The organism is Microbacterium sp. P26, from assembly GCF_023712585.1.
GTDB lineage: Bacteria > Actinomycetota > Actinomycetes > Actinomycetales > Microbacteriaceae > Microbacterium > Microbacterium algihabitans_A.
In genome coordinates this window covers 1-57,539 of sequence record NZ_JAMAXZ010000002.1, presented here as the reverse complement: position 1 = coordinate 57,539, position 57,539 = coordinate 1, and the positions used below count along the sequence as shown (strand labels likewise).

Sequence of the window (57,539 nt, the reverse complement as noted above, 5' to 3'; positions counted from 1 at the left end):
AGACGGTCGAGGCCACGATCTCGGCCCGATCGCTCTCCGACGCCGAGCTCATCGTCGATCGCCTGCGCCCCGCAGAGGAGGGAAGCGGATGACCGACCAGAAGCTGACCCGCACCCCGGATGCCGTGTCCACCGACACCGCCGTGATGCGGGCCCTGAAGAAGATCCGCACCCCCGCCAAGCAGCGCAACCGCGAGCTCGGCCTGCTGCTGTTCGCCATCGCCGTATACGGCGGAGCCGTCACTCTCGTGCAACTCGGCGTGAGCGGCACCGTCGAGCCCGGCTTCCTGACTCTCGCGGCCATTCCCGCGGTGCTCGCCCTGATCACGCACGTGGCGCTGCGCCTGCGCGCCCGCGACGCCGACCCGTTCGTGCTACCCATCGCGACCGTGCTCACGGGCCTCGGCATCGCGATGATCTACCGCATCGACCTCGCTGACGGCGCGTCGGGCTGGGATGCCACCGGCCACCGCCAGATCGCGTGGGCCGCGATCGCGATGGTGCTGGCGCTGGTGGTGCTCATCTTCGTGAGCAACTACCGCGTGCTGTTCCGCTACACGTATCTGTTCGGCCTCGCCGGCATCCTGCTGCTGCTCCTCCCCTTCGTCCCGGGCCTGGGCACCGATCAGAACGCCGACGTGTGGGTCTCGCTCGGCTTCGTGTCGTTCCAGCCGGGTGAGCTGGCCAAGATCTGCCTCGCGATCTTCTTCGCCGGCTATCTCGTGCGCACGCGCGAGAGCCTCACCTCCACGGGCACGCGCTTCCTGTTCATGACCTGGCCGCGTGCCCGCGAGCTCGGTCCGGTGCTCGTCATCTGGCTCGTCTCGCTCGGCATCATCGTGCTGCAGCGCGACCTCGGTACCGGCCTGCTGATCTTCGGCATGTTCGTCGCGATGCTCTACGTCGCCACCGGCAAGACCAGCTGGGTGCTGATCGGTCTGGTGCTCGTCGCGAGCGGGGCGTTCCTCGCCTCCCAGGTGCTGCCCTACGTCAACGGCCGCTTCGCCAACTGGCTCAACGCCTTCGACCCCGACGTCGTCAACCGCGAGGGCGGCAGCTACCAGCTCGTTCAGGGCATCTTCGGCCTCGCGCACGGCGGTCTCTTCGGCACCGGTCTCGGCCAGGGGCGCCCGTCGATCACCCCTCTCGCGCAGAGCGACTACATCATCCCGAGCCTCGGCGAAGAGCTGGGTCTGGTGGGCCTGTTCGCGATCCTCGCGCTCTACATGGTGTTCGCCAGCCGCGGCATCCGGATCGGCCTCGCCGGTCAGGACGACTTCGGCAAACTCCTCGCGACCGGCTTCTCGTTCACGATCGCGCTGCAGGTGTTCATCATGGTCGGCGGTGTCACGCGGGTGATCCCCCTCACCGGCCTGACCACGCCGTTCCTGGCGGCCGGTGGCTCGTCGCTCATCGCGAACTGGATCATCGTCGCGTTCCTGCTGCGCATCTCCGACGCGGTGCGCTCCCGCCCCCGGGTGGTGATCGGCTGATGACCCGTTCGTCCATCCCCGCCCACACCCCGATCCCGGAGGAGGCACCGTGACCAAAGAACTCCGACGCCTCAGCATCGTCATGCTGGCGATGTTCCTCGCGCTGTTCGCCTCGACGAGCATCATCCAGGTGGTGCAGGCCAACGCCCTCACCAACACCTCGGGCAACACCCGTGCGCTGTACGACTCCTACGAAGTGCAGCGCGGATCGATCGTCGCCAGCGGCGCCGCCATCGCCTCCTCCGTTCCGTCGGACGACGTGTACAGCTGGCAGCGGGAGTATCCGGATGCCGCGATGTGGGCCCCCGTGACCGGGTACGTGAATCCGGTGCTCGATGCCCGCACCGGTCTCGAAGCGGCCGAGAACAGCGTGCTGAGCGGCCAGGACTCGAATCAGTTCTTCTCGCGCATCGACCGCGCGATCACCGGCAAGGCGCCCCGCGGCTCCAACGTCGAGGTCTCGGTCGACGCCACCGTGCAGAAGGCCGCGTGGGACGCCATGGGCGATCTGCAGGGAGCCGTCGTCGCGATCGAGCCGTCGACCGGGCGCATCCTCGCGATGGTCTCCAAGCCCGGCTTCGACACGAACACCCTGGCCTCGCACGACACGGATGCCGTGAACGCGGCCTACGACCAGCTCGTGGCCGACCCCTCGAAGCCGCTCGACAACCGCGCGATCGCGGGCGACCTCAACCCTCCGGGATCGACCTTCAAGCTCGTCGTGGCGTCGGCCGCCTTGGCATCCGGAAAGTACACGCCCGACTCGGCGTTCCCCAACGTGGCCGCGTACACGCTCCCCGACTCCACGAACGTGGTCAGCAACGCCGGAGGCGGCGCGTGCGGCGAGGGCGACACGGTCACCATCGCCACGGCCCTGCGGCTGAGCTGCAACATTCCGATGGCCGAACTCGCCGTGGAGCTCGGCGCCGACGCGATCCGCGCCGAGGCCGAGAAGTACGGCTTCAACTCGACCTTCTCGACGCCGCTCGAATCCACGGCCTCGACGTACCCCTCGAACCCCAACGCCCCGCAGACCGCACTGAGCGGCTTCGGACAGGGCGACGTGCGCGCCACGCCCCTGCAGATGGCGATGGTGTCGGCGGGCATCGCGAACGACGGCGTGGTGATGAACCCGCGCATGATCGATCGGGTGATCAACACCGACCTGTCGGTGAGCGACCAGGGCTCCGACAGCGAGTTCGGTCGGGCGCTCGAACCCGACGTCAACGCGCAGATGGTTTCGATGATGACGGCGAACGTCCAGGACGGCGCGGCATCGAATGCAAGAATAGACGGGGTTCAGGTGGCGGGTAAGACCGGCACTGCGGAGAACGACTCCCGTCCCTACACGCTCTGGTTCACCGGTTTCGCACCGGCGGACGACCCTCAGGTCGCCGTCGCCGTGGTGGTCGAAAACGGTGGAGGCCGGGGGCAGAGCGGGAGCGGCAACGAGATCGCCGCCCCGATAGCGAAGAAGGTCATGGAGGCGGTGCTGGGTAAATGAGACCGACGCAGGGTGTGACCTTCGGAGGACGCTACGAGCTCGAATCGCGCATAGCGATCGGCGGTATGGGCGAGGTCTGGGAGGCGACGGATCACGTCATCGGACGAACCGTCGCCATCAAGATCCTCAAAGACGAGTACATGGGCGACCCGGGCTTCCTCGAGCGCTTCCGCGCCGAGGCCCGCCACGCCGCGCTCGTGAATCACGAGGGCATCGCCAGCGTGTTCGACTACGGCGAAGAAGACGGCAGCGCCTTCCTCGTCATGGAGCTGGTGCCCGGTGAGGCGCTGTCGACGATCCTCGAGCGCGAGGGCTCGCTGTCGACCGACAAGACCCTCGACATCGTCGCTCAGACCGCGGCGGCACTGCAGGCCGCGCATGCCGCAGGTCTCGTGCACCGCGACATCAAGCCCGGCAACCTGCTGATCACGCCCGACGGCCGCGTGAAGATCACCGACTTCGGTATCGCCCGCATCGCCGACCAGGTTCCGCTGACCGCGACCGGTCAGGTCATGGGAACGGTGCAGTACCTCTCGCCCGAGCAGGCGTCGGGTCACCCGGCGTCGCCCGCGACCGACACCTACTCGCTGGGCATCGTCGCGTACGAATCCCTGGCGGGCAAGCGCCCCTTCACGGGCGAGTCGCAGGTGGCGATCGCCATGGCGCAGATCAACGAGCAGCCCGCCCCCCTGCCGCCCACCGTGGCGCAGCCGGTGCAGAACCTCGTCATGGCGATGATCGCCAAGAAGCCCGAAGACCGTCCCGCCTCCTCGGCGGCGGTCTCGCGGGCGGCCACCGCCCTGCGGCGCGGCGACCTCACGGCAGCTGCGGCCGCCGTGCCCGCTGTGGCCGCCGGTGCGGCGATCGCCGACGAGGTGACGCAGCTGCTCACGACCGGCGGACAGACCTCGGCGACCACGCGGCTCATGCCCGCCGCGGGTGCCGCGACATCGCTTCTGACCGAGGAGCACGTCGAAGAGACGCCCGTCGCCGAGAAGAAGAAGCGCAGCCGGTGGACGTGGCCTCTGGTGGCCCTCATCGCGCTGCTCGCCCTGATCCTCGCAGTGACGCTGTTCGGCCTGCTGTCGAACCAGGACGGTCCGGATGCCGCGCCCACCGAGTCCGCGCCCACGCAGTCCACGCCGACTCCGAGCGTGACGACCCCGTCGGCCACCCCGACGGCGACCTCGTCCCTCGTGAACGTCAATGCCCTCGATCTGCCGGGCCGGACGTGCGAAGAAGCGAGCCAGATCCTCGACGAGAACCAGCTGGGGGCGCAGTGCGAGACGGGCAACCCCGCCTCGAGCCCCGACCAGGTCGGCATCGTCGACTCGGTGAGCCCCACGGGCAATGTCCCCGAGGGGACGATCATCGTGCTGAAGGTCTTCGGCGAGGAGACCCCGCTGACCGAGCCTTCCGCTCCGACGCTCCCCGGCTCCTCGGTGGGCGCGGGCAGCGACGTGCGCGTGTCGTGGGGCCAGTACACCTGCCCCTCCGGAACCGGCAACGTGGTGTCGTACAACCTGACCGCCACCAACGGCACGTTCGACAACAACGGGCAGTCGTCGTCGTCGTTCCCGCCCGATTCGCGCAATGCGCAGCTCAAGGTGAGCAACGCCGTGGGTGACTCGCTGCGCATCACGTACACGGTCAGCTGCTCGGGCACCGACCGCACCGCCGGCCCCTCGAGCGAGGCGTCCGCCACCATCACCGGTGGCAACACGCCCAGCCCGAGCGCCACCGGCAACGGAGCGGGCACCGGCGCGACCAGCGCCCCCGGCAAGAAGAACTGATCCACCCTCGATCCCCCCACGCCAGGAGTTCCTTCGTGACCACTGAGACGCGCGTCCTGTCCGGGCGCTATCGCGTCGACGACCTCATCGGTCGCGGCGGGATGGCGAGCGTGTACCGCGGGTACGACCAGACTCTCGGGCGCACGGTGGCGATCAAGATCCTGCGTTCCGACCTCGCCGGAGACGCGGCGTTCCGCACGCGGTTCCGCCTCGAGGCGCAGGCGGCGTCGCGCATGGCTCACGCGACGATCGTGCGGGTGTTCGATGCGGGCGAAGACGCCGAGACCGGGGTCGACGGCGTCGAGCGTCCCGTGCCCTACATCGTCATGGAGCTCGTGCACGGTCGCCTGCTGAAGGAGATCATCGCCGAGGGCAAGGTTCCGACCGACGAGGCGCTGCGCTACGTCGACGGCATCCTGGAAGCCCTCGAGTACTCGCACCGCGCCGGCGTCGTCCACCGCGACATCAAGCCGGGCAACGTCATGATCACCGACTCCGGTCGCGTGAAGGTCATGGACTTCGGCATCGCCCGCGCCGTGTCGGACTCCTCCTCCACCGTCGCCGAGACGACGGCCATCGTGGGGACCGCGGCCTACTTCTCGCCCGAGCAGGCCAAGGGCGAGTCCGTCGACGCGCGCGCCGACCTGTACTCCACGGGCGTCGTGCTCTACGAACTGCTCACCGGTCGCCCGCCCTTCCGCGGCGAGACCCCCGTGGCCGTCGCCTACCAGCACGTCAGCGAGGCGCCGTTGCCGCCGAGCGAGATCGACGAGTCGATCCCGCGCGCACTCGACGCGATCGTCCTGCGCGCACTGGCGAAGGATCCCTTCCAGCGGCCGCAAGACGCCGCGAGCTTCCGTGAGGCGCTCGACGAGACCGCGGACGGTAAGGCGCCGACCAAGCGCCAGATGTCCGCCCTGTCGAACGAGCTGTACGGACCCAACCCGCGTCAGGCGGCCGAGACCGCGCGCTCGCTCCGTCAGCTCAGCACCGACACGACGATGCGCCGCACGCAGCCCGGACCCCCCGTCGCGTGGATCTGGGCCGGCGTCACGGTCCTGGCCGTCCTGCTCGTCGCGGTGCTGGTGTGGGTCATGCAGATCCAGCCCGCCTCGAACGTGCCCACCAATGCCCTGGCTGTTCCCGACGTGGTCGACATGTCGTACGACCGCGCCGTCGAAGCACTTCAGGCCGAGCAACTCACCGCGAGCCGCGTGAATCAGCCCGACGAGGAGATCGCCGCGGGGAATGTGATCAGCTCCACTCCGTCATCCGGTACCACCGTGACCGCCGGGCAGCAGGTGACCCTGTACGTGTCCTCCGGCCCCGACACAGCGACCGTCCCGACGCTGCAGGGGATCAACGAGACCGAGGCGCGCACGGCGCTCACCAACGCCGGCCTGACAGTCGGGACCGTGCGGCGCGTGGACGACCCCGCTCTCGCTGCCGGAACCGTGATCTCCGCGACCGCGGAGTCTGGCACGGAGATCGCGAAGGGCACGACTGTGGGCCTCGAGGTCGCCAGCGGCAAGGTCGTCATCAACGACTACGCCGGGTACACCCTCGACGGCGCGAAGCGCGAGCTCGAGTCCGACGACAAGCAGCTGACGGTCCTGACGAAGGACGACCCCGGCTGCAAGGCCACCACCCCCGCGACGGTCACGACGCAGTCGCTGGCCCCGGGCGAGGTGCCGGTGCACAGCGAGATCACGCTGACGGTGTGCTCGGGGTCCTGACCCTTCGCGGGTGAAGGGCGCTTGCGCGCTCCACGGCGCCGGTCAGACCGGCGTTCTCGAGCCACCGGCCGAGCAGCCGATGGCCGCCCTCGGTCAGCACGCTCTCGGGGTGGAACTGCACGCCCTCGAGCGGCGCGGAGCGATGGCGGAGTCCCATGACGACGCCTCCGTCGGTGCGCGCCGTGACCTCGAGCTCCGGGGGCAGGCTCGACTCGTCGACGGCGAGGGAGTGGTAGCGGGTCGCGATGAACCCGTCGTCGAGACCGGCGAACACCCCGTCGCCGTGGTGGCGGATGACGCTCGTGATGCCGTGCAGCAATTCCGGAGCCTGCGTCACCCGTGCACCGAACGCCGTCGCCAGCGCCTGGTGGCCGAGACAGACCCCGAGCAACGGGATGCCGGCGTCAGACGCCGCGCGCACCACCTCGACCGACCGTCCCGCGTCGAGCGGATGACCGGGCCCCGGAGACACGAGCACGGCGTCGTGACGACGCACGGTGTCGACGACGGCGGGATCATGGGCGTCGACCATCGACGTCTCCGCACCGATGTCGCGGAGATAACCGGCGAGGGTGTGGACGAAGCTGTCGCGGTTGTCGACGACGACGACCCGCAGACCGGTCACTCGACCGTGACCTCCGAGGGGTACACCAGGTCGCTCACCCAGGGGAAGACGTAGAAGAACAGGCCGTAGAGCACGGCCGCCAGCAGCACGAGCAGGATCAGGACTCGCACCCACCAGGGACCGGGCAGAACACGCCAGAGAGCTCCGTACATCACGCGGCTCCAGAGGTCAGAGAAGTGGGAGGGCCTGCTTCGGTGCGCGGGGTGTACGACTCGAAGACGCCGTAGGCGATGGCGCGCTCGGAGAATCCGTACCGCGGGCTGCAGGTCGTCATCGTGATGATGCGATCGGTCGCGTCGACCTGCGGCTGCTGCGGCAGCGGCAGCAGCACGTCGACGCCGTTGGGGCGCACGTACTCGATGTTGCGGAAGCGGTAGGTGTACCAGCCCTGCTCGGTCTCGACGACGACCGCGTCACCGATGTGCAGCGAGGGGAGGTCGGCGAACGGGGCTCCGTGGCTGCCGCGGTGGCCGGCGATGGCGAAGTTGCCGACCTGGCCGGGCATGGCCGTGTCGGGATAGTGACCGAGCCCGATCGGGTCGAGGGTGCGCGACGAGCTGACCCCGCCGGCGAGGGGGAACGAGTAGTCGGGCCCGAGCCGCGGGATGCGGACGACGGCGAAGCGCTCGGCATCGCCCGGCTGCGGGAGGGCGGGAGGATCAGCCGTCGGCGGACCGGTGGGTGCCGTGGTTTCCGGCGAGGATGCGGCGGGTGCGGGGGCCGAGGGCTCGAGGGCCCACGAGTCACTGAGCTCCTGGCCCTGGTCCTTGAACTGCGCCCCGATGATCGCGTCGCCGATCCACAGCTGCCAGACCACGAACAGCAGCACGACGACACCCGCCGTCACGAGCAGGTCGCCGATCACTCCGACGACCGACACCCGGCGCCGGGGAGCGCGGCCGCGCCGTCGCGTACGACGGGTCTGCGGCTCCTGCACGGTCTGCACGAGGCGAGTCTAGTTCCATGGGTTCGCGCGCCCCTGACCGTTAGACTGTCCCGCATGGCTCGAACTGGCAAAGGCGAAGACCCGATCGCTGAGCGCAACGACGGCGGATCGGCACCGAACCCCGTGTGGTTCCTGCCCATCATGATCGGCCTCATGCTCATCGGCCTCGTGTGGGTGCTGGTGTTCTACCTCAGCAACTCGCAGTTCCCCATCCCGGGCATCGGCCCGTGGAATTTGGTCATCGGTTTCGGAATCGCCTTCGTCGGCTTCCTCATGACCACGAAGTGGCGCTGACTTACACGCGTGTAATTCATCCCCACCTGTGGATGAGGCTGTGGATAACTCTCAGACGTACGCCACGGCCGGGATCACCAGCAGGGCGAGAAGAACGACGCTGAGCGTCACCAGCAGACCGATCTGCACCCCGCGCTGACGCGGTGCGCGCGTGCGGGCGTAGACGAGGCCGACCAGGGCTCCCGCGACGAGTCCACCCAGGTGCGCCTGCCACGAGATGCCCACCGCGGCCAGCGACGCCGCGAAGCTGCCGGAGCTGATCGCGTCGATCCCCGCCACGACGAACGGCCAGGCGAAGTTGATCCCGATGAGGATCGCGATCACGCGGATGTCGGCTCCGATGTGGCGGCCGATCACCAGCAGCGCCCCGAACAGGGCGAAGATGGCGCCGGACGCTCCGACGGTCCACACACCGGGCGCGAGCAGAGCCACGGCGACGGATCCGCCGATCGTGCCGATCAGGTAGAGAGCCAGGAACCGGGCGCGTCCGAGCATCGGCTCGAGGCTGCGGCCGATGAACCACAGCGCGAGCATGTTCAGGGCGACGTGGAAGAAGCCGCTGTGAACGAGCGAGACGGTGAGCAGTCGCCACGGCTGGATGACGCCCAACTGCGGAACGAGGAAGACGCTGTTGAAAGCGAGGAACTGGGTGAGGATCGACCCCACCCCGGGGATCAAGCCGATGATGTAGGTCAGACCCGTGATCGCGATGATCGCGAGGGTCATCCGCGGGCGATCGGTCGAGAGCGCCATCGCAGGGCGAGACGCCCATCGACGCTGCGCCTTCTTCTGCGCGGGAGTCTGCTGAGCGCGCTGCTCGGCCATGCACTCCGGGCAGATGACACCGACGGCGGCGGGTGTCCGACATTCCGGGCACACGGTGCGCATGCACCGCTGGCACAGCACGAAGCTCTGCCGGTCAGGATGCCGGTAACAGAAGTTGTCGCTGTTGCGACGGAACTCGTCGGTCGTGGACACCCGCCGTCGTCCGAGCGTCAGACGGCGACGACGTCGACCGAGTGCAGCACGACGTCTGCCTTCGGCCGGTCCTGCGCGCCGGTGGGAACTGCGGCGATCTCGTCGACGACGGCCTTGGAAGCCTCGTCGGCGACCTCGCCGAAGATGGTGTGCTTGCCCTGCAGCCACGGAGTGGGGTCGGTCGTGATGAAGAACTGCGAGCCGTTGGTGCCCTCGGCCTGGCCGGTGATGGCATTGCGGCGCAGACCGGCGTTGGCCATGGCCAGCTTGTAGGGCTGCGTGAAGTCGAGCTCGGGGTGGATCTCGTCGTTGAAGTTGTATCCCGGGCCGCCGATGCCCTGACCGAGCGGGTCGCCGCCCTGGATCATGAAGTTGGGGATGATGCGGTGGAAGACGACGTCCTTGTAGAGGGGACCTTCGCCCTTCGCCCCGGTCGCCGGGTTCGTCCACTCCTGCGAACCATCGGAGAGCCCGATGAAGTTGCGGACGGTGCGCGGCGCGTGGTCGCCGAACAGGTTGACGACGATGTCGCCGTGGTTGGTGTGCAGGGTCGCTACGGCGGTGTGGTTGGCCATGGGTACATTCTCTCAGAGTTATCTGCAAGGGTCGGCGGTGCCGGCGACCCGTTCTGGCAAGATGAACGAACGTACATCCCATCGACAGGGAGGATGAGCCGTGGGCCTCAGCCGCAAGAGCAAGAAGGAACTGCGCAAGCTCCAGAAGCACGCCGCCAAGGTGTGGGAGTCGCAGCAGGTGCTGCTGGGCGAGAGTGGGAAGGTCGCTCGCGAAGCCGGCCATCAGCTCGGTCGCTTCAGCCGTGAAGACCTCGTCCCCGCCGTGCAGGACGGCTACGGCAAGTACGCCGCTCCGTACGTGGACAAGACCGTCAAGGGCACGAACCGCTTCCTCAGCCACAAGGTCGTTCCCGCGGCCGGTGCTGTGGTCGGCGGAGCGATGTCGGTGTGGGACGCCGCGGGCGACACCCGTGACCGCATCGCCAAGGGCAAGGGCTTCGAGCTCGACACTCACAAGTACGCCAAGCGTGCCGAGAAGTACGGCAAGCAGGCGTCCAAGCGCCTCTCGAAGAAGCTTCCCTCGCAGCACGACGGCATTGGCGCCGGTGGCGTGATCGCCATCATCCTCGGTGTCGTGGCCGCCGCGGGCGTCGCGTACGCCGCGTGGCAGACGCTGCGCGCCGACGACGAGCTGTGGGTTGCCGACGACCCGCTGCGTGCGCCGGACGCGTGAGCGACCCCACCACCAGAGTCAGAGAGGCCGCGCGCGAGCGCGGCCTCTCTGTCGATGTGCGCGAGCGTCCCGCCACCTCGAGCCTCGATGAAGCCGCCGAGCTCCTCGGAATCCCTGCGGCGGCCATCGTCAAGACGCTCGTGGTGAAGCGCTCAGACGACACGTACCTCTTCGCCCTGGTGCCCGGTGATCGGGCCATCTCGTGGCCGAAGCTCCGCGCCGTCGTGGGGGTCAACAAACTCCGCCTCCCCGAGCCCGAGCTCGCCCTGGCGGCGACCGGCTACGAGCGCGGCACGATCGTGCCCATCGGCAGCACCACGGCATGGCCCGTGTACGCCGACGAGCGCATCGTCGGCACGCGCATCGCCATGGGTGCCGGCGCACACGGATACAGCCTGTTCGTCGATGCCGACGACCTGATCTCCGCGTACGGCGCGACCGTCGCCGACATCACGGTCGACCGCGCCTGACGATCAGGTGGGCAGTAGGCCCGCCATGCGCAGGGCCACGTCGACCAGCTGAACGCGACGGAGTTTGCGGGCCTCCGCGAGGGTGAACCACTCCGCTCGATCGGTCGAGCCGTCGGTCTCGAACCTCAGGCGACCACCGACGACGTGGGTTCGATAGACGATCCGCAGGGCGTGGAGCGGCCCGTCGGAATCGTGGGCCAACCGTGCCTCGGCCGGGATGACGCGGGAATGGATGCCGAGCAGCTCGTCGATCGCGACGCGGAACCCCGTCTCCTCGCGGACCTCCCGGCGCACGGCGTGAGCGGGATCCTCGCCGGGCTCGAGACCGCCTCCGGGAAGCGTCCACGCGGGCCGTCGGCCGTCGATCCAGTGCGCGAGCAGCACACGGCCGTCGGCGTCGGTCACGACGGCGTACGCGGCGACCCGCATGTCCATGACGTGACTCTAGCGAGCGCCGGGGCACGTGTGTCGCGGTGCAAAGACGAAAGCCGGCCCGAAGGCCGGCTTTCGTTTCGCGGTTGTGGAGCCTAGGAGATTCGAACTCCTGACATCCTGCTTGCAAAGCAGGCGCTCTACCAGCTGAGCTAAGGCCCCGCGAGGGAAGGGGTGGGGCTACCAGGACTTGAACCTGGGACCTCTTCATTATCAGTGAAGCGCTCTAACCGCCTGAGCTATAGCCCCGTCTCGCTGACGTGATGTCAACCTCGAAGACTTTACCGGACTCCCGAGGTTTTGACGAATCGGCGTCAGTTCGAGGTGAAGCCGACAAGCAGGCCGCCGGTCACCTTCACCGCGAGATTGTAGATGCCCGCCATGACCGCGCCGAGCACCGTCACCACGACCAGGTTGAGGATCGCCACGATCGCGGCGAACGCCATGACCTGGGGCAGACCGATGTACTGCGAGAGCGTCGCCCCGCCGTCGGTGAAGCTGGTGAAGAACTCATCGAGCTTCGACAGCAGCGTCGCCGAGACGACCAGGTAGATGAGGAAGTACGAGACCACCGTGACGATGGCCAGGGCGACCGCCACCAGGAACGACAGCTTCACCGCCGACCAGAAGTCGATGTAGACCAGGCGCAGACGCACCTGCTTCGCAGGGGTCTTGTGAGTCGACTTCTTGGCGAGCTTGTCGGCTACCGTGCTCATGCGTCAGTACTTTCCTCGGGGGTGTCGGAAGGGGAGGCGCTGGCCTCGTCCGCGGATGAAGCGGCGGGCTCAGTGGTCGTCTCCGTCGTCTCGGCGAGGTTCCGCTCGGCGTTGCGCGCGATCGCGATGATCTTGTCATCGCCTCCGGCGCGAGCGAAGACGACACCCATGGTGTCGCGTCCCTTGGCGGGCACCTCGGCCACGCTGGAGCGTACCACCTTGCCGCTGGCAAGAACCACAAGGACCTCGTCGCCCTCGGACACCATCATTCCGCCCGCGAGGACCCCGCGATCGTCGGTCAGACGGGCCACCTTGATGCCCAGACCACCGCGGTTCTGCATGCGGTATTCGGTGACGGCGGTGCGCTTGGCGTAGCCGCCTTCGGTCACCACGAAGACGAATTCGTCGTCCTTGGCGACGGAGGCCGAGAGCAGGCTGTCGCCCTCGCGGAAGTCCATCCCCTTCACGCCCGAGGTCGACCGACCCATGGGGCGCAGCGCGTTGTCGGTGGCGGAGAACCGCAGCGACATGCCGAGGCGGCTGATGAGGAGGATGTCGTCGCCCTCGTCGACGAGCATGGCGCTGACGAGTTCGTCGGCGCCGCCCTGCTCGGCGTCGTCGCCCTCGTCGGAGGTCTGACCGCGCAGCTTGATGGCGATGACGCCGCCCTGACGGTTGGTGTCGTACTCCTCGAGGCGGGTCTTCTTGACCAGACCGCCCCGCGTCGCGAGCACGAGGTAGGTCGCGACCTGGTAGTCGCGGATGTCGAGGATCTGCGCGATCTCCTCGTCGGGCTGGAGCGCCAGCAGGTTGGCGACGTGCTGACCCTTGGCGTCGCGCCCGGCCTCGGGCACCTCGTACGCCTTGGAGCGGTACACGCGCCCCTTGTTCGTGAAGAACAGCAGCCAGTGGTGCGTCGTGGTGACGAAGAAGTGCTCGACCACGTCGTCGGCGCGCAGCTGTGCGCCCTTCACGCCCTTGCCGCCGCGGTGCTGCGAGCGGTAGTTGTCGCTGCGCGTGCGCTTGATGTAGCCGTCGCGAGTGACGGTGACGACCATCTCCTCTTCGGCGATGAGGTCTTCGATCGAGACGTCGCCGTCGAACCCGTGGAGGATCTCGGTGCGACGGTCGTCGCCGAAGCGGTCGACGATCGCGGTGAGCTCGTCGCGGATGATGGTGCGCTGGCGGGCGGGCGTGGCGAGGATGTCGTTGTAGTCCGCGATGCGGGCCTCGAGCTCGGTCGCCTCGTCGACGATCTTCTGGCGCTCGAGGGCAGCGAGACGACGCAACTGCATGTCGAGGATCGCCTGGGCCTGGATGTCGTCGATGTCGAGGAGCTTCTGCAGACCCTCGTTGGCATCCTGAGCCGTCGGCGAGCGACGGATGAGCGCGATGACCTCGTCGAGCGCGTCGAGCGCCTTCAGGTAGCCGCGCAGGATGTGCATGCGCTCTTCGGCCTTGCGCAGGCGGTAGCGCGTGCGCCGGACGATGACCTCGACCTGGTGGTCGATCCACAGGCTGATGAAGCCGTCGAGCGAGAGCGTGCGCGGCACGCCGTCGACGATCGCCAGCATGTTGGCGCCGAAGTTCTCCTGCAGCTGCGTGTGCTTATACAGGTTGTTCAGCACGACCTTGGCGACCGCATCGCGCTTGAGCACGACGACCAGGCGCTGACCGGTACGGCCCGAGCTCTCGTCGCGGATGTCGGCGACACCGGTGATCTTGCCCTCGCGGGCGAGGTCGCCGATCTTGACCGCGACGTTGTCGGGGTTGACCTGGTACGGCAGCTCGGTGATCACGAGGCACGTGCGGCCCTGGATCTCCTCGATGTTGACCACCGCGCGCATCGTGATCGAGCCGCGACCGGTGCGGTAGGCGTCCTTGATGCCGCGCGTGCCCAGGATCTGGGCGCGCGTGGGGAAGTCGGGGCCGGGGATGCGCTCCATGAGCGCCTCGAGCAGCTCTTCGCGCGTGGCATCCGGGTTCTCGAGGGCCCACAGGGCACCACTCGAGACCTCGCGCAGGTTGTGCGGCGGGATGTTCGTCGCCATACCGACGGCGATACCGACCGAACCGTTGACCAGCAGGTTCGGGAAGCGCGCCGGCAGAACCGTGGGCTCCTGCGTCTGGCCGTCGTAGTTGTCCTCGAAGTCGACGGTCTCTTCTTCGATGTCGCGCACCATCTCGAGCGCGAGGGGGGCCATCTTGGTCTCGGTGTATCGCGGGGCGGCGGCGCCCTGGTTTCCGGGAGAGCCGAAGTTGCCCTGGCCGAGCGCCAGGGGGTAGCGCAGCGACCACGGCTGCACCAGACGCACGAGGGCGTCGTAGATCGGGGCGTCACCGTGCGGGTGGTAGTGCCCCATGACCTCGCCCACGACACGGGCGCACTTCGAGAACGACTTGTCGGGGCGGAAGCCGCCGTCGTACATGCCGTAGATCACACGGCGGTGCACCGGCTTGAGGCCGTCGCGCACGTCGGGCAGGGCGCGTCCGACGATGACGCTCATCGCGTAGTCGAGGTAGCTCCGCTGCATCTCGAGCTGCAGGTCGACCTGGTCGATCTTGCCGTGGTTGTGAGCGCCTTCTTCGCGCGCGTCGGCGGGCTCGGGAGTGGTGTCGTCAGCCATGTCTTCTCAGTTTCGTGAATACGTCGGAGCGAGATCTGTCGTGCGGATCAGATGTCGAGGAAGCGGACGTCTTTGGCGTTGCGCTGAATGAAGCTGCGTCGCGACTCGACGTCTTCTCCCATCAGCACCGAGAAGATCTCGTCTGCCGAGGCGGCGTCGTCGATGGTCACCTGCTTCAGCGTGCGGGTCTCGGGGTCCATCGTGGTCTCCCACAGCTCGTGGTCGTTCATCTCGCCGAGACCCTTGTAGCGCTGGATGCCGTTGTCTTTGGGGATGCGGCGTCCGGAGGCCTGACCGTCGACGAGCATCGCGTCGCGCTCGCGGTCGCTGTAGGCGTACTCGTGCGGGTGGTTCGACCACTTCAAGCGGTACAGCGGGGGCTGCGCGAGATAGACGAAGCCCGCCTCGATGAGACCGCGCATGTAGCGGAAGAGCAGGGTCAACAGGAGCGTGGTGATGTGCTGGCCGTCGACGTCGGCATCGGCCATGAGCACGATCTTGTGGTACCGCGCCTTGGCCATGTCGAAGTCTTCGCCGATGCCCGTGCCGAAGGCCTGGATCATCGCCTGGACCTCTTTGTTGCCCAGGGCGCGGTCGAGCCGCGCGCGCTCGACGTTGAGGATCTTGCCGCGCAGCGCCAGGATCGCCTGCGTGTGCGGGTCGCGCCCCTGCACGGCCGAGCCGCCGGCCGAGTCACCCTCGACGAGGAAGATCTCGCTGATCGAGGGGTCTTTCGAGGTGCAGTCTTTGAGCTTGTCAGGCATCGCAGCCGACTCGAAGACGCTCTTGCGACGCGCGGTCTCGCGCGCCTTGCGGGCGGCCAGACGAGCGGTCGCGGCGTCGATCGCCTTGCGGATGATGTTCTTCGCCTGCGCGGGATTGCGGTCGAACCAGTCGCCGAGCTTGTCGCCGACGACCTTCTGCACGTAGGCGCGGGCCTCGGTGTTGCCGAGCTTTGTCTTGGTCTGGCCCTCGAACTGGGGCTCCGACAGCTTGACCGAGATGACGGCGGTGAGACCCTCGCGGATGTCGTCGCCGGTCAGGTTGTCGTCTTTCTCTTTAAGCAGGTTGTTCGCCCGCGCGTAGCGGTTGACGAGCGTCGTCAACGCGGCGCGGAAGCCCTCTTCGTGCGTGCCGCCCTCGTGCGTGTTGATGGTGTTGGCGTAGGTGAAGACGTTCTCGGTGTACGCCGTCGTCCACTGCATCGCCAGCTCGAGGGCGATCTTGCGCTCGGTGTCTTCGGACTCGACCTCGATGATCTCGTCGTTGACCACGTCGGCCTTGCGCACGCGGTTGAGGTGCTCGACGTAGTCGACGAGACCGCGCTCGTAGAGGAACGTGTCGTGGCGGGCGTCGGTGACCTCTTCGCCGGGATCGCCTTCGGTGATCACCGACTGCGGACGCTCGTCGCGCAGGCTGATGCGCAGCCCCTTGTTGAGGAACGCCATCTGCTGGAAGCGCGTACGCAGCGTGTCGTAGTCGAAGTCGACGGTGTCGAAGATCGTGGCATCCGGCCAGAACGTGATCGTCGTGCCGGTCGCGTCGCTCTCTTCTCCCTGCGCGAGGGGGGCGAGGGGCACGCCGCCGTCGCGGAACGACTGGCGCCACACGTGGCCCTGACGCTTGACCTCGACCTCGAGTCGCGTCGAGAGCGCGTTGACGACTGACGAGCCGACGCCGTGCAGACCGCCCGAGACCGCGTAGCCGCCGCCGCCGAACTTGCCGCCGGCGTGGAGGACGGTGAGTACGACCTCGACGGTCGACTTTCCCTCGGTGCGGTGCATGTCGACCGGGATGCCGCGGCCGTTGTCGACCACGCGCACGGCGCCGTCGCTGAGGATCGTCACCTCGATGGTGTCGCAGTAGCCGGCGAGGGCCTCGTCGACGGAGTTGTCGACGATCTCCTGCACGAGGTGGTGCAGGCCGCGCTCACCGGTGGAACCGATGTACATGCCGGGACGCTTGCGGACCGCCTCGAGACCTTCGAGCACCTGGATGGCGTCTGCCCCGTACTCGTTGGGAACCTTCTTGCTGATCGCTTCGGGTTCCTCGGAAACGCTGTCGGGGTTTTCGGACGTCATGGGTACGCGCGCTCCAGATCGATTCGTCGGAACCTCCATCCTATCGCGGAAGGGCCCTCGAAATGGCTTGTACGCCCCTACGCGGCGATAAATCGCGCCGAGCCGGGATCGACCATGGCTCAACCGTAGGTATCGCGCGGACCGCGGCCTGGAACGGCTCTGGGCCCCCATTTCCACGAGGGGACGTCGGGCCCTACGAAGCGGATCGCCTCGACGCCCGCCTCGGGGTACCGCCGGATGATCTCCGACAGGATGTGCGCGCGCATGAGCTGGAGCTGTTTCGCCCATGCGGTGGAGTCGGCCTGGACCGTGAGGGTGCCGTTGTCGAGCGCGACCGGGCGGGTGTGCGCGGCGGTGTCGGCACCGGCGACCTCGTCCCAGGTGCGCACGAGGTCTTCCCGCGAGAGCTGGGGCTCCCACCCGGCGGATTGCGTCAGTGCCGAGAGCACGTCGCCCAGGCCGCGGGGGTCGCGCCCGGGAGTGAAAGGAGCGTTCTCTCCGTCGTCGGATCGACGGCGCTTCTTCTTCTTGCGATAGGGAGACGGCTCGAGGCCGCGCAGGCGCAGGTAGGTCGCCATCGTCTCGGGGAGCTCCGCCTCGTCAGACATGACCCTGCTCCCGGATCTCGCCGGCCTCGACGCGCACGACGTGCGCACGCAGCGCATCGGGCACGTCTTCTTCGACCGCGGAGGTGACGATGACCTGCTCGTAACCGCCGGCCAGCTCGGCCAGGCGCGTGCGACGCCCCGCGTCGAGCTCGGCGAAGACGTCGTCGAGGATCAGCACGGGGTCGCCCAGGCGCGACTCGGCGCGCAGGAGTTCGGCGGATGCCAGTCGCAGCGACAGCGCGACCGACCAGGACTCTCCGTGTGAGGCGTACCCCTTCACCGGCAGACCCCGCACCTGCAGCACGAGGTCGTCGCGGTGCGGGCCGACGAGCGTGAGACCGCGCTCGAGCTCGGCGGAGCGACGGGCAGCGAGGGCGGCGCGAAACTGGTCGGCGAGAGGAGCCGACGACCCGCCCGCGTCGACGGCGTCGCCTTCTTCAGGGTCTCCGCCGCCCACCGACAGCGCCCACGACAGACGGGGGTCGTGATCGGCTCCGGCGATCGCCGCGTAGGCGCGGGCGAGAGGGGCGGAGAGATCGGATGCCAGCGCCAGACGCGCCTCGATCACCTCGGTGCCGAGCGAGACGAGCTTGTCGTCCCACACGTCGAGGGTGCTGAGGGCGTCACCGCGGATGCCGCGCGCTCTGGCCGACTTCAACAGAGCGCTGCGCTGACGGAGCACGCGGTCGTAGTCGGCGAGCACGGCCGACATGCGAGGAGACCGCTGGACGATCAGCTGATCGGCGAAACGGCGTCGCGCAGACGGGTCGCCGCGCACGATCTGCAGGTCTTCGGGGGCGAAGAGCACGACCTGGGCGTAGCGCGGCAGTTCGGTGGTGCGCACGTTGACCCCGTTGACGCGGGCCTTGTTCGCCCCTTGGCGGTTGAGCTGCAACTCAAGCAGCACGCTGCGCTCACCGTGGGCGAGGCGGGCGCGCACGATCGCGGCATCCGCCCCGTCACGCACCATCGGAGCGTCGTTCGACACGCGGTGCGAGCCCAGCGTGGCGAGATAGGCCACGGCCTCGACGAGATTCGTCTTTCCTTGACCATTTCGGCCGATGAAGACGTTCGCGCCGGGCGAGAGCGAGACATCGGCTTCCGCGTAATTGCGGAAGTCCTTCAGTCCGAGCTGCTCCACGATCACCGAGTCAGACTACCCGTCACCTCCGACACCGCCCGGGTCGTGGCGTCCGCGGCTCAGCGCAGCAGCAGGTTCGGCTGCAGCAGGTACTTGAACGAGCCCTCGCCGCCCTTGTCGACCGAGGTCTGCGGGGTGACCAGCACGGGGCTGAGCTTGTTCGCGTTGTCGCTCGAGGTGAAGGTGATGCGGGTGAACTCGCTGCGCACCGCTCCGAGCGACTCGAGCAGGTACTGCGGGTTGAGTCCGAGGGTCACCTCGTCGCCGACGAGCGTGGCGTCGACCGACTCGGTCGCACGCGCCTGCTCGGTGCCCGAGGCGTCCATCGACACCCCGTCGGGCCCGAAGGTGAAGCGCAGCGGCGCCGACCGGTCGAGCACGAGGGCGACGCGACGCACGGCCTCTTGGAGCTCGGCGGTGTTGACGACGCTGTGGTGTTCGGTCTGCGCGGGGAACAGGCGGCGTACGGGCGGGAAGTTGCCCTTGATCAGCAGCGAGGTCACCGTCTTGTTGCCCGACGAGAACGCGATGATCTCGCGGTCGCCCGAGCCCGAGAACGCGATCGAGATGTCGCCGCCGTGCGCGAAGGTCTTGCCGACTTCCTGCAGGGTGCGCGCCGGCACGAGGGCGGAGGTGGGCTCGTCGGATGCCGCGGCGCCGCCGTCCCAGGGGATCTCGCGCAGCGCGACGCGGTAACGGTCGGTGGCGACCAGGCTCAGACGCGTGCCGGTGACCTCGAGCTGCACGCCGGTGAGGACCGGGGTGACGTCGTCGCGCGATGCGGCGAACGCGACCTGCGCGATGGCCGTGGCGAACTCGTCTGCCGGCACGAGACCGGACTCGCCGGAGACCTCGGGGATGGCCGGGTATTCCTGCACGGGCATCGACGCCAGCGTGAACCGCGCGGAACCGCACGTCAGCAGGATGCCGCCGTCGTCGTCGACCGCGATCTGGATCGGGGCGTTCGGCAGGCGACTCGCGATGTCGCTGAGGAGGCGGCCGTGGACGAGGATCGTGCCGGGCTCGTCGACCGTGGCTTCGATCGTCGTGCGCGCGGATGCCTCGTAGTCGAAGGCCGCGAGGGTGAGCCCCTGCTCGCCGGCCTCGATGAGCACACCGGCCAGGATCGGCTGCGGATTGCGCTGAGGCAGGAGCTTGACCACGAACGAGACGGCTTCGCTGAACACATCGCGATTGACGTGGAACTTCACGGACGCTCCCTTGACGGCGGGTATGGCTTACCCATGCTAGTGCCCCACTCGCGTCGACCCATCGAGGCCCGACCGCACCACGAGGTCATCGAATGACCCTTAACGAAGAGATGGAGTCTTCATCTTGTTAACAGCTGTGGAGAGTGTGGATAACTCCCGACACGCGTGTTAACAGCAGGGATCGCGGCGGTTGTTAACTGTGGACGCGTTGCGGATCGCCTGTGCTGTTAACACGATCCCGGATGCCGGCTCCTGACGCTCGTCCACAACCTCTCGGCGCGTCCTACACATCTCATCCGCAGCAATCGGGAGTTATCCACAGGTTTTCCACACTGTGCAGAACCGTGTCGAAAAGTGCCCCCGCGCGGCGTTCAGGCCCGGAATCACGCGGGAAAACGCGAAAAGGGTCCGCCGCAGATGCGGACGGACCCTTCACGGGAGAGAGGCGCTCAGCGCATACGGCCGAGCTGGCTGGTGATCTCCGAGACCTGGTTGAAGATCGATCGACGCTCCTTCATGAGGTCGCTGATCTTCTTGTAGGCGTACATCACGGTGGTGTGATCGCGGTTGCCGAAGAGCTGGCCGATCTTGGGCAGCGACAGGCTCGTGCGTTCGCGGCACAGGTACATGGCGATCTGTCGAGCCGTCGCCACGGCCTGGGAACGGCTCGAGCCGTACAGGTCGTCGACCGACAGTTTGAAGTACTGCGCCGTGGCCGTGATGATGTCGGTCGGCGAGATGACGTTGGCGTCGTCCTGGTCGATGATGTCGCGCAACACGGTCTGAGCGAGCGACATGTCGAGCGTCGAGCGGTTCAGGCTCGCGAACGCCGAGACGCGGATGAGCGCACCCTCGAGCTCGCGGATGTTCGACGACACCACGGTGGCGATGTACTCGAGGACGTCATCGGGGATGAGCAGCCGTTCGCTCTGCGCCTTCTTGCGGAGGATCGCGATGCGCGTTTCGAGGTCGGGCGCCTGCACGTCGGTGATCAGGCCCCACTCGAAGCGACTGCGCATGCGGTCTTCAAAGCCCGTCAGCTGCTTCGGCGGCAGATCGCTCGTGATGACGACCTGCTTGTCGTGATCGTGCAGCGTGTTGAACGTGTGGAAGAAGGCTTCCTGCGTCTCGGCGCGACCCTGAAGGAACTGGATGTCGTCGATCAGCAGGATGTCGACGTCGCGGTATCGCGCCTGGAACGCCGAGCCGCGGTTGTTCGCGATCGAGTTGATGAAGTCGTTCGTGAACTCTTCGCTCGAGACGTATCGGACCCGGATGCCGGCGTACATGCTCGCGGCGTAGTCGCCGATCGCGTGGAGCAGGTGAGTCTTGCCCAGCCCCGAGTCGCCGTAGATGAAGAGGGGGTTGTACGCCTTCGCCGGCGCCTCGGCCACGGCGACGGCGGCCGCATGCGCGAAACGGTTGGACTGACCGATCACGAAGTTGTCGAAGGTGTACTTCGGGTTGAGCCGAGTGTCGTTGCGCGAGGCCGGGACGATCGGCTCGGGCGCCTGATCGATCACGGGGGAATGCCCGGCGGCGGGGGCCGTCGCGGACGCCCGTGTCTCGGCCGGCGCGGGTGACGAGGGGGAACTGCGGTGCGAGTCCCCGAGGTCGGGGTTCACCACGACGCGGAAGGTGCTGACCTCGGGATCGGTCCCCTGCACCTGCGCGAGGGCTTCGAGGATGGGCGCCCGCATGCGCTTGTTGAACTGCGCGGCCGTGAGGTCGTTCGGGACGTCGAGGTACAGGGTGCCGCCCATCACGCCTTGCGGCACGGCCAGATTGAGGAAGCCGTGGAGCTGCGGGGTCACTCGGTCGTCGGTGAGAAGATGGTCCAGCACGGTCGACCAGACAGGTACATCCGGGAGTTCGTGCAGAGACATGTCCCCTCCGGGATCTTGACGCGACGGGTGATCGACGTGTCGCGCCGAACCTGTGGATAACTTCCGGGGCCACGCTAGTTCGCGGCTCTCGCGGAGCAAAATCCACTGTAGAGGCCGGTCGCGTGTCTTTGCCACGGTTGTGGACAACGCTTGGGGATAATGGGCGGTCGGCCCTCGGTTTGAGTTAACGCCGCGCGCGACGTAGCCTTAGTCGGTTGACTTATGCCTATACGGCAGTCCCGACCCCGTCCCCGGCAGAAGAGCATCGGGCGACACCACCTCCGGAGTGACCCATGAGCAAGCGCACCTTCCAGCCCAACAACCGCCGCCGCGCCAAGAAGCACGGCTTCCGTGCCCGCATGCGTACGCGTGCCGGCCGCGGCATCCTCGCGGCCCGCCGCGCCAAGGGCCGTACCGAGCTCTCGGCCTGATAGACCCGGTGCTCGCGAAGCCGAACCGACTCACCCGCGGATCGGACTACAAAGCCACAGTCCGACGGGGCTCTCGGTGTGCCGGAGCGCACACCGTGACCTACGTCGGAACGTCGGCTGAGACCGATTCGCCCCGCTTCGGCTTCATCGTGAGCCGACAGGTCGGCTCCGCAGTCACCCGCAACACCATTCGCCGCCGCCTCAAAGCGGTGTGCGCCGAGGCGCTCCCGTCCATCCGCGGGGGCGCCTCGATCGTCATCCGAGCACTTCCGTCGGCCGCGACCGCTGATTACGCGACGCTCCGAGCCGACGTGGTGCGGTGTCTCGAACGAAAAGCATCGGCATGAGCGCTTCGACACTGCCGACCTCGGCGACCGGGGCGGCCCACCTGACCGCCGACGGGGTCGTGGCATCCATCCCCCTCCTCCCCCGTAACGCAGGGCTCGCCCTGCTCCATGCATATCGAGCGACGATCTCGCACGTCTACGGCGATGTGTGCAAGTACTACCCGTCCTGCTCCGCCTATTCGGTGGGCGCCGTGCAGCAGCACGGACTCGTGAAGGGCATCGCGTTCACCGCGGCCCGTCTCGCACGCTGTCATCCCTGGGCTCAGGGTGGCATCGACGACGTCCGTCCTCATCGGGCCTTCCGCCACGAACTCACTCGGCACGGTTTCGTCGTGCCCGCCCGAAAGGACTGATCGTGCAATTCGATCTCATTGGGACCATCCTCTGGCCACTGAAATGGATGGTCGAGCTCGTGCTGGTGGGCTGGCACGCGCTCTTCACCGCGGTCGGGCTCGCTCCCGCCGCCGGCCTTACGTGGGTGCTGTCCATCGTCGGACTCGTGCTCATCGTGCGTGCCGCCCTCATCCCGCTCTTCGTCAAGCAGATCAAGAGCCAGCGCAAGATGATGGAGATCGCTCCTGAACTGCGCAAGGTGCAGGAGAAGTACAAGGGCAAGCGCGACCAGCTCTCTCGCGAGGCGATGAGCCGCGAGACGATGGCCCTGTACAAGAAGCACGGCACGACGCCCGTCTCGAGCTGCCTTCCGCTGCTCGTGCAGATGCCCATCTTCTTTGCGCTGTTCAGCGTGCTCAACGACGTCTCCAAGCACGCCGCCGTCGGTCAGGGTGGTGTGGGTCTGCTCACGCCCGAACTGACGACGGAGTTCTACGACGCGCGTCTGTTCGACGTGGCATCCATGCACGTGAACCTCGTCACGGCGTGGGGCCAGTCCGACGGACAGGTCACCGTCGCGATCCTGCTGACGCTTGTCGTGCTCATGATCGCGTCGCAGTTCTTCACGCAGCTGCAGATCATCTCGAAGAACCTGTCGCCCGAGGCCAAGACCGGTCAGGCGTACCAGATGCAGAAGATCATGCTCTACATCCTGCCGCTGGCCTTCATCTTCTCGGGTGTCTTCTTCCCGCTCGGCGTCGTCATCTACTGGTTCGTCAGCAACCTCTGGACGATGGTGCAGCAGTTCGTCGTCATCCGCGAGATGCCCACTCCCGGCTCCGACGCCGCCAAGGCCCGCGAGGAGCGCCTGGCGCGCAAGGGCAAGGCGATCGACTCGTCGGGCAAGGTCGTGCCGATCGAGAAGTACGAGGCCGAGCAGCAGCGTCTGTTCGAAGAAGCCGAGAAGGCCCGTGCCACGCAGCCGAAGCGTCAGCAGCCGGTAGGCAAGCAGCGCGCCAAGAAGCAGCAGTCCGCCAAGAATCCCGGCACCGGTGGTGCGTCGGGCTCCTCCTCCCCCGCCTGACCCACGGAGATCACGATGACGACGTCCGATCAGATCGCCCCCGACCAGACCGCCGCCACCGAGGAGCAGCTCGAGCAAGAAGGCGACATCGCCGCCGATTACCTCGAGGGCCTGCTCGACATCGCCGACATCGACGGCGACCTGGCGCTCGACGTGCGCGCCGGCCGTGCCTACGTGTCGGTCGAGGCCGACGACGTGTCGGCGCTGTCGGCGCTGTCGCACCCCGACACCGTGCAGGCGTTGCAGGAACTGACGCGCCTCGCGGTGCAGAGCTCCACGGGACGCTTCTCGCGCCTGATCCTCGACATCGGCGGATCCCGCGACGCGCGACAGCGTCAGCTCGAGACGCTCGTCGACCGAGCGATCACGCGCCTCGAAGAGGGTGCCTCCCAGGCATCGCTGCCGGCGATGTCGAGCTACGAGCGCAAGCTGGTGCACGACATCGCGGCCGACCGGGGATACTCCTCCGAGTCGTTCGGCGAGGGTGCCGACCGGCACACCGTGCTGCGACGCGGCTGAGCGGGTATGGCGGAGCAACTCGAGACGGAGCCGGATGCCGCGGCGACGCTCTTCGGCGACCGGATCGACCTCGCGCGGCGGTTCGCCGAGAACCTCGCCGTCCATGGTGAGGAGCGTGGCCTCATCGGCCCGCTCGAGGTGCCCAGGCTGTGGACGCGCCACATCCTGAATAGCGCGATCGCCGCTCCGTTCTTCTCTGGCCGCGCGGTCGACGTGGGTTCGGGCGCCGGTTTGCCCGGGCTCGTTCTGGCCATCGCACGACCCGACGTCGAGTGGACGCTCATCGAGCCCATGGAGCGTCGCACGGCGTGGCTGACCGAGCAGGTGTCGGAGCTGGGGCTGACGAACGTCACCGTCGCCCGCATGCGGGGCGAGGAGTGGGCTGCGGGCCGGGTCTTCGACGTGGCGACGGCGCGCGCCGTGAGCGCTCTGCGGACGCTCCTGCCGTTCACCGCTCCCCTCGTGCGCCCGGGCGGTCGGCTGGTCTTCCTGAAGGGCGCCAACGTCGGCGCCGAGGTCGAGGCTGCGGCCAAGCAGGTGCGCAAATTCGGCCTGCAGGACGTGACGGTCGAGATCGTCGGCGAGGGTCTGCTCGACGAACCCACGCGAGTGTTCCTGGCCACGGTCTCACGCTGACGTCGGACTTTTCACTGTCCCCTCGCCGCGTGAGATCTGCGGAGCGTGCGGATCGAGGGTCTTGAGGAGCAGGCCGAACGCGTCGTCGGCACGGTCGACATCTGCGGTGGCGTCGATGTCGAGAATCAGACCCCGAAAGACGGCGAGCACGAGAGTCGCTGATTCCGCTCTATCGATCGTCGCGAGGCCGGCTTGGAGCGGTGGCAGCCAGTCGGTGGTGGCGCGGGCGCGAAGGCCCGGCCACAGCGCGGAGTCGTGCTGCTCGGTCAGCTGGTCGAACATGCGTAGGAACGGCCGCGCCTGGGGGCCGGTCATGGAGACCCACGCGCGCGCGAGCGTGGAGGTGTAACGCTCCCCCGGTACGACGCTGAACCTCGCTCCGAAGTACTCGAGGTGGCGTTGCCGCGCCCGGCGAAGAACGGCACGCAGAAGATCGTCTCGGGTGCCGAAGTGGTACAGCAACATCCGCGCCGACGTTCCCGTCGCGTCGACGAACGGCTGCAGGCGGTCCGGGAGACCGTGCTCCAGAGCGTGGTCGGTGCACTGGTCGAGGAGGTGTTCCGAGATGTCGGGTTGCTTCGGTCGTCCCACGCGTCCAGCCTTTCACGTAACAGTCAGTACGTCTATGAGACTGGGAGGATGGGCGTTCGCTCTTGATGGCATGGTGTTCGGCACGGAACGCGGGGGCGCAATCACGATGCGTTCGACCGATCATCGTTGTGCCGCAAGACGGCGTGAGTGCACACGGTAATCGGCCTGTTCGCGTCGAAGGGCGAATCAGCGCGTACCGAGTGGTGGTCCGTCGATGAACGAGAACTCTCTTCGGGCGGCGCCCACCGGCTCGACGATGCTCTGGTCGGCGGACACTCTTATGGCGGAACCGTCACGAGCGGAGGCCGGATGTCACCATATTGGGCGCGTCTCTTGGAGGTGACCTTTGTCCTCCTCGCCAAGCGTGTGAGGTGAAGGGACGTGTCAGAGAGCTCTGCCAAGGTCGGGCGGGCACGTGACGCGATCACGCTCGGGACGTGACGACGAGGGCTCGCGACGGAGCGCATCGCGCGCGACATGACACTCCCGGTCTCTGTCGGCGCAATGCATCGACTGTCACTTTAGTCCTCCGCTCTCTGGCACCGAGGTGACGCGGGCGGGACGGTTCGGCGTGGACTCCCCCACACTGTCTGTGGTGGGGAACGGAACGCACCTTCAGGTCGATAGCGAGGTCGTTCGGAGAGGTGAAGCCGATCCGTGAACCCCGCGACGGGGTACGGCCCGGACTCTTCGCGTCCGGGCGTCTCAGCCGCTCGGTTGGGAGGCCATTGCGAGACGAGCTGCCGCGAGCCGCCGAGAGAGGGTGCGGCGTCTGGGATGCGCCTCCCAGGAATGCCGTGTCAGGGCGTACACCGGTGCGGGTCTGTTTCACGTGAAACGTCGCGGCTCCGTGAAGCGCGCAAACGATTCGGGACCCTAGAGGCCCGTCCACCCATCTCGCTGGCCGTTCTGACTTCGATTCGGTCCGGTCGAGTTTCGAGCTCAGGGTGCCGACGTGGTGCTCCTGACCTCGGGCCGGGATTCTCGAGTCATTCCGGGAAGCGCGCATCGCATCTGCGATCACGCAACGTCGGTGCCGGCGGTCCTCCAATCTGGGCGGTCTGCGCCGATATTATGACGACCCACAGAGTGCCGCCCCTTTCTGCTGGTCACAGCGATGGACGCGGTCCTCGATGCTCCGCTTCCGAGGGCCATCGAGCGACGCAGCAACTTCGTCGAGACCACCTCTACACAGGCGCCTTCCTCGAGGCCGCCACGCCAGCGACCATGGTGGGGAGGACTGCAACGTTCTCCCCCGCTGTGCTCAGCAGCGTGTCGACCTGACCTGCGATGAGCTGGCCTTTGTGGTTCGGGTCGTTTGCAGAGGAGGCGGGAGAGCTGGCGGTCAACGCACTGTTAAGGGTGTGGCCCGATACGTCGGCCATACACCTGAGGTCGTTTCACGTGAAACATCCCCGTTAGGGTGATTCGCGTGCTCGGATCCGAGGGTCCGGCGCACGCATATCGGGTCGCTGAATGCGTGAGCGCGGGTGTGTGTGTAGTGGCGAGGAAGACCGTGCGTACCCGAGCTCTGTGGGCCATCGACTCGAGTTGGAGGCGTCTGGCGCACGTCGCGGTGTCCGTTTCCACTGAAAACCTCAACTCAGCAGGGCGGCGTCACGGCACCTGACGGGCCGCGCCTCGTGGAGTGGACCGCCCGGAACGAGCTTGCAAACGTGTGAACGGCGTCGACCCGCCGATCGCGTACCCAGTGTGGGGCTGAATGGCGCACGCCAACCCGGGAATGGGACGATCCCTGCATCGGACAGGTGACGGGGCCTTCTGATTCCGATCGCCGAGGGCATGTGGGTCGAGCAGGTGTCTGTCGCATCTGTTGGATCGAGTGCCCCGCTTTCACGACAGCGACGAGGCGACGGCTCGCTCTGTTTCTCGCAGATGCGATTCGCGGCCTTCCGCGAAGTGGGCTCCTCGCTCGGGAGCTTGTGCAGCCACTGACCACTCGGTGGCGGAGGTCGGTCCCCGCCGCGTTCAGGAATGGTGGACACGTGTGGCGGGCATCGGAAGCCACCCCCCGTGCCGTTGTTTCACGTGAAACACTCGCCTCCTGCCGCGCTGAGCCGATGCGGCGTCGGGGTCAACCCGTGAGCCGGTGCAGAGGACAACGCTGCGCGGTGGGGATCGGCAGGCGCCGCGAGATCTCGGACCTGTAAACGTGCGTAGCTCGCAGACAGGGAGCAGCGGGTCGTGACAATCGACCTCCGTCTCGCGCGTCGAGCAAGGGGGTGTGAACGACGATTGTTTCACGTGAAACATAGGGGCGAGAATTCATGCGGGCGGGAGTAACGGAGCGGGGTAATGCTCGTAGTCGGACTCCCTCCCTTGTCTACACTTGATCGGGACGGGCTTCGAGCAGGAGTGGAGCAGCGCCGGCGCTCATCGCTCCGGGCTCGACAACACCAGCATTTGGGGATCACCTGCCTTCAAGTGGCCTGTGGACCCACACTGGCCGTTTCACGTGAAACATCGTGAGAAGTCGATCACATCGAGCTGGCGTGAGGCAACCATGACCGACGGCCCGCGCTGTGAACGGTCGGACGTTCAGTGCGGGACTTCGCTGGATGCTCCGCCCGCCTTCGATGCCTTCTCGGCATGGAACCCACGTTGGGTGGCTGTGGCGCAGACCCGCAGGTCCGAGGGGATCCGATCGCACACCACGCTCGGATTGGGAGTGCCTGGTGCGTGTGGCCATCCGGATGAAGGGAGAGCCCACCGTCGGCGCTGAGCAGTCCGCAGACATGTCAGGGGAGGGGATGGATCGCGAAGGACTGAGTGATCCCGAGAGAAGGCCGAACACACCCACCGGCGTGTGCGAGCACTGCAGCGCGACGACACTGCGCGCCCTCGGAGTGAGCAAGGTCGGTTGCTCCCCCACAGTCGATGATGCGAAGGGGCATCTATCGAAGCGAGCGAAGAGACACCAAATTCGGTGCATCGCGCGCGAGCCCTCTCGCGCCCCTTTCGAAACGAAGCACACGAGTGTCGCGGATCAACAACAGCGCGTGCGGTCGTGGCCCTGGAGGGGTGGGTGAACACGCCGCGAATGCTGTATCGACCGCGTCGCAGCGCGAGCCAATCGGGTCGATGTTTCACGTGAAACACGAGCAGTACGTCAGTGATGAAGGAGCACACCCGGTCTGTACCTGTCTGGTGGTCCCGCTCCGCCGGTCCGGTTGTCGTGGAGGGGGTCGGGCACATCCGAGACATCCATGGGACTCGCACGACCGAGCCGGGGTGAGCCACTCCCCCACCGCGACCAGTAAACGGTGTGGGCGGCGGATCGGCAAGTACGCATGCGCGCCGCAGGGTGAGGGTTTGACCACCGAGGCGCCGCCGGCGGGGATCGAGAGGTGCCTGGACCACGAGAATGCGACGCAGGGCGGCCCGGCGCTCGAGTGCGGTGGCTTGGACGAGATCGGGAACCCGACGAAGGCCCCTCACATCTGCCAGACGTCGTCAACGACTGACCGCGCGCCGGCCGTATGAGCGGTGAGCGAGCGCTCTCGCACCACACCGGCTTCTCGATGTTGCCGTTCCGGGGTCACGACGCACCGACAGGCTTCCTACAATGGGCGTCGCTCTCGCACGCTTGTACCCGGCTCATTGTCTGAAGACGGTGGTGGCCACGCGGGCAGATAGGAGCAGCTCCTCCCCTGACGACCACGCGATCCACGGCTATGTTTCACGTGAAACATCAACCGCAAGCACCACAAGATCCCTCTCGTTGACAGGACACCCCGCCAGCGGCCCCGAACCCCGCGGATCTCGGCGTTTCGGTTCTCAATGCCACCGCCACCGCGGCAATGTCGGCGCCCGCGGGTAGACTGACCACGTTGGTGATGGGAAGGTGTGTTTCACGTGAAACAGTCCGATGAGGCAGCCACGCCGTCATCTTTCGAGGACTCCCCTATCGCCCGCGAGATCGCGAATCTCTCTGCGCGACGTCGGGCACTCGAGGAGGCAACGTCCAAGGTTGAGCTGTCGGGTCGGACCCGTGTGTTCACGGTGTCGAACCAGAAGGGTGGCGTCGGCAAGACGACCACCGCTGTTAACATCGCGGCGGCTCTCGTCTCGGTCGGAGCTCGCGTTCTCGTGATCGACCTCGACCCGCAGGGAAACGCTTCCACTGCCCTCGGGGTCGCCCACAATGCCGAGACGCCCAGCGTCTACGACGTGCTGATCGACGAGTTCCCTCTCAATGACATCGTGCAGGTGAGCCCGGAGTCGCCGAACCTGCTGTGCGCTCCCAGTACCATCCACCTCGCCGGAGCTGAGATCGAACTGGTGTCGCAGGTCGCGCGCGAGCACCGTCTGCGCGGGGCGCTCCGCGACTACCTGGCGATGGAAGACAACCACCTCGATTTCGTCATCATCGACTGCCCGCCGTCGTTGGGTCTTCTGACGATCAACGCCTTCACCGCTGCCGATGAAGTCATGATCCCGATCCAGTGCGAGTACTACGCGCTCGAGGGCTTGAGCCAGCTGCTCGGTAGTGTCCAGATGATCCAGAAGCACCTGAACCCGGGACTGCACGTGTCGACGATCCTGCTCACGATGTACGACGGACGTACACGACTCGCGCAGCAGGTGGCGGAAGAAGTGCGATCGCATTTCAGCCACGAGGTTCTCGACACGGTCATCCCCCGTTCTGTTCGCGTCTCTGAGGCGCCGAGCTTCGGGCAGACGGTCATCGCGTACGATGGCCAGTCAGCGGGCGCCATTGCCTACCGCGAAGCAGCGGTCGAGATCGTCGCCCGCGACACTAAGAAGAAGGAATCCTGATGGCGAAGAGGACCGGACTGGGCCGCGGTATCGGCGCTCTCATCCCCACGGCGGAACCCTCGGAGTCCCGACCCGTCGACGTGTTCTTCCCCGGAGCGAGCACGACGACGAAGGATCCGTCAGACTCCTCCCCCGCAGGTGACACCCCGGCCGACGATCTCGTCACGGTTCCCGGTGCACGCCTCGTGCACATCGACCCCCAGACGATCGTCCCCAACCCGCGACAGCCGCGCACCCACTTCGATGCCGATGACCTCGCGGAACTGGTCCACTCCGTTCGCGAGTTCGGTGTGCTCCAGCCCGTCGTCGTGCGTGACAAGAAGGACGGAACCTATGAGCTCATCATGGGTGAGCGTCGTACGCGAGCATCGCGGGAGGCGGGTCTCGAGACGATCCCCGCCGTCGTCCGAGACACAGACGACGAGTACCTCCTCCGTGACGCGCTGCTCGAGAACCTCCACCGGTCGCAACTGAACCCGCTCGAAGAAGCGTCGGCCTATCAGCAGCTGCTCGAAGACTTCGGAATCACCCAGGAGGAGCTCGCGACGCGCATCGGCCGATCGCGCCCCCAGATCAGCAACACGATCCGCCTGCTGAAGCTACCCGTCCCCGTGCAGCAGCGTGTGGCTGCCGGCGTGCTGAGCGCCGGGCACGCGCGTGCCATCCTCTCGCTTGACGACGCCAAAGAGATGCAGAAGCTCGCCGACAAGATCGTCAACGAAGATCTGTCGGTCCGGGCTGCGGAGGCGGCGGCGAAGATGCCGGGTGTCGCCCCCGTTCGTCAGAAGCCGCAGGCGGGCACGCGTCGCGCCGGCCTCGATCAGGTCGCCGAGCGACTCGGCGACCGGTTCGACACCAAGGTCCGAGTGTCGCTGAACGCCAAAAAAGGCCAGATCAGCATAGATTTCGCGAGCATCCAGGATCTGAACCGCATCCTCGGAGTGCTCGGTGAAGAGGGATACACGGGCTGACGGACCCATCGCCACCCGGCGTCACGCGGCGGGCGAACGCACCCCGGCCCGCGATGTCGGTGGGTCGACGTACGCTGAATGAGTGACAGCGAACGATGACAACCTGCGCCGTCGCGCCAGCCTCGAACTTCTGCGCGCGGAAGCGTCGGACGAACTGGCCGTACTGATCCACGAGCGCCTTCGCGGTGGCGAAGATCCGTGGGATTTCATGGAAGACCTGCCGAGCGTCGACGAACTCGTCGTCTTGACCCTCCGCGCCGAGAACATCGCCGAGAACGGCGGGGTCCGCCCGAATCGCTCCCGCAACTATCGTGTGCTCCGGCAGATCTCCCTCGACTATCCGCCCCTCACACGCGCTGTGTGGCGCATTCTGGGCGACGAAGAGCCGCACCGGCGTTGGGACGCCAGCGTGCGCCTCGACGCGTCGTAGAGGCCCACAGCATCGCCCCGCGCGATGCGCCGGGTTCCCGGCATCCGGAATCTCTCCCGCGGGAGGATGAAACAGCGAATCCCCCGGCACCGAAAGGCACCGGGGGATTCGAGGAGAGCAGGTCAGCCGAGGAAGGCTGCGAGGTCCTGCTCGAGGGCGTACTTCGGCTTGGCGCCGATGATGGTCGTCTTGACCTCACCACCCTGGAAGACCTTCATCGCGGGGATGGATGTGATCTGGTACTTCATGGCGAGATCGGGGTTCTCGTCGACGTTGAGCTTGAGGACGGTGATCTTGCCCGAGTTCTCGCTCTGGATTTCGTCGAGCACGGGTGCGACCATGCGACACGGTCCGCACCACTCAGCCCAGAAGTCCACGAGAACGGGTCCGTCGGCCTGCAGGACGTCCTGCTCGAAGGTCGCGGAGGTCGTCGCCTTGGCGGTCATGTGATTTCTCCTTAGATGAGATGTCAGTGTGTGAAAACGCAGGTGAAGGCGTTTTTGTTCCTCAGACCACGGCGGCGTCGGGAAGGCCCTCGATCGGGCTCTCGGCGACGGCGGGTTCGCCGGCCTCACCGCGGGCGGCGAGGAAGTGCTCCACATCGAGAGCCGCGACCGTGCCGCTGCCGGCGGCCGTGATGGCCTGGCGGTAGGTGGGGTCGATCACGTCACCGGCGGCGAAGACACCCTCGACCGACGTGCGCGACGAACGGCCGTCGACCCAGATCGTGCCCTGGTCGGTGAGCTGCAGCTTGTCGTGCACGAGGTGCGTGCGGGGGTCGTTGCCGATCGCGACGAACAGCCCGTCGAGGGGCAGCTCGCGCGTGGTGTCGTCGACGGTCGAACGCAGGCGCACGCCGTTGACGGCCTCGTCGCCCAGGATCTCGTCGACGGCGCTGTTCCAGATGAACTCGATCTTGGGGTTTGCGAAGGCGCGCTCCTGCATGATCTTCGAGGCGCGCAGCGAGTCCTTGCGGTGGATGATGTAGACCTTCGACGCGAACTTCGTGAGGAAGTTGGCCTCTTCCATCGCGGAGTCGCCGCCGCCGACCACGGCGATCGTGCGGTCGCGGAAGAAGAATCCGTCGCAGGTGGCGCACCACGACACGCCACGGCCCGAGAGGCGCTCCTCACCTTCGAGACCGAGCTTGCGGTAGGCGGAGCCGGTCGCGTAGATGACCGAGACGGCCTCTTCGACCTTTCCGCTGCCGAGGGTGATCTTCTTGACGGGGCCGTCGAGCTCGAGCGAGACGACGTCGTCGTAGAGCACCTGGGCGCCGAAGCGTTCGGCCTGGGCCTGCATCTTGGCCATGAGGTCGGGGCCCTGGATGCCGTCGGGGAAGCCGGGGAAGTTCTCGACCTCGGTGGTGTTCATGAGGTCGCCGCCGGCCTCGACGGAGCTCGCGACCACGAGGGGCTCGAGGTTGGCTCGGGCCGCGTAGATGGCGGCCGTGTAGCCGGCGGGGCCGGATCCGATGATGATGACGTGACGCACGGTAGCGCGTTCCCTTCGTTGATTCCGCCCGATGAAACCCATGCTAGCCCCGTGGTATTCCGCGTCCTCGGGGGTGGCGCGCGGGGGTCAGCGCTTGGGCAGGAAGCGCCGCCCGAGTGCGAGAGCCGGAGCGAGTTCCGGGGTGCGGAACACGGCCAGGATCCCGATGTACACGGCGAGCACGACCGAACCCACGAGCGCCGCGCCGAGGGCACCCGTGTAGATGGTGTCGGACACCCAACCGGTGGGTCCCCCGCACAGCAGCAGCACTCCCCAGCCAGCGCCCGCGGCGGGGATCGCCGCACCGATGAAGCGCAGGAGGGGCGGCATCCATTCGCCGATCCTGATCCCCCCGAGACGACGGTGCAGGATGATCGTCGCGATGATCACCTGGACGAGGCTCGACAGCGCCTGACCGAGCGCGACGGCGGCCGCGAGCTGCGCGAGGGGCACGAGGCCGGCCGACACGGCCCATCCCGCGGCGAGGGCGCTGAGGGCGACCAAGCACCCCTGCACGAGCGTGAAGAAGAACGGCGTGCGCGTGTCGTTGTAGGCGTAGAACGTCCGCTGGACCACGAACAGCACCGCCAGCGGCAGCAGACAGACCAAGAAGCACAGGAGTACGGGAGCGGCGGCGAGGGCTTCGGCCGAGCTGTTGGTGAAGATCCGCGTGGCGGGAACGGACGCGACCGCGAGGGCGGCGGTCGCGACGACGATGAAAAGACCCAGTACCCGGATGCTGCGGACGATGTCGGTCTTCACGTCGCCGTCGCGTCCGGCCGCGGCGTGCTCGCTCAGCTGCGTGAAGTACGGCGTCCCGATCGAGAGCACGATGATCGAGTACGGGAGCATGAAGACCAGCCACGCGTTCTGCGACGCGAGGATGGCCGGACCCGTCCCCGAGGCGCCCGAGAGCACTCGTGTCTGCACGATGCCGGCGAGCTGGCCCACGATGACCATCAGGAACGTCCAGCCCGCGAGGCGGCCGATGTGGCGCAGGCCCACGCCGCGCCAGTGGAAGTCGGGGCGCAGCTGCAGTCCGGCGCGCCGCCAGAACACCAGCAGCACGACGGTCTGCAGCACGATGCCGCCGGTGGCGACGCCGCCGAGCAGGCCGATCATCGTCGGGGTCCACTGGACCACGTCGGGGCTCGGCCCACCGAAGAGCAGCAGGAACAGGCCGAAACCGGCGATCGAGACGAGGTTGTTGACGATCGGCGCCCACGTGTACGGGCCGAAGACCTTCCGCGCGTTGAGGATCTCGCCGAGCAGGGCGTACAGGCCGTAGAAGAAGATCTGCGGGAGGCACCAGTACGCGAACGCCGTGGCGAGGGCGATCTGGTCGGGCTCGACCTTCGACGGGTCGATGTAGACCGTGACGATGAAGGGCGCGGCGACCATCGCGATCGCGGTCGCCGCGAGCAGGATCACCGTTCCGAGGGTGAAGAGCTTCGACACGAAGGCGCGACCGCCGTCGGCGTGGGCTGCGGCCTTGACGATCTGCGGCACGATCACGGCTGTCAGCACGCCCGTCGAGATGACCGTGTAGATGTTGTTCGGCAGCTGGTTGGCGAGTCCGAACGCGTCGCCCGCGGCGCTGCCGACCGAGCCGACGATCGCGACGAGCACGACGATGCGCAGGAGGCCGCTCACGCGGGACACGATCGTTCCCGCTCCGATCAGAACGCTCGCCCGTCCGATACTGCTCACGGGTGGGTCTCCTGCTCGGTGGGGTTCTGCGCGGGGGTGGGTGGGTCGAGGTCGTCGTCGGCGTCTTCGGCGGGACTGCGGCCGTCGGCATCCGGATCCTTCGCCCCGATCCCATCGACCGGAGCGTCGTCATCGGGGTCGCCCGCACCGGACTGTTCTTCCGCACGGGCCCGCCGGCGTCGCGCGACCGTGCGCACCACTCCGAGGGTCAAGAAGCCGACGATGAGCAGGATGATGACGATCAGCCCGATGCTCTCCCACTCGGCGCGCACCTCGACGTCGACCGCCTGGGGGGCGCCCACGGGTTCTCCGCTGGGGCTGTAGAGCTGGAAGTCGACGCTGACCTCGCCGTTGGCGATGCGGGCCTCGACGGGCACCTCGACGCGCGTGTTGGCCGATGCCTGCGCGTCGATGGTGGTGCGCTCCTGCACGCGCAGACGCGCGTCATTGGTGCGGACGGCCAGCACGACGGTGACGGGCCACGGCAGGTCATTGCGCACCCACGGACGCAGCGGGGCGCTGGAGGAGACCAGACGGAAGTCCGACGACAGGATGCCGACGGAGTCGAGCGTCGTGCTGGTCGCAGCGCGGTGGTCGGCCACGGCCTGGCGGGCGGGATCGCCCGTCCACGAGGAGCTCGTGACCTGCAGGACCTCGGCGCGCTCGCGTCCGGTGAGCAGTTCGGGCTGGTCGAGGATCGTCGCGAATCGGTCGATCGTCTGCTCATCACCGACCAGGTCGGCGACGTCGGTGACCCGCGCGGCGTCGACGGTCGGGGCGCCGAGCGAGATCTCGGATGCCGGGAGCGACGACACCTCGCGGAGGGTCGAGGCCGCGAACCCCGGGGCGGAGGTCGCGAGACCCAGGGTGGCGCGCAGGCTCACGCGCGAGCGGTCGGTGCCGCGGTCGAGCACGGCGAGGACGGGTTGACCGCCCGTGGTCGCCCGCGCGACGAAGAGGTAGCCCTGGGCGGCGGCGAGGGAGGCGCTGCGGCTCGTGGTGTCGTTCTGCCCGGCGGCGGCGGCGAGGGCCCGCGACACCTCGGCGTCGTAGACGGGCGTCGACACGCCACCGACGCTCGCGGCCGCCTGGCGGGCACCGCCGGTCACGCTCGACGAGGGCACGAGCACGTGCGCGGGCTGATCCGCGGTGGCGAGGGCGCCGAGGGAGGCCACGGTGTCGGCGCCCGCGGATCCCGTCACCGGCCAATACACGCCGGAGGTCGCCGAGCCGATGTCGAGGAGGGTCGACAGCGAGGGATACGAGGGCTGGCCGGGGGTCGAGCCGGGTGAGGGTTCCGGTGAGGACACCGCCGAGACCGCGGGCGCGGGTTGCGTGAAGTCGGCCGCGCTCATGTAGCCGAGCAGCGACGTCGGCTCGAGAGGGGCCGAGAGGCCGGCCCGCAGCTGAGCCGCCACGTCGGAATCGCCGAACTGCAGGGCGAAGCGGTCGTTCGGCAGCTGCAGCAGGCGCTGCAGCCACGACACGGCGGTGGGCGGAGCCGCCGAACCGAGCACGCGGATGGCGGCCGGGATCGCGGGATCGATCGCGAGGGTGGCCGTGGTGCCGTCGACCGCGTCGAGCTGGGCCGAGAGGGCTCCGTCGACGGCGGTCAGCTCGGCGAGCTCGTTGGCGGTGAGCAGGCCGCGCGTCATCGGGGCCGCCGTGATCGGCACCACGAGGGCGATGGGGGTCGCGGGGGCACCGTCGGCGGGGATCACCACGACGCTCGTCGCCCTGAGCGAGCCCGTGGTGACGAGCAGGGGGTACACGCCCGCGCCGAGACCGGCCAGGGCGGGGTCGGTTGCAGCGACCGACAGGGTGGTCGTGGCCTGCGAGCCGGAGGACGCGGCATCCATCGATCCGATCGCCACCTGCTGCACGCCGGCGCCGGAGGTGTCGCCGCCGAGCCAGCGGTCGAGGGAGGCGTCGTCACCGAGGGGCGTGCGACCGAGCGACAGCACGAGCGGGGCGACGGAGGTGTCGGATGAGCCGGCCGTGACGGTCACCACCACGGAGAGCGCTTCACCCGCCCGAAGCACGCCGTTACCGGCCGGAGCCGCGGCGATCGTCGCCGGGCTGGCGGACGCCGAGGGAGACGGCGTCGGCGTCGCGGCCGCGGCCGCGGAGGCCGGAACGGCCATTCCGACCGCGAGAGCGCCTGCCGCGAGGGTCGCCAGCAGCCGGCGCGTGAGGGAGCGCCGCGGCACGGGTGAGCCCGAGGGCTGGGAGGTCACGGTCATACGATCGTCGGTGGGACGAGGGGGCCTCGTACCGCCTGCGAGTCTAGGCCCGCCTCCCTTCGAGCCCCCCGATAGCCTCGCGCAGACGGTTGAATGGACCGGTGCTCCCCGAACCCGATCCCCAGCTGTGCCAGGCCCTCGCCGACGACCTCCGCGGGGCGGGCTACGCCAGCGCCGCCCTGCGCGACGCGTGGGGTGCTCAGGCCGACGACGCGGTCGCACGGGGCCTGCGGCGCCCGGCCCAGCGTGCGCTCGGTGAGCGCACCGACGCCCTGGCCGTGCTCGGACGCCTGTGGGGACTCGGTTTCGCCGTGGACAGAGCGGATGCCGAGACGGCGTTGCCCTCGCTCGGGGTCGACGGTGCCGTGGCTCTGGGTCTCGTCCGCGCCGAGGGCGACGAGGTCACTCCCGCCGTTCTGGTGCGGCCGCAGGCCTTCGCCGACGACGAGGGAGAGGTCGAGTGGTGGATCGCCAGCGACCTGGATGAGGCCGCGCTCGAGGGTCCCCTGCCCGAAGACCACGTGCTCGGCGTCGGCGGAGCCTCCCAGACGCTCGCCCGCCTGCAGCTGACCAGACGCGGGGGCACCGCTCTCGATCTCGGCACGGGCTGCGGCATCCAAGCCCTCCGCCTCCGGCGGCTCGTCGACCACGTCGTAGCCACCGACATCTCCGAGCGCGCCCTCCGCTTCACCCGCTTGAACGCGCTTCTGAACGGTGTCGACGGCATCGAGACGCGGCTCGGGTCGCTCTTCGAGCCGGTGGCGGGCGAGACGTTCGACCGCGTGGCATCCAATCCCCCGTTCGTCATCACGCCGCGGGTCGAAGGCGTTCCGTCGTACGAATACCGCGACGGCGGCATGGAGGGCGACGCCCTGGTGGCCGCGGTCATCACGGGGGTCGGTGAGAACCTCGCCCCCGGTGGGGTCGCGCAGTCGCTCGGCAACTGGGAGTACCGCTGGGGCCAGACGGGCCTCGACCGCGTGCGCGGGTGGGTCGGCTCGGAGATGGACGCGTGGGTGATCGAGCGCGAGGTGCTCGACCCGCTCGCCTACGCCGAGCTGTGGGTGCGCGATGGCGGCACGGTTCCCGGAACCCCGGCCTACGCCGCCCTCATCGACGCGTGGCTCGACGACTTCGCGCGTCGGGGTGTCACCGGCGTCGGATTCGGCTACGTGCTGCTGCGCCGGCCGCTCGCGGGCGCCCCGACCCTCGCGCGCTACGAGCGCGTCTCGGGCGGGGGCGAGGCGGCCTTCGGTCCGCACCTGGCCGCCTGCCTCGCCGCGCACGACCGCGCAGCTCTCATGGACGAGGACGACCTCGCCTCGGCGGTGCTGAAGGTGTCGCCCGACGTCACCGAGGCGCGCCACCACCGTCCGGGAGAAGAGGATCCCTCGGTCATCGAGTTGCGCCAGGGCGGCGGGTTCGCGCGGACGATCGAGGTCGACCCCGCTCTCGCGGCCCTCGTCGGCGCGTGCGACGGAGACCTCGCCGTGGGCGTGCTCGTCGACGCCATCGCGCAGTTGTTGGAAGTGGATGCCTCAGAGCTGCGGGCCGACGTGCTGCCGCGCGTGCGCGAGTTGCTCGTGACCGGCTTCGTGTCGTTCGCCGACGCGTGAGCAGCAGCCCGTGGCCGTGAGGCGCCCCGGTTAGGCTCGAAGGCATGCTGAACATGGTCGAGGGTCTCGCGCGCCTCGAGGAGCTCGCCGCCCACCCCGTGGTCGCGACGCTCGCTCGCGTGTTCGCCGACGCCGGGCGCGATCTGGCGATCGTGGGCGGTCCGGTGCGCGACGCGCTGTTGGGTCGCACGACGCACGATTTCGACTTCACCACCGACGCGCGTCCCGACGAGATCCTTGCTCTGGTCAAGCCCGTGTCGAGCGTGCAGTGGGACGTGGGCCGCGCGTTCGGCACCATCGGCGCGAGGGTCAAGGGCGAGCAGGTCGAGATCACGACCTACCGTGCTGACAGCTACGACGGCGTCACCCGCAAGCCCACCGTGGAGTTCGGTGACACGCTCGAGGCCGATCTCAGCCGCCGCGACTTCACCGTCAACGCGATGGCGCTGCGCGTTCCCGCGCGGACGCTGGTCGATCCCACCGGAGGCGTCGAAGATCTGCTGGCCGGTCGCCTGCGCACCCCGATCGACCCCACCGTGAGCTTCGGCGACGACCCCCTCCGTATGCTCCGCGCGGCACGCTTCGCCTCGCAGCTCGAGTTCGCCGTGGATCCGGACACTCTCGACGCCATCGCCGAGCTGGGCGGCTCGCTCGAGATCGTGAGCCCCGAACGCATCCAGGCCGAGCTCGTGCGGCTGCTGCAGACGGATGACCCCGTCCGTGGCATACGGGTTCTCGTCGAGACCGGTCTGATCGAGGAGTTTCTGCCCGAGGTCCCCGCTCTGCGCCTCGAGGTCGACGAGCACCACCACCACAAGGACGTCTACGAGCACTCGCTCACCGTGCTGCGCCAGGCGATCGCTCTGGAGAAGAAACGGCATCCGGATGCCGCCCCCGACGTGCCCCTGCGCCTGGCCGCTCTGCTGCACGACATCGGCAAGCCCGCGACCCGGCGCCTCGAGGCCGGTGGCGGGGTGACCTTCCACCACCACGACATCAAGGGTGCGCGTCTGGCGCGCAAGCGCCTGCAGGCCCTGCGGTTCGACGCGGCCACGACCACCGTCGTCACGCGACTGGTCGAGCTGCACCTGCGCTTCTTCGGCTACGCCGAGGGGGCATGGACGGATGCCGCGGTCAGGCGATACGTGCGCGACGCCGGCGACGAGCTCGAGCGCCTGCACATTTTGACCCGGGCCGACGTGACCACGCGCAACAAGCGCAAGGCCCAGCGCCTGGCATCCGCATACGACGACATCGAGAACCGCATCGCCGCTCTGCGCGAGCAGGAGGAGATCGACTCGATCCGCCCCGAGCTCGACGGCAACCGCATCCAGGAGGTCCTCGGACTCACGCCCGGTCGCGAGGTCGGCGAGGCCTACCGCTTCCTGCTGGACCTGCGGCTCGACGAGGGTGTGCTGGGTGAGGAAGAAGCCGAGAAGCGCCTGCGCGAGTGGTGGGCGGCGCGGGGCTGAAGCAGCCCTGTCACCGCTCTTGGGTGGTCGGCGCGACCGTCATGCGGATCTCGTGGGTGACACGCCGGCGGTGGACGACGGCCGACCGCCCGTCTCCGGTCTGATCCGCACGACGGTACATACCCGATTCGGAATGAAGCGTTCCCGCGGCGCCCGGGACGGCATTCGAGAGCCCCCACTCCCCCGAAGATCCGTCCAGGGCGCCCGTCTCAGTGAGGCCGGTCGCCATCGTCGTCGGCCTGGCCGAGGGCCTCGAGCACGAGGTGCGTCAGGTCGATGCTGATGATGCGCGGCTGATCGGTCACGGGGCCACCGCCTGCGTGGGCTGCGCCCCGGGGGTCGCTTCGGCGCTGGGCGTCGGTCCGGGGGTCGGGGCCGCGGATGCGGAGCGGTCGCCCTGGGGCAGCGGTTGCACGCGGTCGAACGGGAAGGCGGGCAGCGTCGCCGTCGACAGCACGCTCAGTGCATCCCAGGCCCACTCGTCAGCGGGAACCTCGCGCAGAGGGAAGACGTTCCACCGCGGCGCGGCCCCGGGAAACGAGTCGGCGACCGGAACGGGACCGCCGCCCCCGGCGAAGTAGGCGTCGTAGGACTCGGACGAGGCCTCGCGGCCGATCGTTCGCAGCGGATTGCCGTCCTGATCGAACAGCTGCACTCCGCTGATCGGGTTGCCGGCGTCGTCGTACGCGTAGATGTTGCGGATGCGCTGACCGTCGACGGCGAGCCCCGGCGTCTCGTACCCGGCCTGCGGGGTGTCGACCCATCCGACGAAGAGCTGGGTCAGGGCCGTCGAGAACGAGCCGGCGAACATCGGCACCGCGATCACCGCGAAGATCGTCAGCGTCGTTCGCATGACGCGGATCCAGGCGAAGGGCGCCCAGCGGCCCCGTCCCCATTGCACGCTGACGAGCAGGCAGGCCAACAGGATCGCCCACGAGACGGGGTTGTAGCTCAGCGTGAGGATCGCGTCCAGGAAGCCGCCGGTGCTCGGCCGCGGCAGGAAGGCGAGGAAGAACCACAGGTAGAACACGACGCCGCGCAGCACCCACCACGCGGGCCGGAGCGAAACGAGCAGGTCGAGCAGCCAGGCGCCGACCGCGGTGGCGCGGACCCGGTCGTGCAACTCCGTCCAGCCATGCCGCACGTCGGCGACGAGGGCGAAACGCTTCTTCGGGGTGACCGCGGATCCGCGTTCCGGAAGCCCCGCGGCCGCGCGCAGTTCGGCGGCGTAGGTCGCGGCATCCGGGATCGTGAACTCCTCCCCGGCCTCACTCGCCTGGTCGGCCAGGTCGGCTTCGAGACCGTCGAGCAGGTCGTCGACCTCGTCGAGAGGGAGGTCGTCGAGATGCGAACGGACGGCGGCGGCGAAGGCGCGGATGTCGTCGTGGACGGTCGTGGTGATCATCGTGCGTCTCCGATCGTGCGCAGCTTCGGGGCGGGGGTGGTGTCGTCGAGCAGGCTCGTCATGGCCGATGCGAAGTGCGTCCAGCTGATGCGCTGCGCATCCAGCAGCTCACGGCCCTGCGGGTTGATCGCGTAGTACTTGCGGTGCGGCCCGCCCTCCGACGGCACGACGTAGCTCGACAGCGCGCCCGCGGAGTACAGGCGGCGGAGCGTGCCGTACACCGACGCGTCGCCGACCTCGCCGAGCCCCGCCTCGCGCAGGCGCCGCACGATGTCGTACCCGTACCCGTCGTCATGCTGCACGACGGCGAGCACCGCGGCGTCCAGCACCCCCTTCAACAGCTGCGTCGTATCCACGCGGCCCCCTTCGCTTGTCTGCCACGGACAGTACCACGCAGTGCGCAGTAGTGCGTAGTGCGATACCGCTTCTTCTCGCCGCGCTCACCCGGCGGACACACCGAGGGGGTGGCATCCCTGATCCGGATGCCACCCCCTCGAGGTTCGCGTCAGGGCACGACGACGGCGCGGCCGCGCACCTGCCCCTTGTGCAGCTTCGCGTACGCTTCGACGGCTCCGTCGAAGCCGTAGCGCTCGACGTGGACGCCGACGGCGCCGCTACGGGCGAGATCGAGCACCTCGATGAGCTCGCTGCGCGTGCCCCAGTACGGAGCGCGGACGGCGGCGCCCATCGGCGTGGAGAAGAAGCCGGCCGGCATGATGCCGCCACCGATGCCGACGATGTGGATGAAGCTGTCCATCCCCGCGACCGCGCGCGCGAGGTCGATCGTGGGCTGCACGCCGACGAAGTCGAAGACCGCCGTCGCGCCGAGTCCGTTCGTGAGCTCGCGGATGCGCTCCGCCGCATGCTCGTCGGAGTTCACCGTGTGGTGCGCGCCGACTTCGCGGGCGAGGGCCAGCTTGTCTTCGCCGAGGTCGACGGCGATGACGGTGGCCTGGGTGATCGCGCGGAGGATCTGCACACCGACGTGCCCGAGACCGCCGACACCGATGACGACGGCCGTCGCCCCGGGGTACAGCTTCTCTTTCGCCGAGACGATCGCGTGGTACGGCGTGAGTCCGGCATCGGTCAGCGACACCGTCTCGACCGGGTCGAGGTCGCCGAGCGGGGCGAGGTGCCGCGGGTCGTCGACGATGACGTACTCGGCCATCGCTCCCGGGCTGCCCAGGCCCGGAGGGGTGATGCCCATCTCGGCCGCGTAGGGGCAGTAGTTCTCGGCGCCCTGCGCGCACGCGTGGCAGCGCCCGCAGCCCCACGGGCCGTAGATCGCGTAGGCCGCGCCGATCTCCACGCCCTCGACGCCCTCGCCGAGCTCGTCGACGATCCCCGCGCCCTCGTGGCCGAGGGTCAGCGGCAGGCCGTACGTGTACTGGTCTTCGGGGAGGTCCATCACGAACCAGTCGGAGTGACACAGGCCCGCCGCGGTCACCTTCAGACGCACCTGGCCCGGGCCCGCGTGGGGCTCCTCGATCTCGACGACCTCGGGTCCCTTGCCGATCTCGCGGTACTGCACAGCCTTCATGGCGTTCCTTTCTGTCGGTCCTTCCACCGTGCGCTTCCCCCCGACCCGCGACAACGGGGGTTGACGGCGTTTCGAGGGGATCGGGAACCGTTCTCATCGGCAGAGGGGCGAATGGCCGCCTCTCGCCCGGTGCCGCTGGATCGCGCGCACGTCGTGTCGTGGGAGGTCGAACCCTCATAGGCACATCGCACCGGTCGCACCCCGGTCGAACGGACCCTCCCGCCCGCGTGCCGCCCGACCTACACTGGACCCACCTCCGTCACCGCCGATGGGAGTCGTGTGTCTTCTCCATGGTCGCGACCGGCCGTTTCTCCCGAGACCTCGGGATTGCTCATCGCGCGCGCTCACGAAGAACTCATCGCTGGCAATGAGGACCGCAGGCTCGACGACGTCCGCCCCCTCGTGCAGGAGTCGTGGCGTCGCTCGCTCGCCTCGCTCGTCGGACCCGAGGGGCTGCCCCCGCTCGGTCTGACGACCGACGAGCTCGAGGCGTACCGGCAGGGGCATCCGCTGGCCGGGGTGATGGACATGATCCGCTCGCTGCTGCTGCCCGGCACGGCCGCGGAATCCGGCGTGGTCGTGGCGGTCGGCGACGCCGCGGGCCGTCTGCTGTGGGTCGAAGGCGACCGTCACATTCGCGCGCTGACCGGCGACATGGGATTCGTGGCGGGGGCGAACTGGGCGGAAGACGCCGTCGGCACTTCTGCTCCCGGAACGGCCCTCACCCTGGACCGCTCGGTGCAGATCCGCGGCGCGGAGCACTTCAACCGCCTCGTGCAGCCGTGGTCCTGCACCGCGGCGCCGGTGCACGATCCCGAGACGCGGCGACTGCTCGGCGTGATCGACGTCACCGGAGGGCCCGAGGCTGTGACCCCTCAAGCCCAATTGTTGGTGGATGCCACGGCTCGGGCGATCGAGAGCGAGATCCTCGTCGCACGACTGCGTGCGCAGCAGGTTCCTCCCCCGCGGCGGTCGGCGCCCTCGCGGGCTCTGCTGCGCATCCTCGGGCGGGATCGCGCGCTGCTGGAGGCCGGAGGCTCGACCCTCGAACTGAGTGCGCGGCACGCCGAGATCCTGCTGCTGCTGGCGATGCACCGCGAGGGACTGTCGGCCGAGGCGCTGAGCGAAGCCGTGTACGGGCACCCGGCCGTCGAGACGCTGCGGCCCGAGATGGTGCGTCTGCGCCGCGCGCTGGTGCCGACCGCTGCGGAGCTGGTGCCGCAGTCGCGACCGTACCGGCTTGCCGACGGCCTCGAGACCGACGCCCAGCACGTGCTGTCACTGCTGGATCGCGGGGCGCACCGGGTCGCACTGGCTGCATACCCGGGTCCGGTGCTGCCCGAGTCCGACGCGCCCGGGGTGGTCGAGGTGCGCGAATCGGTGCGCTCGGCGCTGCGTGAGGCCCTCATCGCCGAGGCGGGGGTCGACGTGCTGCTCGCCTACGCCGACACCCTCGACGGGCGCGACGACGGCGAGGTGCTGCGGCTGTGCCTGTCGATGCTGCCGGCTCGATCTCCCAAGCGCGCGGGACTCGTCGCCCGCATCGAGAGGCTCGATCGCGACTGAGGCCCGCACCCGACCCCGCGGGTTCGGAGCCCGATGTCGGAGGCCCTCGTTACTCTGAAGATATGGACGAAAAAGCGCTCGACATCTTCTCGGCAGCCCGCGCCCGTCGCGACGTTGGGCGCATCCGCGAGGCGCTGGCCGAGGTCAAGGCGGGCGATGTCGCCCGCGTCATCGTCCGTTCCCCGCGCTACGGGCTCTACGCGCTCGAGGGCACCGTTCGCATCGGCGTCGGCGGGCAGCCGCTCGTCGGCGACGTCATCCTCGCGACGAGCTCCGAGATCCAGCGCATCGACCTGGGTATCGAGGCTCCCCAGCCCGCGCTCGAGGCCGACGTCGTCGATCCCTCGACGCTCCCCCACGGCACCCCCGTGCGCGTGACCTTCCTCACGCCCACGCACCAGACCTTCGCCCTCACGGGGCCGATCACCGCGGGCAACGACCGCTTCCTGCTCGTCGGCAGTTGGATCGTCGCCGACGACCGCACCATCGCGCCGCGCGTGCAGAGCATCGAGCGCCTCGACGACGTCGACCTGCACGAGGTCAACGTGCCCCCGCTGCGCTCGGTGCTGGCCGACGCCGACGCCTAGACCGCGCTCGCTCGAACGGATGCCGTGGCCCGAGGGTCGCGGCATCCGTCGTTCTGTCCGGCCGTCCCGCCCGCGTGTGCGTCGAAACCGCATTCGTTCGTCGACGACGCACCCGTTTCGCGTCAATCCCGTGCGGTCTCGTCGAACGAATGCGTCCTCAACGCATGCCGCTCGCCGGCGCAACCCGATGCAACCTCCCGCGGCGTACCGTCGGCGCATCGCCGCCCGAAGCCGACGCGGCAACTCATGACCGTCGAAGGAGACACGCATGACCATCGTCGAAGAAGGCGTATCCAGCGTCTACGCCGCCCCGGGAACCCGCGGGGCCGTCGCCGAGTACCGCTCGCGGTACGGGCACTACATCGGCGGCGAGTGGGTCGAGCCGCACAGCGGCGAGTACTTCGAGAACATCACCCCTGTCACCGGCAAGCCGTTCTGCGAGGTCGCCCGCGGCGACGCGCACGACATCGACCGCGCGGTCGAGGCCGGGTGGAAGGCGTTCGCGTCGTGGAAGAAGACCACTCCCGCTGAGCGCAGCGTCATCCTCAACAAGATCGCCGACCGCATCGAAGAGAACCTCGAGAAGATCGCCGTCGCCGAGACGTGGGAGAACGGCAAGCCGGTGCGCGAAACGCTCGCAGCCGACATTCCCCTCACGGTCGACCACTTCCGCTACTTCGCGGGCGTGCTGCGGGCGCAGGAGGGCTCGCTCAGCCAGCTCGACGAGAACACGGTGGCGTACCACTTCAACGAGCCGCTCGGCGTGGTGGGACAGATCATTCCGTGGAACTTCCCCATCCTCATGGCCGCGTGGAAGCTCGCGCCGGCTCTCGCCGCGGGCAACTGCGTCGTGATCAAGCCGGCCGAGCAGACGCCGGCATCGCTGCTCTTCCTGTTCGACATCATCGGTGACCTGCTCCCCGCGGGCGTGGTGAACATCGTCAACGGGTTCGGCATCGAGGCGGGTGCGCCGCTCGCGCAGCACAAGCGGATCCGCAAGATCGCCTTCACGGGTGAGACGACGACCGGCCGCCTGATCATGCAGTACGCCTCGCAGAACCTCATCCCCGTGACGCTCGAACTCGGTGGCAAGAGTCCCAACGTCTTCTTCGAAGACGTCGCCCTGCACACCGACGACGCGTACTACGACAAGGCGCTCGAAGGCTTCACGATGTTCGCGCTGAACCAGGGCGAGGTCTGCACGTGCCCCTCGCGCTCGCTGATCCAGCGGTCGATCTACGACCAGTTCCTCGGCGACGGGCTCAAGCGCGTGAAGAAGGTGCGCCAGGGCAACCCGCTCGACCCCGAGACGATGATCGGCGCGCAGGCCTCGAACGACCAGCTCGAGAAGATCCTGTCGTACATCGACATCGGCAAGCAGGGTGGGGCGAAGCTGCTCACGGGCGGTGAGCGCGTCGACCTCGGCGGCGACCTGTCGGGCGGTTACTACGTCGCTCCGACGGTGTTCGAGGGCACGAACGACATGCGCATCTTCCAGGAGGAGATCTTCGGACCCGTGCTGTCGGTCACGTCGTTCGACGACTTCGACGACGCCATCTCGATCGCCAACGACACGCTCTACGGCCTCGGCGCGGGCGTCTGGGCACGCAGCGGCGACACCGCTTACCGTGCCGGTCGCGCGATCGAGGCGGGCCGCGTCTGGACGAACACGTATCACCAGTACCCCGCGCACGCGGCGTTCGGCGGATACAAGCAGTCGGGCATCGGTCGCGAGAACCACCTCAAGATGCTCGACCACTACCAGCAGACGAAGAACCTGCTCGTGTCGTACGCCGACGGGGCAATGGGCTTCTTCTGAGTCGCAGCGGCGCCGGGGCTTTCCCGGCGCCGCGTCGCCATGTCCCACAATCGGTCGCCTGAGCACCCCTCAGGCGACCGAAAGTGGGACATCGTTCGAAAGGAACGGGACATGGCCGAGCTTTCTCGCGTCGATGTGACGGATGCCGCGGCCGCGCTGCTGCGCGAGCTCACGGTCAAGCACGGGCCGCTGATGTTCCACCAGTCCGGCGGCTGCTGCGATGGCAGCTCCCCCATGTGTTACCCCGTGGGGATGTTCATCACCGGGCCCAGCGACGTGCACCTCGGCGACATCGAGGTCGGTCTCGACGACCCCATTCAGGTCTACATGTCGGAGTCGCAGTTCGAGTACTGGAAGTTCACGCACCTGACGATCGACGTCGTCCCCGGTCGCGGCGCGGGCTTCTCGGTCGAGGGGCCGACGGGCATGCGCTTCCTCATCCGCTCCCGGATGCTGACGGAGGAGGAGGCGGAGGCGTTCGGGGTGGGCGCCGACCGCTAGAGCCACCCGCGCTCGACGGCCACCCGCACGGCATCCGCCCTGTTGCGCCCGCCGGTCTTGCCGATCGCACTGGACAGATGGTTCTTCACCGTGCCCTCCGAGAGGTGGACGGTCCGTGCGATGTCGGCGATCGAGCCGCCGTCGCGTGCCGCGGCGAGCACGTCGGTCTCACGCTCCGTCAGGGGCGAGTCGCCTTGGGCGAGCGACTCGGCGGCCAATTGCGGGTCGACCACGCGCAGTCCCTGAGAGACCCGCCGCACGGCATCTGCGAGTTCGGCCGCCGGCGTGTCCTTGACCACGAAGCCCGACGCGCCGGCCTGCATCGCCCGCGCCAGGTAGCCGGGGCGTCCGAAGGTCGTGACGATGAGGGCGCGGCATCCGGGAACTTCTGCTCGTAATTGGGCGGCGGCGGCGATCCCGTCGATCCCCGGCATCTCGATGTCGAGCAGGGCGACGGTCGCCTCAGATGTCCGCGCCGCCTCGACCACTTCGTCTCCGCGTCCGACCTGGGCGACGACCTCGATGTCGGGCTCGAGTCCGAGCAGAGCGGCGAGGGCGCCCCGCACGAGGGCCTGATCGTCGGCGATGAGCAGTCGGATCACCACGCCACCTTCACTTTGAAGCCGCCCAGGTCGCTGCGGCCGATGGTCAACCGCGCTCCCGAGGTCTCGACGCGTTCGCGGAGTCCCGTGAGTCCTGAGCCGGTGGATGCCGTGGACGCCGGGCCGCATCCGTCGTCGGCGACCTCGATCGAGCGGTTGTCGAGTCGCACACGGCAGGCGCTCGCGCCCGAGTGGCGCACCACGTTGGTGACGGCCTCCCGCACGACCCACCCGGCGAGTTCTCGGCGGTCGGCGGGCACCTGGTCGGTGGAGCCGGGGAGGTCGGCCGAGACGCCGGCGCTCTCGAGCGCCGCGCGGGCGGCGGCCAGCTCGCCGCTGATGCTCACGCCGCGGTACCCGTGCACGGTCGCGCGCACGTCGGCCAGAGCCCCGCGGGAGAGGCCTTCGATCTGGGCGATCTCGTCGCGGGCAGCCGGGGAGCCGGCATCCATCAGCCGTCGTGCCAACTCGGCCTTCACGGTGATCACCGTGAGCGAGTGGCCGAGGATGTCGTGCACGTCGCGGGCGACGCGGCCGCGCTCGCGTTCGGCGGCGAGTTCGGCGATCTGCTCCTGGGCCGCACGCAGCCGCTCGAGGGTCGAGATGTTCTCGACGAAGCTGAACATCATGATCGAGATCGAGAGGATGATCGCCGAGTTCACGACGTTCGAGAAGGCATCGGCGCCCATCGCGTCGCCGACGACGAACGACAGGACGCTGAGGGCCGGGATGAACAGCCACGTGGTCCTCCGCCCCATCGCCGAGACGGCGAACGCGACGCCGACGAAGGTCCACATCCAGCGGATGTCGGTGCCCAGCCAGGGCAGCAGCGTGAGGCTCAGCGCGAAGAGCACCACCGTCGGCAGCAGCCTGCGGAGGCGCGACGGGGTGACGCGGGCGTAGGGAACGGTCGCAATGAACACGGCGGCGAACACGATGATGATCGCGGTGCCGACGAGGTGACCCGTCATGCTCGGGCCCTGCCAGAGCTCGACCAGCACCGGATAGGTCCAGATCAGCGAGATCGACGCCCCGATGAACCAGCCGCGGCGGAACGGACGGCGGCCCGGAACGCGGGTGCGCTCCGGGCCGGCCGTCGTGCTCACGTCGTTCACCCTAGGCGTGTCAGCCGCGACGCGTGTCGCGACGGAAGAAGAAGACGGTGCCGGCGATGAACACCGCGAGCCACACCACCGCGTTGACGAGGGCGCCGAGGTCGAATCCGTCGCCGGTGAGGGGCGAGCGGGCGAGCTCGCCGATGCCGTAGACCGGCGTCAGCTTGCCGATGACCTGCAGGAAGTCGGGCATCGACGACAGGGGGAAGAACAGCCCGCCGAGGAACGACAGCAGCACCACCGCGAGGCTCGTGATCTGCGCCGCGTTCTCGCCCGGCACCATGTAGCCGACCATGAGCCCGAGGGTGGTGAAGACGGCTCCCGCGAGCACCCAGGCCGCGAGGCCCGTGACGATCCACTGCACCGGGGCGAGCTGCACGCCGGCTCCCGCGGCGACCGCGTAGGTCGCGATGACCGCGATCAGGCCGAACATCATGCCCGCGAGCATCTTGACCACGACGTTCGAGACCGGGTTGAGGGGGGTGAGCCGCAGCTGTCGCGACCAGCCCTGCGCGCGCTCCACCGCGACCGACGCCCCGGTCTGGGTCGCCGACATCATGGTTCCGTACATCGCCATCGAGACCATGATGTACGCGGCCACCGACACTCCCCCGGACGCCAGCGGTGTATCGGTCAGCGGCACGTCGAGCGTCTGGAACCCGACGATGAAGAACATCAGCACGGGGAACGCGACGGTGAAGAGAATGCTGCGCGGATTGCGCAGCTTGCGCACCAGTTCGATGCGCAGATAGGTCAGCGTGAACCCACCCATGGCGGGCAGCGGGCGGTCGAGGGCGATGGCGGTCATCGGCGTGCTCCCGTCGGGACGAGGTCGGATGCCGAGGGCTCGGCGGTGAGCGTCAGGAACACGCTCTCGAGGTTCTGGGCGGTGATCTCGAGATCCCGCGCCGGGGTGGAGGTGAGCAGGTGACGCGCGAGGGCGTCGGAATCCCGCGTGTGCACGGTGATGCGCTCGCCGGCGGCCTCGACCGAGTCGACGCCCGGGACAGCCGCGAGGGCCGTGAGGTCGGCATCCGGGAGCGTCACCTGAACGACCCGCCCCGAGACGAGGTTCTTGATCTCGGTGGTGCTGCCGTCGGCCACGATCTGTCCGCCGCGCATCAGCACGATGCGGTCGGCGTACTCGTCGGCCTCGTCGAGGTAGTGCGTGGCGAACATCACGGTGCGTCCGCGAGCGGCATCCGCTCGAATGGCGCTCCAGAACGAGCGGCGCGCCTCGACGTCCATGCCGGTGGTCGGCTCGTCGAGGATCAGCAGCGCGGGGTCGCTCACGAGCGCCATCGCGAAGCGCAGTCGCTGCTGCTCGCCGCCCGAGCACAGACCGACCTTGCGGCGGGCGAGGTTCAGGATGCCGGCACGCTCGAGGGCCTCGTCGACGGGGCGCTTCTCGGCGAACAGGCTCGCCGTCAGCTCGACCGTTTCGCGCACGGTCAGGTCTTTCAGCAGCCCGCCCGACTGGAGAACAGCCGAGACGAGGCCGCGGGCGACGGCTCCGCGAGCGCTGTGGCCGAACACCTCGATGCTGCCGGCGTCGGGGTTCGTCAGGCCCAGGATCATGTCGATCGTGGTGGTCTTGCCCGCGCCGTTCGGGCCGAGGAAGGCCACGATCTCGCCCGGTCGGACGGTGAGGTCGACGCCGCGGACGGCGTGGACGGAGCCGAAGCTCTTGACGACGCCCCGCGCGTCGATCGCGGCGGGGGTGGGGGTGGAGGAGGTCATGTGTTCATGCTGGCCGCGGGGCTCCGAGGTCACATCAGCCGGCCGTCACCATTCAGGGGTGACGTTCGTCATGGGTGTCTCGGGTGAACTTGGTCGCTCGACGGGTGAATATGCGCTGGACCGGGCTTTTCCCTGTGGATAACTCGCTCGGGGTCGCCGTGATCCTCAGTACCTTTCCCGCATGCGCGCATTCACCGTGATCCCCGACGAGCTCCGCCGCACCGCCCTGATCTTCGACAACGTCATCCGGCCCGCCGAAGGTCAGTTCCGGATGCCGTGGACTCGCACCCTCGGTCACGAGGCGCTCTGCGAGGCCGTCGACGACTTCGCGGGGGCTCTGGCCGGCGGCTGGACCGAGGCGGTCGCGAGCGTCGACGACGTGGCGTCCGGTCTGAGGGAGGTGGCGGCGATGTACGAACGCGTGGACGGTGACGCTGACGTCACGCTCAAGGCCCTGCAGGCGTTGCTGTGACCCCTCTGGGGCTTTCGTCGCACCCCACCGGATTGGTGCCGGGGTCGGTGGAGGCCGCGTACGAGGTCGCACACCTCGCTGCCGAGAGAGCACGCGTCGCCTCGGATCTGATCGACCGACTCGTGCGCATGCGCGAGATCGATGGATGGACCGGGCAAGCGGCCGAGGCGTACGCGAACCGGGTGACGTCGGTCGCGCGACGCTGGACCGAGATCGGCGACGGTCTCTCCGCGGTCATCGGCCCACTGCAGACGTATGCCCGAGCGTTGAGTTCGGCGCAGGGGCTGGCCGCGCAGGCGATCGAGGCGTGGGCGTTCGCGTCGTCGCTGCCCGAGACGCCGGGGACGCCGGCCGGTTTCTCGTCGTTCTCGCGGGGGTGGCCGGTGCTCGTGTCGGATCCCCGCCACCGCGGACCGGCTCCGACCACCGCCGGCGAGGCGCGAGCGCGCGCCGAGGCGATGGTGACTGACGCGTGCGCCGACGTGAAAGCGGCGGGCGATGTCGCGACAGTCGCCGTGCGGCGTGCGATCGAGGCCGTGCGCGCCCGCGGAGAAGCATGGGCGAGGGTCGGTGAGGGTCTCGGAGTCGCAGCGCTTCCGCCCGGACGCGTGCTCGCGATGATGCGCACCCTCGACGCCGACACGCTCACCGCCCTGCTCGGGGCGCGACCTGACCTGCTGGAGCGCCTGGCGCAGACGAGCCTGACCGACGTCGCCCCGTGGTGGCGCGGCCTGAGTTCGGCGCAGCAGGATGCACTGATCGCTTGTGCCCCCGGGATCATCGGCAACCTCGGCGGTGTCTCCTACGCCGCGCGCGACCGCGCGAACCGCATCGTGCTCGCCCAGGCGCTCGCGGAGGCGCGGAACAGCCCGTGGGACCAGTCGGAGCAGGTGGCGGCGCTGGAGGCGTTGGAGCGCGCGGCGAACGGCAACACCCTCGCGTCGCTGGTGTTGGATCGGCCGCCGCTCGCGCAGGTGGCGGTGGGGGATCTGGACAGGGCGAGCCACGTGAGTGTGATCGTGCCGGGGATGGGGACGACGGTTCAGGGAAGCATGGGCGACTACGTGGAGACAGCGGACGCGTTGCTGGCGGAGCAGCAGCGCGTGACGGGTGTAGCGCGAGGTGACCTCGCTGCGATTGCCTGGATTGGATACCACCCGCCGATGCCGACTATTGCTGCGGGCGAAGTGTTTTTTGACGAGCGAGCGCGGATAGGGGCAGAAAGTCTGTCTCGAGACATCCAGGCTCTTCAACTGGCGCGAGACGCCGGGGGTGCGGACCTCGAACTCTCCGTCGTCGCGCATTCTTACGGCACTGACGTTGCGACGCTCGCTCTACAAACGGCCCAAGCTGACCACCTGATACTGCTGGGTTCAGCGGGAATCTCGACCGCGATCGAACAAGCCTCAGACCTCAACGTGCCCGCGGGTCAAGTATTTGCGTCTCAAGCAATCCGCGACGAATGGGCTCCAGTGGGCCAACTATTTTCCGGACGTCAAGATCCAACGACTCAGAATTTTGGGGCCCGTGTCTTCTCTTCCGAAGCGACGAAGGTCGAGGGGCAGATTCTGGAGCAGGTCCAGCGTCACGGTCCCATCGGCTCTGCGATTGAGGGTAATGAGAGCTATTTCACCAAGGGCACTACTGCGTTGTACAACACGGCACTCGCGACGATGGGTAGTGACGATCAGTTAGTGGCGGGCGGAAACACGAGCGAAAGAGCCGTTATCGGAGGTGGCAAATGGGCCGCAGGCATGCCTTGAGAACTGCGACGGTCTTTGTCGCAATGTTTATTATCGGAAGCTCGGTCATATCTTGCTCCGCTCAGACGACTGGAGGAACTGACATGACACCCGATCAGGTAACGGAAGAAGGCGACCGACTGTATGCGGCTGCTCTCGAGGCCTTTGGCGAAGACGGCTGGGAGATGCATAGACAGTGGTTCGCCTGCAACGCCTCTGGTGGCGTGAACGGTGTGTCACTGCACCTTGACTCTCGATTCGCGCAGACGTTGCCCGCAGAACCGCAAAAACTGGCCGAGCAAGTGCAGATTGCGTGGAGTAATAGCGGAGTGAACGCGGAGATCACGGTCAATCGGGATCTGGACCCAGTCCGGTACATCCTCTCTGATCCGCCATTCCTGAGCGGGGTCAACGACGACGGTTCCATCACAGACCTGTGGGTCGGAAGAGGGGTAGCCAATTTCGGCTATGTGAGCCCCTGCGTTCCCGGCGACATCTTCGAGCTGCAGCCGTCGCAGACTTCGTCTACTCCGACCGTCACGCCACCTTCGTCGCCCTGATCGTGTAGCTCAGCGGCATCACCGACGGCTGCTCGGTCAGCGCGAACTCGCCGTTCGGGCGCTTCGTCATGCGGCCGGGCAGGGCCTCCCACGGAACGCTGTCGTGCTCGACGAGTGTGTCGAGACGCAGGCCGTGCTCCAGCAGGGCCGTGACGATCTCGCCGAGACCGTGGTTCCACTCGTACGTCTTCGTCGACGTCAGCGGAGCCGACGCTTCGACATAGGTGCTGTCGTCATCCCACTCCAGAGGTGCCGTCTGCTCGAAGTACGGGAACGCGAGCGTCAGCCCGGGCAGTTCCTCGTTCATCGCCCACAGCACGGGATGCCCCTCGCGGATGTGAAGCGTCCCGCCGGGCGCGAGAAGGTCGGCAACCACCCCTGCCCATTCCGTGATCGACGGGAGCCAGCACAGCGCCCCGATCCCCGTGTAGACGAGATCGAACTCTCCGCGCGGGAGCACCTCCGCCGCGCGCCGAACATCCGATCGGACGAAATCGACCTGCACGCCGGCTTCGTCGGCGAGGCGTCGCGCCTCCGCAACGGCGTTCTCCGAGAAGTCGAGTCCTGTGACCCGCGCGCCCAGCCGCGCGAGCGAAAGAGTGTCGGTGCCGATGTGGCACTGCAGGTGCACCGCCCGCTTGCCCGCGATGTCGCCCAGCAGGGGCACGTCGAACCGCACGACGTCCGACAGTGCCGCGGAATCCTGCACATAGCGCTGAACGCCGTAACCCGAACCGTCGCGCGCGGCGTGCAGAGTCGCGCGCTCATCCCAGTTGGCGCGGTTGGCATCGATGTAGTCCGAGGTCATGGCATCCCTTTCCGGCATCCGAGCCTAGGGGGCGGATGCCGGCGGGCCCAGTGTCGTCAGGTGACGCACGGTCGTCCCGATGTCGGAGGTCCGGGTTAGCCTGGCGGCATGTCGGGCAAGGTCTATGTCATCCACGAGAACCCTCAATGGATCCCGCCGTTCGCGGCGGCGTTCGAAGCCGAGGGTGTGCCGTTCGAAGAGTGGATGCTGACCGACGGCTCGATCGACCTGGCCGTCGAGCCGCCCGAGGGCATCTTCTGGTCGCGGCTGAGCGCCTCGGCCCACACCCGCGACCACGCCTACAGCAAAGAGTTCGGCCGCGCCGTGCTGCGCTGGCTCGCGTCGTGGGGTCGCACGGTGATCAACGGGGCCGACGTGCTCGAACTCGAGGTCAGCAAGGTCGCGCAGCACGCGGCTCTGCGACACGCGGGCATCGAGGTTCCGCGCACGGTCGCCGTGTTCGGCGTCGACGACCTGGCGGCGAAGGCTGAGGAGTTCGGCGCCCCCTTCATCAGCAAGCACAACCAGGGCGGGAAGGGACTCGGGGTGCGGCGCTGGGACACCGTCGACGAGTTCGCCGCGTGGGTGAAGAGCCCCGACTTCGAACCCTCTCCCGATGGCATCACCCTGTTGCAAGAGTTGCTCGTCGCCAAGACGCCCTTCATCACGCGGGCCGAGTTCGTCGCCGGCGATTTCGTGTACGCCGTGCGGGTCGACACCAGTGCGGGCAGCTTCGAGCTCTGCCCCGCCGAGGCCTGCGCCGTTCCGGGGGCAGACGGGGTCGAGCCCGAGCCCCTCTTCCGTCTGCGGGAAGACGTCGACCAGGCGCTCGTCGACCGCTACCTCGCGTTCCTCGCGGCCGAGGGTGTCGGCATCGCGGGCATCGAGTTCATCGAGACGCGCGACGGGCGCACGGTCACGTACGACGTCAACACGAACACCAACTACAACCCCGACGTCGAGGCCACCGCACCGCGCTCCGGACCCCGCGAGATCGCCCGCTGGCTCGGCACGCTGCTCCCGCAAGAAGCGGTGGGTCTGCGTGGCTGAGCCCGCTCCCCCGCACTCCGATTGGCAGGGCTTCGGCTTCGCCACGCGCCAGGTGCACGCGGGCGAGATCGAAGACCTCACTCACGGTTCGCGCATCACCCCGGTGCACCTGTCTGCCGCGTACCGATTCGATTCGTTCCAAGAGGCGACCGATCGGTTCGCCGGCGCAGATCTGGGTCACCTCTACTCCCGCAACGCGAACCCCACCAACCAGGTCGCCGAGGCCCGGTTGGCCTCCCTCGAGGGTGGATCGGGAGCGATCGTCGTCGGGTCAGGTCAGGCGGCGATCACGATCGCCCTGCTCGGGCTCGCCGGAAGCGGTGAGCACATCGTCTCGACCGCCAGCATCTACAGCGGCACGCGGGTGCTGTTCGACCGCACCTTCGCCCGCATGGGCGTCACCGTCGAGTACGTGTGGGATCCCGCCGACGAGTCGGAGTGGGATGCGCTCATCCGCCCCGAGACGAAGGCGATCTTCACCGAGACGCTCCCGAACCCCAAGAACGACGTCGTCGACATCGACGCCGTCGCTCGCGTGGCGCGACGACACGGCATCCCCCTCGTCGTCGACAACACCATCGCGACACCGTTCCTGATCCGTCCCATCGAGCACGGAGCCGACATCGTCGTGCACTCGGCGACGAAGTTCCTCTCCGGGCACGGAGCGAACCTCGCGGGTGCGGTGGTCGACGGCGGGACGTTCGACTGGATGGCATCCGATCGCTCCTATCCCGCGATCACCGACACCTCGATCGCGGGGCACTCCTCGTTCGTCGAGGCGTTCGGCCCGCGTGCGTTCGAGCTGGCGCTCCGGTTCGGCATCGCGAACGACACCGGCCCCGCTCTCTCGCCGCTCAACGGATTCCTGCTGCTGCAAGGCATGGAGACGCTGTCGGTGCGCATGCGCCAACACCTCGCCACGGCGCGCACGATCGCCGAATGGCTCGAGCAGCACGCCGAGGTCGAGAGTGTTGATTACGCGGGCCTGCCCTCGCACCCGCAGCACGCGCTCGCCGTCCGCGACTACGACGGGCTGTCGGGCTCCGTCTTCTCGTTCACCGTGCGCGAAGGTCGCCCCGCCGCGGAGCGTTTCTTCGACGCTCTGCGTCTGTTCAGCCGCATGACCAACATCGGCGACACGCGGTCGATGGCCCTGCACCCCGCGACGACGACCCACCTCGGCTTCACGCAAGACACACGCGATCGCCTCGGCATCGGCGACGGCCTCATCCGGCTGTCGATCGGCCTGGAGGACGCCGAAGACCTCATCGCAGACCTCGATCAGGCCCTCCGCGCTTCGTAGCGCTCCCGCGCCAGCGTCCCGGTGCCCAGGTCCCACCCTCCGGCCGCCACGCGACCCGACGTTCGCACAGGCCCGGGTTCCTGGCATCCGGGGTCCTTCGACGGCCCTTGAGTGTCCAAAACACCCGGACGGTTTTCGGGTGGTCTCCAGTTCTTAGCGCAACACCCTCGCGTGGGGAGGTTGCGGATGCCGAAGAAGTTGGCGTGGGAGGAGCGGGCTGCGGTTCTGCGGGCGGTGGCTGGGGGTCAGTCGATGGAGGCAGTG

At 68.2% G+C, this 57,539-nt stretch carries 53 protein-coding genes and 2 tRNA genes (1 of these 55 running past the window's edge); 28 read left to right on the top strand and 27 right to left on the bottom strand.

The genetic code is table 11. The features are described 5' to 3' along the window. The 5 genes in view from M3667_RS03860 to pknB are tightly spaced (at most 49 nt apart) and all read left to right on the top strand, a layout consistent with a single transcriptional unit that may run on beyond the window. Positions 1-92, top strand: the end of a protein-coding gene (locus tag M3667_RS03860; protein ID WP_251505176.1) for a PP2C family serine/threonine-protein phosphatase. Its footprint begins 1,147 nt before the window's first position; 92 of the gene's 1,239 nt are visible here — the last part of the coding sequence; its start codon lies off the left edge, out of view; it ends in the stop codon at positions 90-92. Beyond that, positions 89-1,492: an FtsW/RodA/SpoVE family cell cycle protein gene (locus M3667_RS03855; RefSeq protein WP_251505173.1), complete on the top strand. Its 1,404-nt coding sequence runs from the start codon at positions 89-91 to the stop codon at positions 1,490-1,492. The genes M3667_RS03860 and M3667_RS03855 overlap by 4 nt, the downstream gene beginning before the upstream one ends. A 49-nt stretch (positions 1,493-1,541) precedes the next feature. After that, positions 1,542-2,996: a penicillin-binding protein 2 gene (locus M3667_RS03850; protein WP_251505170.1), complete on the top strand. Its 1,455-nt coding sequence runs from the start codon at positions 1,542-1,544 to the stop codon at positions 2,994-2,996. Further along, on the top strand, positions 2,993-4,789 hold the full coding sequence (locus M3667_RS03845) for a serine/threonine-protein kinase (protein ID WP_251505167.1): 1,797 nt from the start codon (positions 2,993-2,995) through the stop codon (positions 4,787-4,789). Before M3667_RS03850 ends, M3667_RS03845 begins: the two co-directional genes overlap by 4 nt. 35 nt (positions 4,790-4,824) lie before the next feature. After that, complete coding sequence (gene pknB, locus M3667_RS03840) at positions 4,825-6,525, top strand: Stk1 family PASTA domain-containing Ser/Thr kinase (RefSeq protein WP_251505165.1); 1,701 nt, start codon at positions 4,825-4,827, stop codon at positions 6,523-6,525. On the opposite strand, the gene M3667_RS03835 is transcribed toward pknB, so the two are convergent. Together M3667_RS03835 and M3667_RS03830 are read right to left on the bottom strand one after the other, a co-directional pair. Continuing rightward, positions 6,497-7,150 (bottom strand): gamma-glutamyl-gamma-aminobutyrate hydrolase family protein, encoded by a 654-nt coding sequence (locus M3667_RS03835; protein ID WP_251505163.1) that lies wholly within the window; start codon positions 7,148-7,150, stop codon positions 6,497-6,499. The two genes, pknB and M3667_RS03835, sit on opposite strands and share 29 nt — an antisense overlap. Positions 7,151-7,301: 151 nt before the next feature. Then, a complete protein-coding gene (locus tag M3667_RS03830; RefSeq protein WP_251505160.1) occupies positions 7,302-8,096 on the bottom strand; it encodes a class E sortase in 795 nt (264 codons plus the stop codon). Positions 8,097-8,150: 54 nt separating this feature from the next. On the opposite strand from M3667_RS03830, the gene M3667_RS03825 reads away from it, so the two are divergent. Further along, entirely contained in the window at positions 8,151-8,390 is a 240-nt protein-coding gene (locus M3667_RS03825; RefSeq protein WP_144830902.1) for a cell division protein CrgA, read from the top strand. 51 nt (positions 8,391-8,441) lie between these two features. Here M3667_RS03825 and M3667_RS03820 read toward each other — a convergent pair whose 3' ends face one another. Both M3667_RS03820 and M3667_RS03815 read right to left on the bottom strand, forming a co-directional pair. Next, entirely contained in the window at positions 8,442-9,368 is a 927-nt protein-coding gene (locus M3667_RS03820) for a rhomboid family intramembrane serine protease (protein WP_251505157.1), read from the bottom strand. A gap of 17 nt (positions 9,369-9,385) precedes the next feature. After that, positions 9,386-9,943: a peptidylprolyl isomerase gene (locus tag M3667_RS03815; RefSeq protein WP_144830905.1), complete on the bottom strand. Its 558-nt coding sequence runs from the start codon at positions 9,941-9,943 to the stop codon at positions 9,386-9,388. Between the two features lie 100 nt (positions 9,944-10,043). On the opposite strand from M3667_RS03815, the gene M3667_RS03810 reads away from it, so the two are divergent. Continuing rightward, on the top strand, positions 10,044-10,616 hold the full coding sequence (locus M3667_RS03810; protein WP_251505154.1) for a DNA helicase: 573 nt from the start codon (positions 10,044-10,046) through the stop codon (positions 10,614-10,616). Then, positions 10,613-11,086, top strand: a complete 474-nt coding sequence (locus M3667_RS03805) for a YbaK/EbsC family protein (protein WP_251505151.1) — start codon at positions 10,613-10,615, stop codon at positions 11,084-11,086. Before M3667_RS03810 ends, M3667_RS03805 begins: the two co-directional genes overlap by 4 nt. A gap of 3 nt (positions 11,087-11,089) precedes the next feature. On the opposite strand, the gene M3667_RS03800 is transcribed toward M3667_RS03805, so the two are convergent. From M3667_RS03800 to dnaA, 10 genes are all read right to left on the bottom strand, one after another. Next, entirely contained in the window at positions 11,090-11,521 is a 432-nt protein-coding gene (locus tag M3667_RS03800) for an NUDIX hydrolase (protein ID WP_251505148.1), read from the bottom strand. 86 nt (positions 11,522-11,607) lie between these two features. Beyond that, a tRNA-Ala gene (locus tag M3667_RS03795) sits at positions 11,608-11,680 on the bottom strand. A 13-nt stretch (positions 11,681-11,693) separates the two neighbouring features. After that, positions 11,694-11,767 (bottom strand) — tRNA-Ile (locus M3667_RS03790). Positions 11,768-11,832: 65 nt separating this feature from the next. Next, on the bottom strand, positions 11,833-12,234 hold the full coding sequence (locus tag M3667_RS03785) for a DUF3566 domain-containing protein (protein WP_144830917.1): 402 nt from the start codon (positions 12,232-12,234) through the stop codon (positions 11,833-11,835). Further along, positions 12,231-14,861 (bottom strand): DNA gyrase subunit A, encoded by a 2,631-nt coding sequence (gene gyrA, locus M3667_RS03780; RefSeq protein ID WP_251505145.1) that lies wholly within the window; start codon positions 14,859-14,861, stop codon positions 12,231-12,233. The genes M3667_RS03785 and gyrA overlap by 4 nt, the downstream gene beginning before the upstream one ends. 47 nt (positions 14,862-14,908) lie before the next feature. Continuing rightward, on the bottom strand, positions 14,909-16,942 hold the full coding sequence (gyrB, locus tag M3667_RS03775; RefSeq protein WP_251505141.1) for a DNA topoisomerase (ATP-hydrolyzing) subunit B: 2,034 nt from the start codon (positions 16,940-16,942) through the stop codon (positions 14,909-14,911). 119 nt (positions 16,943-17,061) lie between these two features. Then, on the bottom strand, positions 17,062-17,550 hold the full coding sequence (locus tag M3667_RS03770; protein WP_144830925.1) for a DUF721 domain-containing protein: 489 nt from the start codon (positions 17,548-17,550) through the stop codon (positions 17,062-17,064). Continuing rightward, the gene (gene recF / locus M3667_RS03765) at positions 17,543-18,697 is read right to left on the bottom strand and encodes a DNA replication/repair protein RecF (RefSeq protein ID WP_251505137.1); all 1,155 of its coding nucleotides are present in this window, start codon (positions 18,695-18,697) and stop codon (positions 17,543-17,545) included. Before recF ends, M3667_RS03770 begins: the two co-directional genes overlap by 8 nt. Positions 18,698-18,750: 53 nt before the next feature. Beyond that, on the bottom strand, positions 18,751-19,902 hold the full coding sequence (dnaN, locus tag M3667_RS03760; RefSeq protein WP_251505133.1) for a DNA polymerase III subunit beta: 1,152 nt from the start codon (positions 19,900-19,902) through the stop codon (positions 18,751-18,753). Between the two features lie 449 nt (positions 19,903-20,351). After that, on the bottom strand, positions 20,352-21,788 hold the full coding sequence (gene dnaA / locus M3667_RS03755) for a chromosomal replication initiator protein DnaA (RefSeq protein WP_251505130.1): 1,437 nt from the start codon (positions 21,786-21,788) through the stop codon (positions 20,352-20,354). A 293-nt stretch (positions 21,789-22,081) separates the two neighbouring features. Between dnaA and rpmH the strand changes: the two genes are divergently transcribed. Genes rpmH through rsmG form a run of 6 tightly spaced genes read left to right on the top strand, consistent with a single transcriptional unit; the run spans position 22,082 to position 25,138 of the window. Then, complete coding sequence (rpmH, locus tag M3667_RS03750; RefSeq protein ID WP_013584598.1) at positions 22,082-22,219, top strand: 50S ribosomal protein L34; 138 nt, start codon at positions 22,082-22,084, stop codon at positions 22,217-22,219. Between the two features lie 8 nt (positions 22,220-22,227). Continuing rightward, complete coding sequence (rnpA, locus tag M3667_RS03745; protein WP_144830964.1) at positions 22,228-22,566, top strand: ribonuclease P protein component; 339 nt, start codon at positions 22,228-22,230, stop codon at positions 22,564-22,566. Then, positions 22,563-22,919 (top strand): membrane protein insertion efficiency factor YidD, encoded by a 357-nt coding sequence (yidD, locus tag M3667_RS03740; RefSeq protein ID WP_154097008.1) that lies wholly within the window; start codon positions 22,563-22,565, stop codon positions 22,917-22,919. The genes rnpA and yidD overlap by 4 nt, the downstream gene beginning before the upstream one ends. Before the next feature lie 2 nt (positions 22,920-22,921). After that, entirely contained in the window at positions 22,922-23,983 is a 1,062-nt protein-coding gene (gene yidC, locus M3667_RS03735) for a membrane protein insertase YidC (RefSeq protein ID WP_144830970.1), read from the top strand. 15 nt (positions 23,984-23,998) lie between these two features. After that, positions 23,999-24,502 carry a R3H domain-containing nucleic acid-binding protein gene (locus M3667_RS03730; RefSeq protein WP_144830973.1) on the top strand — a complete coding sequence of 168 codons (504 nt, stop codon included), beginning with the start codon at positions 23,999-24,001 and terminating at the stop codon, positions 24,500-24,502. A 6-nt stretch (positions 24,503-24,508) separates the two neighbouring features. Next, entirely contained in the window at positions 24,509-25,138 is a 630-nt protein-coding gene (gene rsmG / locus M3667_RS03725; RefSeq protein ID WP_251505127.1) for a 16S rRNA (guanine(527)-N(7))-methyltransferase RsmG, read from the top strand. On the opposite strand, the gene M3667_RS03720 is transcribed toward rsmG, so the two are convergent. Then, positions 25,130-25,729: a TetR/AcrR family transcriptional regulator gene (locus M3667_RS03720; protein ID WP_251505124.1), complete on the bottom strand. Its 600-nt coding sequence runs from the start codon at positions 25,727-25,729 to the stop codon at positions 25,130-25,132. The genes rsmG and M3667_RS03720 overlap by 9 nt on opposite strands. Before the next feature lie 3,876 nt (positions 25,730-29,605). On the opposite strand from M3667_RS03720, the gene M3667_RS03715 reads away from it, so the two are divergent. The 3 genes from M3667_RS03715 (at position 29,606) to M3667_RS03705 (ending at position 31,930) form a co-directional block, all read left to right on the top strand. Further along, positions 29,606-30,529, top strand: coding sequence for an AAA family ATPase (locus tag M3667_RS03715; RefSeq protein ID WP_308196428.1), 924 nt, complete (start codon positions 29,606-29,608; stop codon positions 30,527-30,529). Next, positions 30,529-31,500: a ParB/RepB/Spo0J family partition protein gene (locus tag M3667_RS03710; protein ID WP_251505122.1), complete on the top strand. Its 972-nt coding sequence runs from the start codon at positions 30,529-30,531 to the stop codon at positions 31,498-31,500. Before M3667_RS03715 ends, M3667_RS03710 begins: the two co-directional genes overlap by 1 nt. A gap of 82 nt (positions 31,501-31,582) precedes the next feature. After that, entirely contained in the window at positions 31,583-31,930 is a 348-nt protein-coding gene (locus M3667_RS03705) for a tryptophan synthase subunit alpha (RefSeq protein WP_144830986.1), read from the top strand. A gap of 122 nt (positions 31,931-32,052) precedes the next feature. Here the strand turns inward: M3667_RS03705 and trxA are convergent, their stop codons facing one another. From trxA to M3667_RS03685, 4 genes are all read right to left on the bottom strand, one after another. Next, entirely contained in the window at positions 32,053-32,376 is a 324-nt protein-coding gene (gene trxA / locus M3667_RS03700) for a thioredoxin (RefSeq protein WP_144830990.1), read from the bottom strand. Positions 32,377-32,437: 61 nt separating this feature from the next. Next, a complete protein-coding gene (gene trxB, locus M3667_RS03695; protein WP_144830993.1) occupies positions 32,438-33,424 on the bottom strand; it encodes a thioredoxin-disulfide reductase in 987 nt (328 codons plus the stop codon). A gap of 87 nt (positions 33,425-33,511) precedes the next feature. Then, complete coding sequence (murJ, locus tag M3667_RS03690; RefSeq protein ID WP_251505119.1) at positions 33,512-35,134, bottom strand: murein biosynthesis integral membrane protein MurJ; 1,623 nt, start codon at positions 35,132-35,134, stop codon at positions 33,512-33,514. Beyond that, complete coding sequence (locus M3667_RS03685; protein ID WP_251505116.1) at positions 35,131-37,371, bottom strand: DUF6049 family protein; 2,241 nt, start codon at positions 37,369-37,371, stop codon at positions 35,131-35,133. The genes murJ and M3667_RS03685 overlap by 4 nt, the downstream gene beginning before the upstream one ends. A gap of 107 nt (positions 37,372-37,478) precedes the next feature. Here M3667_RS03685 and M3667_RS03680 point away from each other — a divergent pair, with 107 nt between their 5' ends. Both M3667_RS03680 and M3667_RS03675 read left to right on the top strand, forming a co-directional pair. Next, positions 37,479-38,993 carry a methyltransferase gene (locus M3667_RS03680; protein WP_251505113.1) on the top strand — a complete coding sequence of 505 codons (1,515 nt, stop codon included), beginning with the start codon at positions 37,479-37,481 and terminating at the stop codon, positions 38,991-38,993. A gap of 44 nt (positions 38,994-39,037) precedes the next feature. Then, positions 39,038-40,465: a CCA tRNA nucleotidyltransferase gene (locus tag M3667_RS03675; RefSeq protein WP_251505110.1), complete on the top strand. Its 1,428-nt coding sequence runs from the start codon at positions 39,038-39,040 to the stop codon at positions 40,463-40,465. Positions 40,466-40,766: 301 nt separating this feature from the next. Here M3667_RS03675 and M3667_RS03670 read toward each other — a convergent pair whose 3' ends face one another. The 3 genes from M3667_RS03670 to M3667_RS03660 form a co-directional block, all read right to left on the bottom strand. Then, the gene (locus M3667_RS03670) at positions 40,767-41,870 is read right to left on the bottom strand and encodes a hypothetical protein (protein WP_251505108.1); all 1,104 of its coding nucleotides are present in this window, start codon (positions 41,868-41,870) and stop codon (positions 40,767-40,769) included. Further along, positions 41,867-42,226: a PadR family transcriptional regulator gene (locus tag M3667_RS03665; RefSeq protein ID WP_251505104.1), complete on the bottom strand. Its 360-nt coding sequence runs from the start codon at positions 42,224-42,226 to the stop codon at positions 41,867-41,869. The genes M3667_RS03670 and M3667_RS03665 overlap by 4 nt, the downstream gene beginning before the upstream one ends. Positions 42,227-42,375: 149 nt before the next feature. Continuing rightward, the gene (locus tag M3667_RS03660; protein WP_251505103.1) at positions 42,376-43,410 is read right to left on the bottom strand and encodes an NAD(P)-dependent alcohol dehydrogenase; all 1,035 of its coding nucleotides are present in this window, start codon (positions 43,408-43,410) and stop codon (positions 42,376-42,378) included. A 279-nt stretch (positions 43,411-43,689) separates the two neighbouring features. Between M3667_RS03660 and M3667_RS03655 the strand changes: the two genes are divergently transcribed. The 4 genes from M3667_RS03655 to M3667_RS03640 all read left to right on the top strand — a co-directional run bounded on the left by M3667_RS03655 (position 43,690) and on the right by M3667_RS03640 (position 47,883). Next, positions 43,690-44,976 (top strand): GAF domain-containing protein, encoded by a 1,287-nt coding sequence (locus M3667_RS03655; RefSeq protein WP_251505102.1) that lies wholly within the window; start codon positions 43,690-43,692, stop codon positions 44,974-44,976. Between the two features lie 62 nt (positions 44,977-45,038). Continuing rightward, positions 45,039-45,563 carry a hypothetical protein gene (locus M3667_RS03650; protein WP_251505101.1) on the top strand — a complete coding sequence of 175 codons (525 nt, stop codon included), beginning with the start codon at positions 45,039-45,041 and terminating at the stop codon, positions 45,561-45,563. A 268-nt stretch (positions 45,564-45,831) separates the two neighbouring features. After that, complete coding sequence (locus M3667_RS03645) at positions 45,832-47,382, top strand: aldehyde dehydrogenase family protein (protein WP_251505100.1); 1,551 nt, start codon at positions 45,832-45,834, stop codon at positions 47,380-47,382. Positions 47,383-47,493: 111 nt separating this feature from the next. Continuing rightward, positions 47,494-47,883, top strand: coding sequence for a DUF779 domain-containing protein (locus tag M3667_RS03640; protein ID WP_154097019.1), 390 nt, complete (start codon positions 47,494-47,496; stop codon positions 47,881-47,883). On the opposite strand, the gene M3667_RS03635 is transcribed toward M3667_RS03640, so the two are convergent. From M3667_RS03635 to M3667_RS03620, 4 genes are read right to left on the bottom strand one after another with little or no spacing between them, the layout of a single operon-like run. Further along, positions 47,880-48,485: a response regulator transcription factor gene (locus M3667_RS03635; RefSeq protein WP_251505099.1), complete on the bottom strand. Its 606-nt coding sequence runs from the start codon at positions 48,483-48,485 to the stop codon at positions 47,880-47,882. The genes M3667_RS03640 and M3667_RS03635 overlap by 4 nt on opposite strands. Further along, positions 48,482-49,591 (bottom strand): sensor histidine kinase, encoded by a 1,110-nt coding sequence (locus tag M3667_RS16960; RefSeq protein WP_251505097.1) that lies wholly within the window; start codon positions 49,589-49,591, stop codon positions 48,482-48,484. Before M3667_RS16960 ends, M3667_RS03635 begins: the two co-directional genes overlap by 4 nt. A 19-nt stretch (positions 49,592-49,610) precedes the next feature. Next, positions 49,611-50,408, bottom strand: coding sequence for an ABC transporter permease (locus M3667_RS03625; protein WP_251505095.1), 798 nt, complete (start codon positions 50,406-50,408; stop codon positions 49,611-49,613). Continuing rightward, positions 50,405-51,340 carry an ABC transporter ATP-binding protein gene (locus tag M3667_RS03620; protein WP_251505094.1) on the bottom strand — a complete coding sequence of 312 codons (936 nt, stop codon included), beginning with the start codon at positions 51,338-51,340 and terminating at the stop codon, positions 50,405-50,407. Before M3667_RS03620 ends, M3667_RS03625 begins: the two co-directional genes overlap by 4 nt. Positions 51,341-51,521: 181 nt before the next feature. Here M3667_RS03620 and M3667_RS03615 point away from each other — a divergent pair, with 181 nt between their 5' ends. The 3 genes from M3667_RS03615 to M3667_RS03605 all read left to right on the top strand — a co-directional run bounded on the left by M3667_RS03615 (position 51,522) and on the right by M3667_RS03605 (position 54,114). Continuing rightward, a complete protein-coding gene (locus M3667_RS03615; protein WP_251505093.1) occupies positions 51,522-51,812 on the top strand; it encodes a hypothetical protein in 291 nt (96 codons plus the stop codon). After that, on the top strand, positions 51,809-53,575 hold the full coding sequence (locus M3667_RS03610) for an alpha/beta hydrolase (RefSeq protein WP_368859113.1): 1,767 nt from the start codon (positions 51,809-51,811) through the stop codon (positions 53,573-53,575). The genes M3667_RS03615 and M3667_RS03610 overlap by 4 nt, the downstream gene beginning before the upstream one ends. A gap of 83 nt (positions 53,576-53,658) precedes the next feature. Continuing rightward, positions 53,659-54,114 carry a hypothetical protein gene (locus tag M3667_RS03605; protein WP_251505091.1) on the top strand — a complete coding sequence of 152 codons (456 nt, stop codon included), beginning with the start codon at positions 53,659-53,661 and terminating at the stop codon, positions 54,112-54,114. On the opposite strand, the gene M3667_RS03600 is transcribed toward M3667_RS03605, so the two are convergent. Beyond that, the gene (locus M3667_RS03600; RefSeq protein WP_251505090.1) at positions 54,092-54,922 is read right to left on the bottom strand and encodes a bifunctional 2-polyprenyl-6-hydroxyphenol methylase/3-demethylubiquinol 3-O-methyltransferase UbiG; all 831 of its coding nucleotides are present in this window, start codon (positions 54,920-54,922) and stop codon (positions 54,092-54,094) included. The genes M3667_RS03605 and M3667_RS03600 overlap by 23 nt on opposite strands. 108 nt (positions 54,923-55,030) lie before the next feature. On the opposite strand from M3667_RS03600, the gene M3667_RS03595 reads away from it, so the two are divergent. Both M3667_RS03595 and M3667_RS03590 read left to right on the top strand, forming a co-directional pair. Beyond that, positions 55,031-55,972: a RimK family alpha-L-glutamate ligase gene (locus tag M3667_RS03595; RefSeq protein WP_251505089.1), complete on the top strand. Its 942-nt coding sequence runs from the start codon at positions 55,031-55,033 to the stop codon at positions 55,970-55,972. Further along, positions 55,965-57,275: a PLP-dependent transferase gene (locus M3667_RS03590; RefSeq protein WP_251505088.1), complete on the top strand. Its 1,311-nt coding sequence runs from the start codon at positions 55,965-55,967 to the stop codon at positions 57,273-57,275. Before M3667_RS03595 ends, M3667_RS03590 begins: the two co-directional genes overlap by 8 nt. The last annotated feature ends 264 nt before the right edge of the window (positions 57,276-57,539 follow it).

Excerpts from the sequence above, each read along its gene's own strand:
- M3667_RS03855 (WP_251505173.1), top strand. The coding sequence starts at position 89 with ATGACCGACCAGAAGCTGACCCGCACCCCGGATGCCGTGTCCACCGAC.
- M3667_RS03845 (WP_251505167.1), top strand. The coding sequence starts at position 2,993 with ATGAGACCGACGCAGGGTGTGACCTTCGGAGGACGCTACGAGCTCGAA.
- M3667_RS03825 (WP_144830902.1), top strand. The coding sequence starts at position 8,151 with ATGGCTCGAACTGGCAAAGGCGAAGACCCGATCGCTGAGCGCAACGAC.
- M3667_RS03815 (WP_144830905.1), bottom strand. The coding sequence starts at position 9,943 with ATGGCCAACCACACCGCCGTAGCGACCCTGCACACCAACCACGGCGAC.
- M3667_RS03800 (WP_251505148.1), bottom strand. The coding sequence starts at position 11,521 with ATGGACATGCGGGTCGCCGCGTACGCCGTCGTGACCGACGCCGACGGC.
- M3667_RS03785 (WP_144830917.1), bottom strand. The coding sequence starts at position 12,234 with ATGAGCACGGTAGCCGACAAGCTCGCCAAGAAGTCGACTCACAAGACC.
- gyrA (WP_251505145.1), bottom strand. The coding sequence starts at position 14,861 with ATGGCTGACGACACCACTCCCGAGCCCGCCGACGCGCGCGAAGAAGGC.
- gyrB (WP_251505141.1), bottom strand. The coding sequence starts at position 16,942 with ATGACGTCCGAAAACCCCGACAGCGTTTCCGAGGAACCCGAAGCGATC.
- M3667_RS03770 (WP_144830925.1), bottom strand. The coding sequence starts at position 17,550 with ATGTCTGACGAGGCGGAGCTCCCCGAGACGATGGCGACCTACCTGCGC.
- dnaA (WP_251505130.1), bottom strand. The coding sequence starts at position 21,788 with ATGTCTCTGCACGAACTCCCGGATGTACCTGTCTGGTCGACCGTGCTG.
- rpmH (WP_013584598.1), top strand. The coding sequence starts at position 22,082 with ATGAGCAAGCGCACCTTCCAGCCCAACAACCGCCGCCGCGCCAAGAAG.
- yidD (WP_154097008.1), top strand. The coding sequence starts at position 22,563 with ATGAGCGCTTCGACACTGCCGACCTCGGCGACCGGGGCGGCCCACCTG.
- M3667_RS03730 (WP_144830973.1), top strand. The coding sequence starts at position 23,999 with ATGACGACGTCCGATCAGATCGCCCCCGACCAGACCGCCGCCACCGAG.
- rsmG (WP_251505127.1), top strand. The coding sequence starts at position 24,509 with ATGGCGGAGCAACTCGAGACGGAGCCGGATGCCGCGGCGACGCTCTTC.
- M3667_RS03710 (WP_251505122.1), top strand. The coding sequence starts at position 30,529 with ATGGCGAAGAGGACCGGACTGGGCCGCGGTATCGGCGCTCTCATCCCC.
- trxA (WP_144830990.1), bottom strand. The coding sequence starts at position 32,376 with ATGACCGCCAAGGCGACGACCTCCGCGACCTTCGAGCAGGACGTCCTG.
- M3667_RS03675 (WP_251505110.1), top strand. The coding sequence starts at position 39,038 with ATGCTGAACATGGTCGAGGGTCTCGCGCGCCTCGAGGAGCTCGCCGCC.
- M3667_RS03670 (WP_251505108.1), bottom strand. The coding sequence starts at position 41,870 with ATGATCACCACGACCGTCCACGACGACATCCGCGCCTTCGCCGCCGCC.
- M3667_RS03660 (WP_251505103.1), bottom strand. The coding sequence starts at position 43,410 with ATGAAGGCTGTGCAGTACCGCGAGATCGGCAAGGGACCCGAGGTCGTC.
- M3667_RS03650 (WP_251505101.1), top strand. The coding sequence starts at position 45,039 with ATGGACGAAAAAGCGCTCGACATCTTCTCGGCAGCCCGCGCCCGTCGC.
- M3667_RS03645 (WP_251505100.1), top strand. The coding sequence starts at position 45,832 with ATGACCATCGTCGAAGAAGGCGTATCCAGCGTCTACGCCGCCCCGGGA.
- M3667_RS03640 (WP_154097019.1), top strand. The coding sequence starts at position 47,494 with ATGGCCGAGCTTTCTCGCGTCGATGTGACGGATGCCGCGGCCGCGCTG.
- M3667_RS03625 (WP_251505095.1), bottom strand. The coding sequence starts at position 50,408 with ATGACCGCCATCGCCCTCGACCGCCCGCTGCCCGCCATGGGTGGGTTC.
- M3667_RS03620 (WP_251505094.1), bottom strand. The coding sequence starts at position 51,340 with ATGACCTCCTCCACCCCCACCCCCGCCGCGATCGACGCGCGGGGCGTC.
- M3667_RS03615 (WP_251505093.1), top strand. The coding sequence starts at position 51,522 with ATGCGCGCATTCACCGTGATCCCCGACGAGCTCCGCCGCACCGCCCTG.
- M3667_RS03605 (WP_251505091.1), top strand. The coding sequence starts at position 53,659 with ATGACACCCGATCAGGTAACGGAAGAAGGCGACCGACTGTATGCGGCT.
- M3667_RS03600 (WP_251505090.1), bottom strand. The coding sequence starts at position 54,922 with ATGACCTCGGACTACATCGATGCCAACCGCGCCAACTGGGATGAGCGC.
- M3667_RS03595 (WP_251505089.1), top strand. The coding sequence starts at position 55,031 with ATGTCGGGCAAGGTCTATGTCATCCACGAGAACCCTCAATGGATCCCG.